This is a genomic window from Streptomyces sp. NPDC002092 (assembly GCF_053593775.1).
Genome location: NZ_JBSFDG010000007.1, coordinates 281,432 through 336,993, shown reverse-complemented (window position 1 = coordinate 336,993; position 55,562 = coordinate 281,432). Strand labels below are relative to the sequence as shown.

Annotated in this window: 53 protein-coding genes and 2 pseudogenes (2 of these 55 running past the window's edge); 27 read left to right on the top strand and 28 right to left on the bottom strand. The window is 71.1% G+C overall.

What is annotated here, in order from left to right; all coding sequences use genetic code 11:
- The 3 genes from ACWCRD_RS18780 to ACWCRD_RS18770 all read left to right on the top strand — a co-directional run.
- On the top strand, positions 1–1,325 hold the 3' portion of the coding sequence (locus ACWCRD_RS18780; RefSeq protein WP_450966909.1) for a beta-L-arabinofuranosidase domain-containing protein. Its footprint begins 985 nt before the window's first position; the window shows 1,325 of its 2,310 coding nt (coding positions 986–2,310); the start codon falls outside the window, past its left edge; it ends in the stop codon at positions 1,323–1,325.
- 96 nt (positions 1,326–1,421) lie between these two features.
- Positions 1,422–2,843, top strand: coding sequence for a non-reducing end alpha-L-arabinofuranosidase family hydrolase (locus tag ACWCRD_RS18775; RefSeq protein ID WP_450966908.1), 1,422 nt, complete (start codon positions 1,422–1,424; stop codon positions 2,841–2,843).
- A 93-nt stretch (positions 2,844–2,936) separates the two neighbouring features.
- Entirely contained in the window at positions 2,937–4,583 is a 1,647-nt protein-coding gene (locus tag ACWCRD_RS18770; protein ID WP_450966907.1) for a glycoside hydrolase family 27 protein, read from the top strand.
- Between the two features lie 23 nt (positions 4,584–4,606).
- On the opposite strand, the pseudogene ACWCRD_RS18765 reads toward ACWCRD_RS18770, so the two are convergent.
- Positions 4,607–4,869, bottom strand: a pseudogene (locus tag ACWCRD_RS18765) (1,4-beta-xylanase); the annotation flags it as partial.
- Positions 4,870–4,900: 31 nt separating this feature from the next.
- Positions 4,901–6,940 carry a family 43 glycosylhydrolase gene (locus tag ACWCRD_RS18760; RefSeq protein ID WP_450966906.1) on the bottom strand — a complete coding sequence of 680 codons (2,040 nt, stop codon included), beginning with the start codon at positions 6,938–6,940 and terminating at the stop codon, positions 4,901–4,903.
- 187 nt (positions 6,941–7,127) lie between these two features.
- Between ACWCRD_RS18760 and ACWCRD_RS18755 the strand changes: the two genes are divergently transcribed.
- Positions 7,128–7,421: a DUF1353 domain-containing protein gene (locus ACWCRD_RS18755; RefSeq protein ID WP_450966905.1), complete on the top strand. Its 294-nt coding sequence runs from the start codon at positions 7,128–7,130 to the stop codon at positions 7,419–7,421.
- A 4-nt stretch (positions 7,422–7,425) separates the two neighbouring features.
- Here the strand turns inward: ACWCRD_RS18755 and ACWCRD_RS18750 are convergent, their stop codons facing one another.
- Complete coding sequence (locus tag ACWCRD_RS18750; protein WP_450966904.1) at positions 7,426–7,821, bottom strand: nuclear transport factor 2 family protein; 396 nt, start codon at positions 7,819–7,821, stop codon at positions 7,426–7,428.
- A gap of 95 nt (positions 7,822–7,916) precedes the next feature.
- On the opposite strand from ACWCRD_RS18750, the gene ACWCRD_RS18745 reads away from it, so the two are divergent.
- Both ACWCRD_RS18745 and ACWCRD_RS18740 read left to right on the top strand, forming a co-directional pair.
- A complete protein-coding gene (locus ACWCRD_RS18745) occupies positions 7,917–8,642 on the top strand; it encodes a class I SAM-dependent methyltransferase (RefSeq protein WP_450966903.1) in 726 nt (241 codons plus the stop codon).
- Positions 8,643–9,455: 813 nt separating this feature from the next.
- Positions 9,456–9,692 carry an ATP-binding protein gene (locus tag ACWCRD_RS18740; RefSeq protein WP_450966902.1) on the top strand — a complete coding sequence of 79 codons (237 nt, stop codon included), beginning with the start codon at positions 9,456–9,458 and terminating at the stop codon, positions 9,690–9,692.
- 74 nt (positions 9,693–9,766) lie between these two features.
- On the opposite strand, the gene ACWCRD_RS18735 is transcribed toward ACWCRD_RS18740, so the two are convergent.
- The 4 genes from ACWCRD_RS18735 to ACWCRD_RS18720 form a co-directional block, all read right to left on the bottom strand.
- Complete coding sequence (locus ACWCRD_RS18735; RefSeq protein WP_450966901.1) at positions 9,767–10,522, bottom strand: GntR family transcriptional regulator; 756 nt, start codon at positions 10,520–10,522, stop codon at positions 9,767–9,769.
- A 130-nt stretch (positions 10,523–10,652) separates the two neighbouring features.
- Positions 10,653–11,819 carry a serine hydrolase domain-containing protein gene (locus ACWCRD_RS18730; protein ID WP_450966900.1) on the bottom strand — a complete coding sequence of 389 codons (1,167 nt, stop codon included), beginning with the start codon at positions 11,817–11,819 and terminating at the stop codon, positions 10,653–10,655.
- Between the two features lie 89 nt (positions 11,820–11,908).
- Positions 11,909–12,313 (bottom strand): nuclear transport factor 2 family protein, encoded by a 405-nt coding sequence (locus tag ACWCRD_RS18725; protein WP_450966899.1) that lies wholly within the window; start codon positions 12,311–12,313, stop codon positions 11,909–11,911.
- A 12-nt stretch (positions 12,314–12,325) separates the two neighbouring features.
- Positions 12,326–13,294 carry an acetylxylan esterase gene (locus ACWCRD_RS18720; protein WP_450966898.1) on the bottom strand — a complete coding sequence of 323 codons (969 nt, stop codon included), beginning with the start codon at positions 13,292–13,294 and terminating at the stop codon, positions 12,326–12,328.
- A gap of 118 nt (positions 13,295–13,412) precedes the next feature.
- On the opposite strand from ACWCRD_RS18720, the gene ACWCRD_RS18715 reads away from it, so the two are divergent.
- From ACWCRD_RS18715 to ACWCRD_RS18705, 3 genes are all read left to right on the top strand, one after another.
- On the top strand, positions 13,413–14,771 hold the full coding sequence (locus ACWCRD_RS18715; RefSeq protein WP_450966897.1) for an 8-oxoguanine deaminase: 1,359 nt from the start codon (positions 13,413–13,415) through the stop codon (positions 14,769–14,771).
- Between the two features lie 24 nt (positions 14,772–14,795).
- On the top strand, positions 14,796–15,149 hold the full coding sequence (locus tag ACWCRD_RS18710) for a VOC family protein (RefSeq protein ID WP_450966896.1): 354 nt from the start codon (positions 14,796–14,798) through the stop codon (positions 15,147–15,149).
- A gap of 180 nt (positions 15,150–15,329) precedes the next feature.
- Positions 15,330–16,070: a class I SAM-dependent methyltransferase gene (locus ACWCRD_RS18705; protein WP_450966895.1), complete on the top strand. Its 741-nt coding sequence runs from the start codon at positions 15,330–15,332 to the stop codon at positions 16,068–16,070.
- A gap of 64 nt (positions 16,071–16,134) precedes the next feature.
- On the opposite strand, the gene ACWCRD_RS18700 is transcribed toward ACWCRD_RS18705, so the two are convergent.
- From ACWCRD_RS18700 to ACWCRD_RS18690, 3 genes are all read right to left on the bottom strand, one after another.
- Positions 16,135–16,716 carry an Rv1733c family protein gene (locus tag ACWCRD_RS18700; protein WP_450966894.1) on the bottom strand — a complete coding sequence of 194 codons (582 nt, stop codon included), beginning with the start codon at positions 16,714–16,716 and terminating at the stop codon, positions 16,135–16,137.
- Positions 16,717–16,869: 153 nt separating this feature from the next.
- Positions 16,870–17,652 carry a ferredoxin reductase gene (locus ACWCRD_RS18695; protein WP_450966893.1) on the bottom strand — a complete coding sequence of 261 codons (783 nt, stop codon included), beginning with the start codon at positions 17,650–17,652 and terminating at the stop codon, positions 16,870–16,872.
- Positions 17,645–18,250, bottom strand: a complete 606-nt coding sequence (locus ACWCRD_RS18690) for a sulfite oxidase-like oxidoreductase (protein ID WP_450966892.1) — start codon at positions 18,248–18,250, stop codon at positions 17,645–17,647. Before ACWCRD_RS18690 ends, ACWCRD_RS18695 begins: the two co-directional genes overlap by 8 nt.
- Positions 18,251–18,465: 215 nt before the next feature.
- On the opposite strand from ACWCRD_RS18690, the gene ACWCRD_RS18685 reads away from it, so the two are divergent.
- The 3 genes from ACWCRD_RS18685 to ACWCRD_RS18675 all read left to right on the top strand — a co-directional run bounded on the left by ACWCRD_RS18685 (position 18,466) and on the right by ACWCRD_RS18675 (position 20,638).
- On the top strand, positions 18,466–19,380 hold the full coding sequence (locus tag ACWCRD_RS18685; RefSeq protein ID WP_450966891.1) for an NADP-dependent oxidoreductase: 915 nt from the start codon (positions 18,466–18,468) through the stop codon (positions 19,378–19,380).
- Positions 19,377–20,090 carry a GNAT family N-acetyltransferase gene (locus tag ACWCRD_RS18680; protein ID WP_450966890.1) on the top strand — a complete coding sequence of 238 codons (714 nt, stop codon included), beginning with the start codon at positions 19,377–19,379 and terminating at the stop codon, positions 20,088–20,090. The genes ACWCRD_RS18685 and ACWCRD_RS18680 overlap by 4 nt, the downstream gene beginning before the upstream one ends.
- A 164-nt stretch (positions 20,091–20,254) precedes the next feature.
- Positions 20,255–20,638, top strand: a complete 384-nt coding sequence (locus ACWCRD_RS18675) for a hypothetical protein (RefSeq protein ID WP_450966889.1) — start codon at positions 20,255–20,257, stop codon at positions 20,636–20,638.
- A gap of 216 nt (positions 20,639–20,854) precedes the next feature.
- On the opposite strand, the gene ACWCRD_RS18670 is transcribed toward ACWCRD_RS18675, so the two are convergent.
- Positions 20,855–21,292 (bottom strand): MarR family winged helix-turn-helix transcriptional regulator, encoded by a 438-nt coding sequence (locus ACWCRD_RS18670; RefSeq protein WP_115912073.1) that lies wholly within the window; start codon positions 21,290–21,292, stop codon positions 20,855–20,857.
- 104 nt (positions 21,293–21,396) lie between these two features.
- Here ACWCRD_RS18670 and ACWCRD_RS18665 point away from each other — a divergent pair, with 104 nt between their 5' ends.
- Positions 21,397–22,482, top strand: coding sequence for a hypothetical protein (locus ACWCRD_RS18665; protein WP_450966888.1), 1,086 nt, complete (start codon positions 21,397–21,399; stop codon positions 22,480–22,482).
- Between the two features lie 176 nt (positions 22,483–22,658).
- Complete coding sequence (locus ACWCRD_RS18660; protein WP_450966887.1) at positions 22,659–23,468, top strand: putative protein N(5)-glutamine methyltransferase; 810 nt, start codon at positions 22,659–22,661, stop codon at positions 23,466–23,468.
- Positions 23,469–23,495: 27 nt separating this feature from the next.
- On the opposite strand, the gene ACWCRD_RS18655 is transcribed toward ACWCRD_RS18660, so the two are convergent.
- The 3 genes from ACWCRD_RS18655 to ACWCRD_RS18645 form a co-directional block, all read right to left on the bottom strand.
- Entirely contained in the window at positions 23,496–23,933 is a 438-nt protein-coding gene (locus ACWCRD_RS18655; protein WP_450966886.1) for a glutaredoxin domain-containing protein, read from the bottom strand.
- A gap of 22 nt (positions 23,934–23,955) precedes the next feature.
- Positions 23,956–24,681 carry a hypothetical protein gene (locus ACWCRD_RS18650; protein WP_450967026.1) on the bottom strand — a complete coding sequence of 242 codons (726 nt, stop codon included), beginning with the start codon at positions 24,679–24,681 and terminating at the stop codon, positions 23,956–23,958.
- 133 nt (positions 24,682–24,814) lie between these two features.
- Positions 24,815–26,887, bottom strand: a complete 2,073-nt coding sequence (locus ACWCRD_RS18645) for a SpoIIE family protein phosphatase (protein ID WP_450966885.1) — start codon at positions 26,885–26,887, stop codon at positions 24,815–24,817.
- A gap of 273 nt (positions 26,888–27,160) precedes the next feature.
- Between ACWCRD_RS18645 and ACWCRD_RS18640 the strand changes: the two genes are divergently transcribed.
- Both ACWCRD_RS18640 and ACWCRD_RS18635 read left to right on the top strand, forming a co-directional pair.
- Entirely contained in the window at positions 27,161–28,036 is an 876-nt protein-coding gene (locus ACWCRD_RS18640; protein WP_450966884.1) for a hypothetical protein, read from the top strand.
- Between the two features lie 104 nt (positions 28,037–28,140).
- Entirely contained in the window at positions 28,141–28,509 is a 369-nt protein-coding gene (locus ACWCRD_RS18635; protein WP_450966883.1) for a hypothetical protein, read from the top strand.
- Positions 28,510–28,586: 77 nt separating this feature from the next.
- Here ACWCRD_RS18635 and ACWCRD_RS18630 read toward each other — a convergent pair whose 3' ends face one another.
- Positions 28,587–29,747 (bottom strand): M20 family metallopeptidase, encoded by a 1,161-nt coding sequence (locus ACWCRD_RS18630; RefSeq protein ID WP_450966882.1) that lies wholly within the window; start codon positions 29,745–29,747, stop codon positions 28,587–28,589.
- 115 nt (positions 29,748–29,862) lie between these two features.
- Between ACWCRD_RS18630 and ACWCRD_RS18625 the strand changes: the two genes are divergently transcribed.
- The gene (locus ACWCRD_RS18625) at positions 29,863–31,878 is read left to right on the top strand and encodes an FAD-dependent oxidoreductase (protein WP_450966881.1); all 2,016 of its coding nucleotides are present in this window, start codon (positions 29,863–29,865) and stop codon (positions 31,876–31,878) included.
- Positions 31,879–31,909: 31 nt separating this feature from the next.
- On the top strand, positions 31,910–32,461 hold the full coding sequence (locus ACWCRD_RS18620; RefSeq protein WP_389079348.1) for a PadR family transcriptional regulator: 552 nt from the start codon (positions 31,910–31,912) through the stop codon (positions 32,459–32,461).
- 27 nt (positions 32,462–32,488) lie between these two features.
- On the opposite strand, the gene ACWCRD_RS18615 is transcribed toward ACWCRD_RS18620, so the two are convergent.
- Positions 32,489–33,055 (bottom strand): hypothetical protein, encoded by a 567-nt coding sequence (locus ACWCRD_RS18615; protein ID WP_450966880.1) that lies wholly within the window; start codon positions 33,053–33,055, stop codon positions 32,489–32,491.
- 176 nt (positions 33,056–33,231) lie between these two features.
- A complete protein-coding gene (locus ACWCRD_RS18610; protein ID WP_450966879.1) occupies positions 33,232–34,221 on the bottom strand; it encodes a fibronectin type III domain-containing protein in 990 nt (329 codons plus the stop codon).
- Positions 34,222–34,637: 416 nt separating this feature from the next.
- Here ACWCRD_RS18610 and ACWCRD_RS18605 point away from each other — a divergent pair, with 416 nt between their 5' ends.
- Entirely contained in the window at positions 34,638–35,333 is a 696-nt protein-coding gene (locus ACWCRD_RS18605; protein WP_450967025.1) for a glycoside hydrolase family 75 protein, read from the top strand.
- 552 nt (positions 35,334–35,885) lie between these two features.
- Here ACWCRD_RS18605 and ACWCRD_RS18600 read toward each other — a convergent pair.
- From ACWCRD_RS18600 to dhaK, 3 genes are read right to left on the bottom strand one after another with little or no spacing between them, the layout of a single operon-like run.
- The gene (locus tag ACWCRD_RS18600; RefSeq protein ID WP_450966878.1) at positions 35,886–36,296 is read right to left on the bottom strand and encodes a PTS sugar transporter subunit IIA domain-containing protein; all 411 of its coding nucleotides are present in this window, start codon (positions 36,294–36,296) and stop codon (positions 35,886–35,888) included.
- Positions 36,289–36,891 (bottom strand): dihydroxyacetone kinase subunit DhaL, encoded by a 603-nt coding sequence (dhaL, locus tag ACWCRD_RS18595; RefSeq protein WP_450966877.1) that lies wholly within the window; start codon positions 36,889–36,891, stop codon positions 36,289–36,291. Before dhaL ends, ACWCRD_RS18600 begins: the two co-directional genes overlap by 8 nt.
- Before the next feature lie 46 nt (positions 36,892–36,937).
- Positions 36,938–37,930, bottom strand: a complete 993-nt coding sequence (dhaK, locus tag ACWCRD_RS18590; protein ID WP_450966876.1) for a dihydroxyacetone kinase subunit DhaK — start codon at positions 37,928–37,930, stop codon at positions 36,938–36,940.
- Between the two features lie 776 nt (positions 37,931–38,706).
- Between dhaK and ACWCRD_RS18585 the strand changes: the two are divergent.
- From ACWCRD_RS18585 to ACWCRD_RS18575, 3 genes and pseudogenes are all read left to right on the top strand, one after another.
- A pseudogene (locus ACWCRD_RS18585) lies at positions 38,707–39,521 on the top strand (oxidoreductase).
- 79 nt (positions 39,522–39,600) lie between these two features.
- Positions 39,601–40,416, top strand: a complete 816-nt coding sequence (locus ACWCRD_RS18580; RefSeq protein ID WP_450966875.1) for an alpha/beta hydrolase fold domain-containing protein — start codon at positions 39,601–39,603, stop codon at positions 40,414–40,416.
- Positions 40,417–40,540: 124 nt separating this feature from the next.
- A complete protein-coding gene (locus ACWCRD_RS18575) occupies positions 40,541–40,780 on the top strand; it encodes a hypothetical protein (RefSeq protein ID WP_450966874.1) in 240 nt (79 codons plus the stop codon).
- Positions 40,781–41,012: 232 nt separating this feature from the next.
- On the opposite strand, the gene ACWCRD_RS18570 is transcribed toward ACWCRD_RS18575, so the two are convergent.
- From ACWCRD_RS18570 to ACWCRD_RS18560, 3 genes are all read right to left on the bottom strand, one after another.
- A complete protein-coding gene (locus ACWCRD_RS18570; RefSeq protein ID WP_450966873.1) occupies positions 41,013–42,392 on the bottom strand; it encodes a cytochrome P450 in 1,380 nt (459 codons plus the stop codon).
- 305 nt (positions 42,393–42,697) lie between these two features.
- Complete coding sequence (locus ACWCRD_RS18565; RefSeq protein ID WP_450966872.1) at positions 42,698–42,985, bottom strand: hypothetical protein; 288 nt, start codon at positions 42,983–42,985, stop codon at positions 42,698–42,700.
- 168 nt (positions 42,986–43,153) lie between these two features.
- Positions 43,154–43,621, bottom strand: coding sequence for a pyridoxamine 5'-phosphate oxidase family protein (locus ACWCRD_RS18560; RefSeq protein WP_450967024.1), 468 nt, complete (start codon positions 43,619–43,621; stop codon positions 43,154–43,156).
- Between the two features lie 274 nt (positions 43,622–43,895).
- Between ACWCRD_RS18560 and ACWCRD_RS18555 the strand changes: the two genes are divergently transcribed.
- The gene (locus ACWCRD_RS18555) at positions 43,896–45,623 is read left to right on the top strand and encodes a sensor histidine kinase (RefSeq protein ID WP_450966871.1); all 1,728 of its coding nucleotides are present in this window, start codon (positions 43,896–43,898) and stop codon (positions 45,621–45,623) included.
- 76 nt (positions 45,624–45,699) lie between these two features.
- Here the strand turns inward: ACWCRD_RS18555 and ACWCRD_RS18550 are convergent, their stop codons facing one another.
- On the bottom strand, positions 45,700–46,401 hold the full coding sequence (locus ACWCRD_RS18550; protein ID WP_450966870.1) for a response regulator: 702 nt from the start codon (positions 46,399–46,401) through the stop codon (positions 45,700–45,702).
- A 227-nt stretch (positions 46,402–46,628) separates the two neighbouring features.
- On the opposite strand from ACWCRD_RS18550, the gene ACWCRD_RS18545 reads away from it, so the two are divergent.
- On the top strand, positions 46,629–47,216 hold the full coding sequence (locus ACWCRD_RS18545; RefSeq protein WP_450966869.1) for an Rv1733c family protein: 588 nt from the start codon (positions 46,629–46,631) through the stop codon (positions 47,214–47,216).
- 133 nt (positions 47,217–47,349) lie between these two features.
- Here the strand turns inward: ACWCRD_RS18545 and ACWCRD_RS18540 are convergent, their stop codons facing one another.
- Complete coding sequence (locus tag ACWCRD_RS18540; protein ID WP_450966868.1) at positions 47,350–47,814, bottom strand: cyclic nucleotide-binding domain-containing protein; 465 nt, start codon at positions 47,812–47,814, stop codon at positions 47,350–47,352.
- 260 nt (positions 47,815–48,074) lie between these two features.
- On the opposite strand from ACWCRD_RS18540, the gene ACWCRD_RS18535 reads away from it, so the two are divergent.
- A complete protein-coding gene (locus ACWCRD_RS18535; RefSeq protein WP_450966867.1) occupies positions 48,075–48,947 on the top strand; it encodes a universal stress protein in 873 nt (290 codons plus the stop codon).
- Between the two features lie 14 nt (positions 48,948–48,961).
- Here the strand turns inward: ACWCRD_RS18535 and ppk2 are convergent, their stop codons facing one another.
- On the bottom strand, positions 48,962–49,765 hold the full coding sequence (gene ppk2, locus ACWCRD_RS18530) for a polyphosphate kinase 2 (protein ID WP_450966866.1): 804 nt from the start codon (positions 49,763–49,765) through the stop codon (positions 48,962–48,964).
- 49 nt (positions 49,766–49,814) lie between these two features.
- Here ppk2 and ACWCRD_RS18525 point away from each other — a divergent pair, with 49 nt between their 5' ends.
- Both ACWCRD_RS18525 and ACWCRD_RS18520 read left to right on the top strand, forming a co-directional pair.
- Entirely contained in the window at positions 49,815–52,196 is a 2,382-nt protein-coding gene (locus tag ACWCRD_RS18525; RefSeq protein WP_450966865.1) for a phosphoketolase family protein, read from the top strand.
- Positions 52,197–52,309: 113 nt separating this feature from the next.
- Positions 52,310–52,903 carry an Rv1733c family protein gene (locus ACWCRD_RS18520; protein WP_450966864.1) on the top strand — a complete coding sequence of 198 codons (594 nt, stop codon included), beginning with the start codon at positions 52,310–52,312 and terminating at the stop codon, positions 52,901–52,903.
- Between the two features lie 236 nt (positions 52,904–53,139).
- On the opposite strand, the gene ACWCRD_RS18515 is transcribed toward ACWCRD_RS18520, so the two are convergent.
- Both ACWCRD_RS18515 and ACWCRD_RS18510 read right to left on the bottom strand, forming a co-directional pair.
- Positions 53,140–54,678, bottom strand: a complete 1,539-nt coding sequence (locus ACWCRD_RS18515) for a flavin-containing monooxygenase (RefSeq protein WP_450966863.1) — start codon at positions 54,676–54,678, stop codon at positions 53,140–53,142.
- Positions 54,679–54,990: 312 nt separating this feature from the next.
- On the bottom strand, positions 54,991–55,562 hold the final stretch of the coding sequence (locus tag ACWCRD_RS18510; RefSeq protein ID WP_450966862.1) for a lectin. It continues 2,098 nt past the right edge of the window; the window shows 572 of its 2,670 coding nt (coding positions 2,099–2,670); its start codon lies beyond the right edge, outside the window; the stop codon is at positions 54,991–54,993.

Genomic DNA, 55,562 nt, shown 5'->3' with positions numbered 1-55,562 from the left:
GCCAGGCGGAGCACTTCCGCGCCCCGAACGCCATCGCCGGCTACCTGGACAAGGACACCTGCGAAAGCTGCAACACCATCAACATGCTCACCCTCACCCGGGAACTGTTCACGCTGGACCCGGACCGGGCCGCGCTGTTCGACTACTACGAGCGGGCGTGGCTGAACCAGATGATCGGTCAGCAGAACCCGGCCGACGACCACGGCCACGTCACCTACTTCACCTCGCTCAACCCGGGAGGCCGACGTGGGGTGGGCCCGGCGTGGGGCGGCGGCATCTGGAGCACCGACTACGGCACCTTCTGGTGCTGCCAGGGAACGGGCCTGGAGATGCACACCAGGCTGATGGAGTCGATCTACTTCCGCAGTGCCGACACCCTGACCGTTAACCTGTTCGTGCCCTCGGTGCTCAACTGGTCGGAGCGCGGTATCACGGTCACCCAGACCACGTCGTACCCCGTCAGCGACACCACGACCCTGCAGGTCACCGGTAACGTCAGCGGAACCTGGGCGATGCGTATCCGCATCCCGGGCTGGACCAGCGGGGCCACCGTCAGTGTCAACGGGGCCGCGCAGAACATCAGCACCACTCCCGGCAGCTTCGCCACCCTGAACCGCTCGTGGACCTCCGGCGACACGGTCACCGTCCGTCTGCCCATGCGGATCGGCATCCGACCGGCCAACGACAACGCGAACGTCGCCGCGATCACCTACGGCCCGGTGGTCCTGGCCGGCAACTACGGCGACACCGCTCTCAGTTCCCTCCCCACGCTGAACACGTCCTCGGTCAAGCGGACCAGCAGCAGTTCACTCGCCTTCACCGCCACCGCCAACGGCTCCACCGTCGACCTGGGCCCGTTCCACGACGCGCACGGCTTCAACTACACCGTCTACTGGAACACCACCGGCAACACCGTCCGTCTCGCCAACGTGGGCAGCGGTCTCGTGCTGGGCATCCAGAACATGTCCACGGCCGACGGCGGCCGCGCTCTGCAGTGGACGGACAACGGCACCGCCGACCACAACTGGGAAATGATCACCGACGGAAACGCGGTCCGCTTCCGCAACGCCAACAGCGGCAGGGTGCTCGGCGTCTTGAGCATGTCCACGGCAGACGGCGCGACCGTCCTGCAGTGGTCGGACAACGGCACCGCCGACCACAAGTGGACGCTCCTCGACCAGGGAGACGGGACCTACAAGATCCGCAACGTGAACAGCGGCAAGTTGCTCGCCATCGCGAACAACTCCACCGCCGTGGGCGCGTTCGCGGTCCAGGACGCGGACGACGGCACCGCCGACAACCGCTGGCGCATCTTGCCGAACTAGATCTGCCGCAGAACCTGTTCGTTCTCTGTCTTGCCGCTTGCCCGACACTTCGACCATCGTTCGATATATCGGACGCTCCAGAATTGCGAGGTCTCCATGCTCCGACGTAGTTCCCTCCGCAGACGTCCGTCTGCGGTACTTGTCGCCGCGGTCGCGGCCCTGGCCGCGTTGGCGGCGATGCTCGTCGCCAGTCCCGCTCAGGCGGCCACCACCGGCACCCTGCGCGGCGTCGCTTCCGGCCGGTGTCTCGACGTTTCCGGCGGCAGCCAGGCCGACGGCACGAACGTGCAGATCTGGGACTGCCACGGCGGGACCAACCAGCAGTGGACGCTCACGGACAGCAGCCAGCTGACCGTCTACGGCAACAAGTGCCTGGACGTGCCGGGTCACGCCACCACGGCCGGTACCCGGCCGGTGATCTGGTCCTGCAACGGCGGCACGAACCAGCAGTGGCGGGTGAACTCCGACGGGACGGTCGTCGCCGTGGAGTCCGGACTGTGCCTGGATGTCTCGGGCGGCGCCACGGCCAACGGCACGGCGGTGCAGCTGTGGAACTGCACCGGCGGCAGCAACCAGAAGTGGACCGGCCTGTCCGGCACGACCAACTCGTGCGCTCTTCCGTCGACGTACAAGTGGACCTCGACCGGTCCGCTGGCGCAGCCGGCGAACGGGTGGCTCTCGCTGAAGGACTTCACCACCACGACGTACAACGGCAAGCACCTGGTCTACGCGACGTACTCCGACGGCAACTGGCACTCGATGGGCTTCGCTCCCTTCACGAACTGGTCGGACCTGTCCACGACCACCCAGACCGCGATGAACTCGTCCGCGGTGGCGCCTCAGCTGTTCTACTTCGCGCCCAAGAACATCTGGGTGCTGGCCTCGCTCGGGTGGGGTACCAACTGGGCCTTCACCTACCGCACGTCCAGCGACCCCACCAACCCCAACGGCTGGTCCGCGCCGCAGGCGCTGTTCACCGGCAGCCTCCCCACCGGCGGCCCGATCGACCCGACCCTGATCGCCGACGACCAGAACATGTACCTGTTCTTCGCCAACGACAACGGCAGCATCTTCAAGTCGACCATTCCGATCGGGAACTTCCCGGGCAGCTTCGGCTCGTCGTACACGACGGTCATGAGCGACACGGTCAAGAACCTGTTCGAGGCGCCCCAGGTCTACAAGGTCCAGGGCCAGAACCAGTACCTCATGATCGTCGAGGCTCGCGGTGTGAATGAGGACCGCTTCTTCCGCTCGTTCACGGCCGCCAGCCTGAACGGCCCGTGGACCCCGCAGGCCGCCACCGAGTCCAGCCCCTTCGCGGGCAAGGCCAACAGCGGCGCCACCTGGACCAACAGCATCAGCCACGGCGACCTGGTCCGCAACAACCCCGACCAGACCATGACCATCGACCCCTGCAACCTGCAGTTCCTCTACCAGGGCCTGGACCCCAACACACCGAGCACCACCCCCTACGAGAGGCTGCCGTACCGGCCGGGCCTGCTCACCCTGCAGCGCTGACCCGCGCGCACCTGACCACAAGCTGGTGACCGTGCCGGACAGGCACGGTCACCAGCGGCTTCGCGTTGTCTCCATCCCAGGAAGGAATCCTGCATGTTTCCCACGCACAGACGGCTGATGCGTCTCCTCACAGCCACCGCGCTGACGCTCTCCGCCTGCGTCACCGCCTCCGCCGGCACGACCGCCGAGGCCGCACCGGGCAGCCCCGCGCTCACCCCGCCGCTGGGGTGGAACAGCTGGAACAGCTTCGGCTGCGGTGTCGACGAGACGCAGGTCCGCCAGGCCGCCGACGCGATGGTGTCCTCGGGCATGAAGGACGCGGGCTACCAGTACGTCGTCGTGGACGACTGCTGGTTCGACCCGCAGCGTGACAGCGCGGGCAATCTGCGGGCCAACCCGACCAAGTTCCCCGGCGGCATGAAAGCGCTCGGGGACTACATCCACAGCAAGGGCCTGAAGTTCGGCATCTACGAGGCGCCCAACGAGAAGACGTGCGCGCAGGGCGTGGGTACGTACCCCGGCTCCACCGGCAGCAAGGGCCACGAGGTCCAGGACGCCAACACGTTCGCCTCCTGGGGCGTGGACTACCTCAAGTACGACTGGTGCTCCGGCAGCGGCACCTTGGCCGATCAGGTCGCGCAGTTCACCGTCATGCGCGACGCCCTGCGCGCCACCGGCCGTCCGATCGTCTACAGCATCAACCCCAACAGCTTCCACGCCATCACCGGAGCCACCTACAACTGGGGTGAGGTCGCCGACCTGTGGCGGACGACCGAGGACCTGCTCGACACCTGGCAGAACGGCAACACCAACAGCTACCCGATGGGTGTGGGCAATGTCCTCGACATCGACGCGCCGCTGGCCGCGCAGGCGGGTCCGGGCCACTGGAACGACCCCGACATGCTGGTCGTGGGCCGCCCCGGCCTGTCGCTGACCGAGTCCCGCTCCCACTTCGCCCTGTGGTCGCTGCTCTCGGCTCCCCTCATCGCGGGCAACGACATCCGGACCATGTCCGGCGACGTGAGCGCGATCCTGCGCAACCCCCGCCTGCTGGCGGTGAACCAGGACCGGCTGGGCGCCGGCGGACGCCGGGTGCGTGACGACGGCGACACCGAGGTGTTCGCGAAGCCCCTGTCCGACGGCTCGGTCGCCGTGGGCCTGTTCAACCGGGGAGGCGGTACGGCGACCATCACCACCACGGCCGCCCAAGTCGGCCTGTCCGGTGGGCCGTTCACCCTGACGGATCTGTGGACCGGCGGCACGTCGAGCACCTCCGGGCAGATCTCGGCGAGCGTCCCGGCGCACGGTGTCGCCGTGTTCAAGGTGACCGGCGGCAGTCCGCTGGCCGCCACTACCGCACGTCTGCGCGGTACCGGGTCCGGTCGCTGCCTGGACGTGGACAACGCCTCCACCGCGTCCGGGACGAAAACGCTGATCTGGGACTGCCACACCGCCGCCAACCAGCTGTGGACCACGTGGGCCGGAGGCGAGATCCGCGTCTACGGCGACAAGTGCCTGGACGCCTCCAACCAGGGCACCACCAACGGCACCCCGGTCATCATCTGGCCCTGCAACGGCCAGGACAACCAGAAGTGGACCGTGCAGTCCGACGGGTCGATCCGCAACGTCCACGCGGGGCTCTGCCTGGACGCCGAACAGGCAGCAACCGCCAACGGAACCCCAGCCATCCTGTGGACCTGCAACGGCCAGAACAACCAGAAGTGGACCACGCTCCCGTAACCTGCCACCGTGTGATCTGGGTGGTCGACGACCGGCGTGGCGCCCGGGGGCGATGTAGGCCTGCGGGGTGGTGATGGTGCGGAAGTCCTCGGTGCGGGCTCGCAGGACGCCCAGGCGCTGTACCCGCCGGGGATCGCGGCGGCGACGTTGGGCAGTCGCGGCCGCGACCAGGTGACCAGGTCCTTCGACTCCCACACCCGAAACTGGGGCTGCTGTTGGTGCACGTCGAGCCGCAGCGGACGCACAGGTCGGTTGCGATGATCCAGTACTTCTGACCGGTCGCGGAATCGTCGGTGAAGTGAGAAAAAGGGTGATCCTCAGCCGGTGACGCGTCGGAAGGTCCACTGCTGGTTGGTGCCGCCCCTGTCGGAGTACTGGATCAGCGCGGCGCCATCGTCCGTACTGCCCGAGTTGACGTCGAGCACCTTGCCGCTGTTGCGGTTGACGACGGTGAACACGCCACCGGTCTGGGGGCGTAGCTGCCATTGCTGGCTCGTCCGGCCGTCGGCGGTCATCTGCACGATCCGCGCGCCGTCCGCCGTGGAGGACCCGGCCACGTCGAGGACCTTGCCGCTCTTGACGCACATGATGGTGTGGTAACCGTCCCCGGTGGACCGGAAGGTCCATTGCTGGTTCGCTGCGCCGTTGTCCGGCCACTGGATCACGGCGGCGCCGTCCGCGTTCGACGCGCCGGAGACGTCGGCGACCTTGCTACTGCGTACGCTGACGCAGTTGTACGCCTTGGCGGGGGCGACGGAGTACTGCACCGAGTCCACGTCGACGTAGCCGGTGCCGTTCGGGTTGTAGGTGTAGAGGCCGATCCGGTCACCGCGGTAACCGCCCCAGGTGAGCTGGTAGGTGCCGCCGAACGAGGTGAACGTGCTGCCGTCGAGGCTGTAGGAGAACTGGCTGACTCCATCGACGTCCCAGGTGGTACGCAGCCACACGGCGTTCTGCGTGATCGGCGGACCGCCGGTCAGGGTGCCGTTGACGTTTTGCGTGATCGTGGTGGTGGTCCCGGAGCGCCGGACGCCCAACCCGGCGTAGGTGGCCGCGTAGTGGCACAGCCCGGCGTGCTGGCCGTCGGCGAGGCCGGCCAGTTCCAGGCGGACCGTCACCGTGCCCCCGCCCGCCGGGCGCAGCACCCGCTGGGTGAGGGTGTTCCCCACCTTGGTGAGGTTGTCGCCCGCCAGGGGTGCGAACGCCTTCAGCCGCAGGCGGCCGGGGCGTTCGGTCAGCGACCAGTGGTCCGCGCGCGACTGGTAGTACCACTCCCACTGGGGCTTGAGGCTGGTGTCGGTGAACAGGTCGCCGGTGACGACGGGGGGCAGCGCGTCGACCGGCAGACCGGGTGGGCCGCCGGCGGGTACCTGGCCGGTCCACACCATGTTGCCGATGCCGTCCGTGCCCACCGTGCCGATGATCGGCCAGCCGTCGACCCAGGTCACCGGCAGCAGGGACAGCACGCGGCCCTCCCAGTCGCCGTGGCCGTGATGGGTCACGAAGTACCAGGCGCCGTCCGGAGTCTGCACCAGGCCGCCCTGATTGGGCTCGCGGTCCGCCGAGGTGTTGACGTGCAGCAGTTGCTTGGTCTCGTACGGGCCGTAGAGGCTGGAGCCGCGGTTCATCATGAGGACCCGGCCCTCGGACTTCACCTCGCTGAACAGGTGGTAGTAGAGACCGTTGATCTTGTAGAGCTTGTTGGCCTCGCTGCCCGGCGACTGGTGGATGACCGTGGGCGTGCCGACCAGCGACTTGCCGTCCGCGGACAGCTTGAACAGGTTGATCTTGTAGCCGTCCGCGTAGTGCGTGGTGACCAGGTAGCCCTGGCCGTCGTCGTCCCAGAAGGGGCACGGGTCGTCCCAGCCGGAGGTCCGCCACACCGGGGTCAGCGGATCCCAGGGCCCGGCCGGCGACGCGGCCGACGTCATGAAGAAGCCTTCGTCGGGAGTGTTGAAGTACACCCAGTACCGCCCCGCGTGGTAGCGGATGGCGCCCGCCCACACGCCGCGGCCGTAGCGGTTCATCCGGTCCCAGTTCAGCTCCGGTCCGATCTGGGTGACATCGGTGACCGCGCCGCCGAGCGTTCGCCAGTTGACCAGGTCCTTCGAGTGCAGGACGGCCATACCCGGCGAGTACCCGAATGTGCTGGTGATGCCGTAGTAGTCGGTGCCGACCCGGATGCAGTCCCAGTCACTGAAGTCGCCCGGGAGGACCGGGTTGACGTAGGTGCCGTCACCCTGGTCCCCCCACTTCCCGGCCGACAGTGCGGATGCCTCCGCCGTGCTCGTGGGCAGCAGGAGCGCCCCGGTGCCGACCGCGGCGAGTATGCCGAATTGTCGTCTGGTGATGTCCACGGACCGTCCTAGACTAGAAGTCATCACATGTATGACGATTTTTCGACGCGAAACATAGCGTGAAGTCCGGATGATCCGATAGACATCGGCTCGAAACATTGGATGGAAGTGAGCGAGCCGGCTCGCGCGACGGACTCCCGGGCGGTGCCGCGCAACCAAGGCCGACGCCGCCCCTGGGTTCCGGTATGTGTGTGAACCGCCAACTCCCTGTTCGCGAGGGCTGTTTCGCTCCCTCGGGAAGGCATGCGATGACGCTCATGAACCGACGCTCTTACTGATCGCCGTTACGGCGACGGCCGGAGCGTGCTCGTCCCGGTCGGTTCCCGCCCGCCTGGAAACGGACTTCGCGTCGGTGCCGCGGGTCCCTCTCTGGCTGTTTCCGCGCCACGGCCTGCAACGGGCCGAAGCCGGCAGGATCTTTCGCGTCTCGACGAGGGAACTCGGCGGGGCGCTGGTCCGCCGTTGGGCGATGTGGTGCTGAGCCGTCAGGCCCGCGCCCGCGCCTCCTTCTCGATCCGGTCGAACTGGGCGCCCATGGCCGCGGCCAGGGCCTGCGCGGCGGACAACGGCCGCACCATGACGGTCAGTTCGTCGATCAGGCCCGCCTCGTCGAGGTGGATGAAGTCACAGCCGCTCAGCTCGCGGTCGCCCACCCGTGCCGCGAACACCAGTGCGTGGTCGCGGCCGTCGGCCCCGGCGAGCTCGCGCTCGTAGCGGAAGTCCTCGAAGACCTGCGAGACCGCGCGCAGGATCGCCGCGGTGATCGCCTTGCCCGGGTAGGGCTTGAACACCACCGGGCTGGTGAAGACGACGTCCTCCGCCAGCAGTGCCTCGACGGCGTCCATGTCGCCGGCCTCGACCGCCTCGCGGAACGCACGCATCCGATCACCTCATAGTGAACTAGTTGAGTAGGTGCTGATGAGAGTAATCAGCTGCGGAGGGCGTGTCCAGCGCCCGTTCGCCTAAGCTGACGCTGATGTTCAGCCCCGAAGGTCCCAGTCTGCGCGAGCTCGCCGCCCAGGCGCTCTCGTCCGTCGAGCACGGCTACGACCTGCTCGCCCCGAAGTTCGACCACACCCCATTCCGCACCCCCGACGCGGTGCTCGAAGCCGTCGCCACGGCGCTGGCGCGGACGGGACCCTTCGACGCGGGCCTCGACCTGTGCTGCGGCACCGGGGCGGGAACCGACATGCTGGCGCGGGTGTGCCGGCGGAGCGTCACGGGGGTCGACTTCAGTGCGGGCATGCTCGCCGTGGCCCAGCAGGGCGTACGGCCGGCCGGGCCGGCGGTGTCCTGGGTGCGAGGTGACGCCCGCGCGCTCCCGTTCGCGCCGGGCGCCTTCGACCTGGTGGTCAGCTTCGGGGCGTTCGGGCACTTCCTGCCCAAGGAACTGCCCGGGCTGTTCACCCAGGTTCACTCCGTGCTGCGGCCCGGCGGCAGCTTCGCCTTCCCCATCCTGGCCCCGCCGAGGCCCAGCTCCCCGGCGTTCTGGATGCTGCTCGGGTTCGACGCGGTCATGTGGGTGCGCAACGCCCTGTGGCGGCCGCCGTTCGTCATGTACTACCGGGCCTTCCGGCTCGGGGACGTGCGGCGGGAGCTGGAGTGGGCCGGGTTCAGCGTGGGTCTTCAGGAGCTGCCGGAGTTCGGTCGGCGCGGGGACGGCAGCCCGCGCGTGCGGATGGTCGTCGCCGTCCGTTCCTGACCAGGGCGGGGAGAGCGGTCACAGGCCGTTCGGGTCGGCGACACCGCCCAGCGCCAGTGCGATCGCCGCGTCCGGCCCCAACCCCCGCCCCCCCACGCACCGCTTCGTCGAACCGGAGGTCTCCCAGCGTGGCGCGCAGCCGGCGCTCGAACTCGCGGTGGAAGACCGTCAGATCGGGCCTGCCGAGCCGCGGCAGGCTCGCCGCGTGCCACAGCCGCCGGCTGATGCCCAGGAGACGGGCGGCGAGCTCTTCCTCGCCGCGCGAGGCCTGCGCGACCACCAGCAGGTCGGCGACCGCCGCCGCCCCGATCCGGTCGTGCACCCGCCACTTGGCGGTCGGCGCCTCGCGCGCCGAGAGCACGGCCTCGTCCGGATGGCCGAGACCGATCCCCGCGAGCGAGACGCAGAAGTCGCCCCAGGCCCGCATCCACAGCTCCCCCCGCTTGGCGCACTCGGCACGCAGCCGCTCCGCGACCGCCGCGCACCGCTCGAACGCGGCTTGGCCAGCAGATACGCCTGCACGGCCGGCGTCAGCAGCTGGAAGAACTCGGCCCCGCCGTCCCTCGCGGCCGCCTGCCGGACACTCTCGTACAGCACCGCCGACCGCGCCGACTCGGACCTACGCGGCGGGCGGCGCCCTCGAACTGTCCGGAGTCGCCCCGCACGTCCAGCGCGTGATGCGGGTGACCGGCTGGGACCGGGTGCCCGGCCTGCACATCGAACCGGAAGCGCAGGCCGCCGAAGGCCCGTGACCGGCTGCGTGGCCGTGGTCAGCTCCAGCGGCAGGAGCCGCACCCGCAGGGTCCGCGTCGAGTGCCACAAGCACGCCCCGGCCCGTCCGCCCGCCGCCCGGGCCTGACCGAGCAGCGGACGTACGACCTGGTGACGGCAGTGCACGAAGGCGTCGTCAACGCCGTGCGCCACGGCGGCGTGCGGCTGCACAGCGACCGCGACCACGTGATCTGCGAGGTCTCCGACCGCAGCGCGCACACCGTGAATCCGCCGCCCGAGCCGGCCGCCGTGAGCGGATGTGGCTGGTGCGGCGGTTGAGCGGCCTGGTCGCCGACGGCCTCGACTCCTCGGGCTCCGTCGTACGGCTGTACTTTCCGGCGCCCGGGGTGCGCTCACCCCGCGGCGGGCAGCGTGAACTCGTAGACGAGGGCGTCCGGTTGGGCGTCCACCACCAGGTCGGTGATCTCCAGCGGCCGCGCGTACTGGTCGTGCACCCGCCGTCTGACCCGCACCGAGGGCGCGTCCGTGAGCGGGGTGATGGAGTCCCGGTGGTGCAGGGTCAGGCCCGCCCTGCGCATCCAGTCGTAGGCGCGGCGCAGCTGGGCCGAGGCGGCGCCGTCGGCACGGTCGCGGTAGCGGGCCAGCTCCTCGACCTCGGCGAGCGCCACCGCGGAGAACGAGGTGACGGCCGTGCGGCGGCCGCGGCCGTCGGCGCCGGCCGACTCGTACCGGTGCACGAGCGTCTGCGAGCGCGGGGCGAGCCCCAGCGCCTCGGCGTGCTCGGGCGGAGGCGTCTCCCAGGTGACCGTGGCCCGGTCGACGGCGCACGGGTCCGCGACCCGGGCGCCGACCGGGAAGGTCAGCGAGGACGCCGTCTCCACCGGCAGGCCGGGCAGCACGGCGTGGCTGCCCCGCCGGTCGGTGGCGACCAGACCGTCACGGCGCAGCACTTCCAGTGCCTGCCGGACGGTCTCCCTGCTGACACCGAAGTACCCGGCCAACTGCCGCTCGCCCGGCAGCCGTTCACCGGGTGGGACGGTGCCGTCGCGCAGCTCGCCGAGCAGCTTTGTCGCGACGCGCCAGTACAGCGGGTCCCCACGGCGATCGCCTTCGGCGAGGGGAGGGTCGTGCGGGGTGGTGCGGGCCATGCCGCGCCTCCTGTTGGTGACGGAACGTAGCCGTGCGGGCTCATTGCGCCACCAGATCTAGCATTGGTCTAAACCACCAGGGAAGACCGACCCGGTGGTTCGGCCGAAACCGGTCCGCGCCGAGTGACGTTCACAGCGCCCCGTACACGGCCTCGATCAGGGCCATCTTCCGCGGGTCGTCCGCGATCTGAGGCCCCATCCGGTTCATCACATACCCCACCGACACCCCGGCTTCCGGGTCGGCGAGCCCGCAGGAACCGCCGAAGCCGTCATGTCCGAAAGCCCGCGGGTTCGGACCGTACGATCCGTTCGCACCGCTCAGCCACAGGCCAAGACCGATTTCTGTCTCGTGCCCGAGCCCGGCGCCGAGCACCAGATCCAAGCAACTGCCCTGCCCCTCACGCACCCGCTCGACCGCCTCGGGGGACAGGATGCGGTGGCCGTCGTACGAGCCCCGGCCCGCGAAGATCCCATACAGCGTGGCGACCGCCCGCGCCGTCCCGTGCCCGTTCGCGGCCGGGATCTCCGCGGCCCGCCACTCGGGAGTGCTGGCCTCGCCCGCGCCCACCAGCGGATTGGCCAGCGCGGCGAGAGCCTCCGGCCCCAACTGGCTGAAGATCGCCGTCTGTTCGCTGCTGGACGCGGCCGGCGGATGCACCAGCTCGGCCGCCCGCCCGGCCTCCTTCTCCGGCAGCCCGACGGTGAAGTCGATCCCGAGCGGCCCGGTCACCTCCCGCTCCAGAAAGGCCCCCGGCAGCAGCCCCGAGACACGGCGCACGACCTCACCGACCAGGAAGCCGTAGGTGAACGCGTGATACCCGGACCGCGTCCCCGGTTCCCACCAGGGCTCCGTCGCCGCGAGCCGCTGCGTGGTGAACTCCCAGTCGTACAGTTCCTGCAGCGAGTGCGGCTCACGCGGCCCGGACAGCCCCGCCCGGTGCGACAGCAGATGGCGTACGAGGACCTTGTCCTTGCCGGCCGCTGCGAACTCCGGCCAGTACGCGGCCACCGGCGCGTCGAAGTCCAGCAGCCCCCGGTCGGCGAGGATGTGCGCGCACAGCGCGACCGGACCCTTGGTCGTCGACCACACATTGACCAGTGTGTCGCGCTCCCAGGGCCGGGTGCGCGCCGCATCGGCCCAGCCGCCCCACAGATCCACGACGGTCCTGCCGTCGACGGTGACGGCGACCGCGGCGCCGAGCTCGGCCCGCTCCCGGAAGTTCTCCTCCAGCGCCGCCCGCACCGCGGCGAACCGCTCGTCGCAGTAACCGTGCACCTCTGGTTCGCGCTCCGCCATGGGGCCCTCCGTCGTCCGCCGGGAACCCGGGCCGCGACGCTGCGGCCCGGGCCACCTGAACGTACCGACTGGTCGGACTGGAGGGAAGGTCAGAGGAGGAACAGCTTCCCGGCGGGCTCCTGGTGACCGTCGGCCGTATGCCAGTAGTCCCGCGTCTCGACGGCCAGGCCAGCCTCGTCGAACCGCACGAACACACAGCCCGCGAGGGTCGAGGCGACGCCGTCCTCCTCGGCCAGGACTCGGAACTCGGCCACCGCCACCCCGTCCTGGCCCACGGCCGGCGGCGAGAACCGCACGTCCGTCACCCGCTCCCCGGCGAACGACCACCGCAAGTACCCGGCCAGCTCGCCCCGCCCCCGGTGCGGTTCGCGGAACGGCATCGAGCGGTGGACGCACTCCTCGGCATACAGCTCAAGGAGCGCGTCCACGTCGTGCGTGGCCCACGACCGCTCCCAGACCCGCACGAAGCGCTCGGCGGCCTCACGCGTGTCCATGCCGATCGCTCCTCAGACGTACGACCGCAGCCACTTCAGCTTGACCGCCTCCTGGAAAGGCCCGCCGCCCTCGTGGTCGTTGAAGTCGTACACCTCGATCGCCTTGTCGTCGTGCGCCCAGGCGTTGAAGGCGGCGAAGACGGTGGATGGAGGGCAGGTCTGGTCCTCCAGGGCCGCCGAGAAGAGGGCGGGGGCGCTGCCGCGGGAGGCGAAGTGGACGGCGTCGAAGTAGGACAGGGTGCGCAGGGCGTCCGCGGTGCGGCCGCGGTGGGTCTTGAGGAACAGGCCGATCTCACGGTACGGGTGCCGGTCCGTCATCGTCGCCGCGCGCGGATAGTCGCACAGGAACGGTACGTCGGGGGCGATCGCGGCCAGGTCCGGGACCAGACCGCCCACCGCGATCGTGATGCCGCCGCCCTGGCTGCCGCCGAGGGCGACCGTGCGGGAGGCGTCGGTGAGGGGGTGCGAGCGGGCCGCCTCGACGGCACGCACCGCGTCCGTGAACACCCGCCGGTAGTAGTAGTTCTCGGGCGCGTCGATGCCGCGGGTCATGAAGCCGGGGTAGGCGGGCGCGCCGCCCACGGGGTCCGCGGTGCCGCCGCCCCCGCCCCAGCCGCTGCCCTGCCCGCGCGTGTCCATCACGAAGTGCGCCCGGCCCGTGGACGCCCACAGCAGGTGCTCGTGCGGCAGGCCGCGCCCGCCGCCGTAGCCGATGAACTCCACCACCAGCGGTATCGGTTCCTCGGCACCGGCGGGCAGCGTCAGCCAGCCCTTCACCGGGTGTCCGCCGAAGCCCGCGAAGGTCACGTCGTACACGTCGACCGTCGTCAGCCCCGTGTCCACCGGTTCGAAACGGGCGTCCAGATCGTGCTCTCGGGCCTCCTGCAGGGTCTTGGACCAGAACGCGTCGAAGTCCTCTGGCTCGACGGACTCGCTGCGGTAGTCGCGGAGCTCGTCGAGGGGGAGGTCGAACAGGGCCATGTAGGACCGCCTTTGCGAAGGGGCAGTTACGAAGGGACACTGCGGATGATCACACCGTACGTGGGTCGTCGGACGACTCGCCAGGTCTTTCCGGCCGTACCTGTCTACGATGGGCGCCATGACGTCAGCCGTGGATCTGCTGGTCAAGGACCCCGGTCTGCTGGTCGTCGACGGGGAGAGCGAGATCCCCGGCGGCTGGGTGGCCGTCAGCAATGGTCGGGTCACCGCCGTGGGCGCGGCCGGGACCGAGCCGGAGGCCCGTACGACCGTCTCCGCGGCCGGTCGGCTGGTCACTCCCGGCCTGATCAACACGCACCATCACATCTACCAGAACCTCACCCGCGCCTACGCCCCCGCCGTGAGCGGCACCCTCTTCGACTGGCTGACCACCCTGTACCCGCTGTGGGCGGCCCTCGACGAGGAGGCCGCCTACGTGTCGGCGTACGTCGGCATGGCCGAACTGCTGATGGGCGGCTGCACCACCTCCTCCGACCACCTGTACGTCCACCCCCGCCCGCACCTCGTGGACGCCGAGATCCGCGCCGCCCGCGACATCGGCTTCCGCTTCCACGCGACCCGCGGCTCCATGACCCGCTCCGTCGAGGACGGCGGACTGCCGCCCAGGAGCGTCACCCAGACCGTCGACGAGGTGCTCGCCGACAGCGAGCGGCTGATCAAGACCCACCACGACCCGACGCCGGGCGCCCTGATCCGGGTCGCGCTCGCGCCCTGCTCGCCGTTCTCGGTGACCAAGGAGGTCATGACGGCGACGGCGGAACTCGCCGAACGCCACGACGTGCGCCTGCACACCCACCTCGCCGAGGACCACGACGAGGACACCTACTGCCTCGAGACCTACGGCTGCCGGCCCGTGGAGCACTTCGAGGACTGCGGCTGGATGAGCGACCGCACCTGGGTCGCCCACTGCATCCACCCCAACGACGACGAGCTCGGCCGGCTCGCGGCAGCGGGCGTCGGCGTCGCGCACTGCCCCAGCTCCAACATGCTCATCGGCGGCGGCACCGCGCGCGTCAAGGAGATGCGCGAACTCGGCCTGCCCGTCGGCATCGGCTGCGACGGCTCCGCCTCCACGGACCACGCCTGCCTCTGGATGGAGACGCGGGGCGCCCTGCTGCTGGGCCGCTACCGCGGCGGACCCGGCGCGATGACCGCCCGCGACGCCCTCGACATCGCCACCCGCGGCTCGGCCCACTGCCGCGGTCGCGCCGACGAGTTGGGCCATCTGCGCCCGGGCGCCTGCGCGGACCTGGTCGTCTGGGATCTGCACGAGGTCGCTCTCGCGGGGGCGCTGAGCGATCCCGTCGAGGCGTGGCTGCGCTGCGGTCCGGCCCGTGCCTGGACGACGGTGGTCGGGGGCCGGATCCTCGTCGACCGGGGCGAACCGGTGCTACCGGGGCTCGCGGAGGCGTTGCGGGACCACGGGCGGATCACCCGGAGCATGCAGCAGGAGGCTTAGCCGCAGTCCTGGCAGGATGGCGGCATGGAACGTGTGCTTGGAATCGGTGGTTACTTCCTGCGCGCCGCCGATCCGGCGGCCCTGAGCGCCTGGTACCGCGACTGCCTGGGTCTCGACGCCGACGAGAACGGTCTGTGGCGTCCGGAAGCCGGGCCGACGGTGTTCGCGGCGTTCGAGTCCGGGACCGGCTACTTCGGGTCCCCCTCCCAGCAGACCATGCTCAACTTCCGCGTCCGCGACCTGGATGCGATGCTCGCGCAACTGCGCGCCAAGGGTGCGGACGTGGCCGAGGAGACACAGGACATGGAGGGCGTCGGCCGTTTCGGCTGGGTCACCGATCCCGAGGGCAACCGGATCGAGCTGTGGCAGCCCGCCTGAGCGCGTCGCGTCCCTGAGGCCGGCTTGTGCATGAGGCCGGGCCGGGGGCCGGATCTTTGTGGCTTCTGTCAGTACGACGGTCCGCCGGGGGGCCGGGAGACTGCCGGTCAGTGGCTGCGGCGTGCCCAGGGCGCGGGGGCCGGGCCGAAGGACATGACCGAGCACAGGGGAGAAAGCAACGTGAGTGTCCAGCAGTACGACAAGATCGGTGAGGCCTTCGAGGGCTTCAAGTCCCTCCCGCTGACGCAGTACGCGGAAGTACCCGGCTTCCTGGCCCTGGTCGGGGACGTGCGCGGCAAGTCGGTCCTCGACCTGGCCTCCGGTACCGGCTTCTACAGCAGGGAGTTCAAGCGGCGCGGCGCCGAGGACGTACTCGGAATCGACATCTCCGGCGAAATGGTCGCCGCGGCACGGGAATTGGAAGAGCGCGAGCCGCTGGGCGTGCGCTACGAGGTGGGCGATGTGGCTGAACTGCGGCCTCTGGACGGCCAGTTCGACATCGTCACAGGCGTGCAGATGCTCAACTATGCGGAGGGCATCGCGGCCATGGAACGGATGTGCGGTCACGTACACCGCAGCCTGAAGCCCGGCGGCGAGTTCTTCGCGCTCATGCAGTCACCCGACTACGTCTTCGACAAGGCCTCCCTGGAGAAGTACGGCTTCCTCTGCGAGCCGACCGGTGAGGAGGCCGAGACCGGACCGCGGGTCCGGGTCACCGCGCTGCTCGACCCGCCGATCGAGATCGTCTCCACCGCACCCCGCCGCGAGGTCTACGAGCACTGTTTGCGGGCGGCCGGATTCGGCGAGCCGACCTGGGTCCCGCTGCAGGTCTCCGAGGCCGGGGTGCGCGCGTTCGGCGCGGACTTCTGGGCGGACTTCATCGCCAACCCCCCGCTCGAAATGCTGCGCTGCCGCGCCTGACGAGCGCTCGGACACCCGGCGGCCTGCCTGCGGCCATGGCGCCGGCGGCAGGTCCCGGCGTGCGTCACGCCCGGCGCCGCGTCCACTCCGGCTCCGTGCGTGCCCACTCCCGTTCCCACTCGACCAGGCGGTGTCCGGTGGACACCCGGCGTACGACCGTGTGCGCCAGCAGCACCACGGCCACCGCGCCGCCCGCGGCGCAGATGCCGATGGTCGCGGTGTGCTGCCAGACCTGGGCTTCGCCCGGCGGTGGAGGAACGGCCCTGCCTGCGGCGTCGAACCAGACGTCGACGGTGTCGCCGCGCTTGGTGCCCGCCGGGACGCGTGCGTGAGCGGTGTGGGTGCCGGTCGCGTCCGTCCAGCGCACGTCCACGCGGTACGAGTGGTCCCGGCCGCTCTGCGCCGACGGCAGCCTCTCGGGTGTCCTGCCGACGACGTCGGCCCGTACCCGGTGGCGTTCGGCGCGCTGTGCGGTCGCCACGGCCCGCGCGTCGTCATGGGCCCACCAGCCCGCGAGCGCTCCCGCCAGTGGCGCGCCCACGAACAACAGGACGGCGACGAGCAGTGCCGTCCACGCCTCGACCACGTCCGACCGGCGCCGCAGCGGATTGCGCCGCCAGCGCCAGCCGCGCACCCGGGTTCGCATGTCCACCTCCTCGCCGTCGCCGGAGCCGGAGGGGCCGTATCGTCCTCGGTCCGTATTGTCCCTCCGCGCCGCGTATCCGCGCGAGTGCCCAGGAGAGACGGGTACCCAGCACACGGGAGATCGCTCAATCGGCCCGGCCTGACCTTCGGACTGTCAGCCGAAGCGTTCGATGCGGATCCGGTCCACGGGCTGGCCCGCCTCGACGAGCAGCCGTGAGGCGTGCTCGGCGAAGGCGTTCGAACCGCAGACATAGGCCTCCCACCCACCGGGTGGCTGCTCGGCCAGGAGCGGTGCCAGATGTGCTGCGGCCAGACGGCCCACGGGCGCACCCGCCGGTGCGCGGCGCGTGAAGACGGGCGTCGTCTCCGCGCCGAACTCCCTTGCGTAGATGAGCTCTTCGGGGCTGCGCGCCGACACCAGCAGCCGCAGCGGCACATCCAGCGCGCGCGCCCGGTGATGCCGCACCATCGACATCAGCGGTACGACCCCGGAACCGGCCCCGACCAGCAGCGCGGGCCGGTCGCCCGGCCAGGCGAAGAAGCCGCTCAGCGGTCCGCGCACCTCGACCCGGTCACCGGGCTCGGCCACGGTGTGGAACCAGCCCGAGACCTCACCGCCCGCCACATGGTCCAGGGTCAGTTCGATGTGCCCCGGCTCGTCGGGCGCGGACGCGACCGAATAGTGGCGCTGGGCCACATAGCCGTCCGGTGCGGTCAGCCGCAGCATCAGGTGCTGGCCCGGCAGATGCCCCTCCCAGTCGGGCACCGCGAAGCGGAAGGTGGCCGCATGGGGGGTCTCGCGGCGGATCTCGGTGAGCGTGGCGGTCTGCCACTCGGTGGCCGCCCGGCTGTTCACGGCGATCCGGCCGGGCACCGCGAAACGGGTCGGGGGAGTGAACCCGGGGGAAGGGGACGGCTGCGTCAGTTGCTCAGTCACCGGAGTACCGCTGCTCCTGCCAGGGGTTGCCGCGCGCGTGGTAGCCGTTCTGCTCCCAGAAGCCCGGCTCGTCGTGGTCGAGGAGCATCAGGCCCGCGATCCACTTGGCGCTCTTCCAGAAGTACAGGTGCGGCACCAGCAGCCGGGCGGGCCCGCCGTGCTCGGGGGCAAGGGGCTGTCCGTCGTACTCCCAGGCGATCCAGGCACGCCCGCCGGTCAGGTCCGCGAGGGGGAGGTTGGTGGTGTAGCCGGTGTGCGAGTAGGCGACGGCATGGGTGGCCGACGCATGGGGGCGCACCTCGTCGAGGAAGGCGTCCAGGGACACGCCCGTGAACCGCACCCCGAACTTCGACCAGCTGGTCACGCAGTGGATGTCGCCCTCGTACGCCGACGCCGGCAGCGCGTGCGCCTGCTCCCAGTCCCAGATGCGGGGCCGTTCCACCAGGCCGTCGACCCGGAACGTCCAGTCGGCGGGCGCAAGCTCGGGGGTGACCTCGGCGGACAGGACGGGCCAGTCGTCGCCCGCGTCGTACTGGCCGGGCGGCAGGCCCGGATTGTCGACGCGGGCGCGCCCGGTGAAGCCTCGGGTGACGTTCATACGGATCCAGCGGGACGGAAGTGATTGCTGACGCATTCAACCGTACGTGCTCGTCAGACGTGCTCCGGCCCCGGGCCGTACCGCGATCGTTAAGGCCGTATGAAGACTCCGGCGTCCTGGGAATAGCCCGCGTCTGATCGTCCTTGCGGACTGGTGCCGGAACCGGTGCCCCGTACAACCGGTGACCCGGCGGCAGCGAAGGAGAGTGGGATCATATGCCCAAGGCGTACGTCTTCACACGCTACGGCGGACCGGAGGCCGAGGCCCTCGTCGACGTGGACCGGCCGAGCCCCGGCCCCGGTCAGGTGCTGGTCGCGGTGCGTGCCGCGGGGGTGAACCCGGTCGACTGGAAGCAGCGCACCGGCTACCCCCGCCCCGGCGAGAGCGGCGAGCGCGACTTCCCCGCCTACTTCGGCAACGGGGTCTCCGGGGTCGTGGAGCAGGTCGGTGAGGGAGTCGAGGGGTTCGCCGTGGGAGACGCGGTCTTCGGCCGGCCCGTCGTCAGCGGGTACTCCGAGTACGCGCTGCTGTCGGTCGACCTGATCGCGCACAAGCCCGACGCGCTGTCCTTCACCGACGCCGCCACGCTGCCCGTCGCGGCCGTGACGGCGTACGACGGAATCCGCCGGCTCGACCTGCCGGCCGGCGCCACCCTCCTCGTGACCGGCGCGGGCGGCGGCGTCGGTGTCGCGGCGGTGCAGATCGCCCGCGCGCTCGGCCTGCGGGTCGTGGGCCTCGCGAGCGAGGCCAAGAAGGGCTTCGTCGAATCGCTCGGGGCCCGGCACGTGGCGTCCGGCCCCGGCTGGACCGGGCGCGTGGCGGGCGCTGTCGACGGCGTGTACGACCTGGTGGGCGGTGACGTCCTCGCGGAGGCGGCGACGCTGCTCACCGACCGGACCAGGCTCATCACGGCCGGGGCCCCGCCCGAGGTGGTCGAGAAGCTGGGCGGCGCCCGAGTCGCCCGGGTGCGCACCTCCGAGCGGCTCGCGGCGGCGGCCGACCTCGTCGTCCGCGGCCACCTGGACCCGCATGTGACGCAGACCTTCCCGCTGGAGCGGGCCGGCAAGGCGCTGCGCGCCGTCGAAGAGGGCCACGCCCGTGGCAAGATCGTGATCGAGGTCGCCAAGTGAGCCACGTGCTGGACAACCCCGCCCTCGCCTCGCTGACCGGACCGCACGCGCACTTCGCCGAGCGGCGCGGCCGGGTGCTGCGCTACCCCGCCGACGTGTCGCCGTGGCTTGCGCTGCCCGACGATCCCGGCCCCGACGACTGGGCCGACCTCGCGGCGCTCGCCGGGCCCGGGGCGGAGGTGCCGCTCGCCGGCTACTGCGGCGAGCTCCCCGCGGGCTGGGACATCACCTTCCATGTGGACGGCGTGCAACTCGTCGACGACGGCCTCGCCGCCGCACCGGACCCGGAGGCCGTCCGTCTCGGCGCCGCCGACGTGCCCGAGATGCTCGACCTGGTCGAGCGCACCAGGCCGGGCCCCTTCCTGCCCCGCACCGTCGAGCTCGGCACCTACCTCGGTATACGCCGGGACGGCGCCCTGATAGCGATGGCGGGGGAGCGGCTGCACCCGCCGGGCTGGACCGAGATCAGCGCCGTCTGCACCGACCCCGCCTTCCGCGGCGAGGGCCTCGCGACCCGGCTGATCCTCGCGGTGGCCCACGGCATCCGCGAGCGCGGCGAGACCCCGTTCCTGCACACCGGCGCGGGCAACACCAACGCCATCCGCCTCTACGAGTCCCTCGGCTTCCGGCTGCGCCGCACCACCGCGTTCCTGGCAGCCCGCGCTCCCGAACCCCTCACGGACGAACGGGAGTTGGCAGCCTCCCAGTAGGGCTTGGTCAGCCTTCGCCAGGATCTCGCGCACGCTCGGTTCGGCCAGGCGCAGCAACAGAGCGCCTTCCCCCGGCGCCGAAGTCGGCGATCCGCGAACTGCTTGGGGAGGGCCGGGCTCCGGGCGCTGCAGAAGCTACGCAACGGCCGGGCCCGGCCCGGGGTGTGCTGCAGGCACTGGACTCGCTGCTCGATCTGGAACGAGCCCTGCGGCAGATGGATGGCATGGGCCTCACCGGGGCCGCTGCATATGATGACCGAATGGCGGCGACGGAGGCACTGCGGCAGGCCCTGGAACGGTGCGTAGAACGGGTGGACAAGATCGGTTTCACGTTCCAGGACGGACGCGAGTTCCTTGGGTGGGCAACGGAAGTGACCGCCACTGCAGTGCTGGTGTCGTGGGCGCCCAGCCCTCTGTATGCGCAAGCGACCGGCGGCGCTGCCTGGGAGCCGGAGGACCAGTGGGTGCCTCTGGCGGACATCACAGGGGACAGTGTCGCCGCGTATGACGAGTCGGAAAGACGCTGGGTGCCTCTCCTCCGCCCCTGATGGGGCTGGCGCCTTCCCGGCGGGTGTCGACTGGCTGCCGGTGACTGCCGCTGTTCGCCGGGCAGCCGGTGGTCCGTGTAGAAAGCATCACCTCGCGACGCGGTCCTTGCCCAAGCCCATGGCGACCATGCCGCTCGACGGCCCTGCACTGCCCGCCGGGTGGGCAGCGGAGCCGGGCCCCCTTTCGGGCGGACGACGGGAATGTGACGACAGGACCTAGCCCTCACCGTCGGCCGGCGTCCACGCGTTGTAGCGCACGAGATAGCCCGCGAACCGCCGTAGATCCTCCTCCGGCCAGTCCGCCAGCCGCTCCCGGAAGGCCGCCCGGCGGCTGTCCGTGACCTGGGCGAGGATCCGGCGCCCGGCCTCGGTCAGGTGCAGGACCTGGACGCGGTGGTCGTCCGGGTCCAGGCGCCGCTCGATGAGCCGGGCCTGCTCCAGGGCGGCCACCTGGCGGCTGACCGTGGACTTGTCCAGGGCGTAGTGCGCCGCCAGGTCGGTGGCCCGGCAGCCGCCGCTCTCCTCCAGATGTCCGAGCAGCGTGTACGAGACCAGCGACAGCTCGGGGTGCATACGGCCCGCCGAGGCACGGGCGCGGCGGGCGAAGGCCGTCATCTCGCGCTGGATCGTCTCCACGGCTTCGTCTGCTTCCACCGGACCTCCCTCGTTCACCACGGAATACCACCCCAGCCCACTTGGTTGTATAGTACAACTTGAAGTGAGAGTTGTATAAGCCAACCATCTGGAGGTTGTGAGCCATGAGGTCTCCGGCCCTGCGCCATGTGATCACGCACCTGATCACCCCGCTGCTGATGTGCATCGGCATGGGCCTCGCGTACATGGGGGCGTTCGTCACCCCGGAGCCCCACCACCTGCCCGTCGCCGTCGTCGGCTCCGGCCCGCAGGCGAAGGTGTTCGCGCAGACCGTCAAGGACAAGGCGGGGGACAGGCTCGACGTCCGCACGGTCGCCACCCGCTCCGAGGCCGTCGGCCTGCTCGACTCCCGTGACATCACCGGCGCCTACGTGCCCAGCGCGAAGACGCCGGAACTGGTCGTCGCGAGCGCCGCCTCCGACATGGACACCACGGCCGTCGAGAAGGTCTTCACGCCCGTCGCCGCCGGGGAGGGCGTCCCGCTCAAGGTCACCGACGTGGCCGCACCGGTCGACGACGACCCCACCGGGCAGGGCCTGTTCTTCCTGCTGATCGCGCTGAGCATCGGCTCCTACGCCTCCGTCGCCGCGCTCGGCGCCGCCGGCGCCGGTCTGGCCATGCGGCTGCGTGCCCTGCTGGCACTCGGCGTCTCCGCCGTCGTCAGCGGCATCGGCGCGCTGCTCGCCGGGCCCGTCTTCCACCTCGCCCACCACGACCTCGCGAGCCTGTGGGGGATGGCCTGGCTCTACTCCGCGGGCATCCTCTTCGTCGGCATCGGCCTGCACACCTTCCTCAAGCGCTGGACCACCCTCGCCATGATGGTGCTGTTCGTCATGCTCAACTTCACCAGCTCCGGCGGTCTGTTCCGCCCCGACCTGCAGAACGGCTTCTTCGGCACCCTGCACGCCTTCTGGAACGGCGCCGGATTCGTCGAGGGCGCCCGCAGCCTCCTGTACTTCCACAGCGACGGTCTGTCCCGCAACGTGTGGACGCTCATCGCATGGCTGCTGCTGGGTCTCGCCGTCACGGCGATCGCCGCCGGGTACGAGCGGGCGCGTGGCCGGACGGAGGCGCCCGTGACCGCCGCCGCGCCGGTCCGCGTGGCCGAGGAGCGGAAGGCCGAACCGAAGGCTGAGGAGAAGGCCGAACAGGAAGCGGAGGAAGAGGTCGAGGAGACGGTCGGCGTCTGACGCGTTGCGGTATTGTTGGCGCCCGGCCGTGGAAGCTCCCGGCCACCGAAGACCGAGGAGGTGAGACCCATTACCGCTGTGTCAGGTCGGGTGCTCACACCTCGAGTCGACGCGGGCCGCCGGCCGTAGGCGACCGCGAGAGCGCCCTTCGACTCACCGAAAGGCTCTCGGCTTTCATGCCTCCCTTGTCTCCTTCACCTGCCTCCCTGCCGTCGCCCTCCACCCGCGAATCGGTCGTTGCCGCGCTGCGCGCCGCGGGCTGTGTCTTCGCCGAGGACGAGGCGGAGTTGATCCTGGCCGCCGCGCGCACGCCGGAGGAACTGTCCGCTCTCGTCGACCGCCGGGTCTGCGGACTTCCCCTCGAACTCGTCGTCGGCTGGGCCGAGTTCCGGGGGCTGCGCATCGTCGTGGAACCCGGTGTGTTCGTGCCCCGCCGCCGTACCGAGTTCCTCGTCGGACAGGCCCTCGCCCAGGCCCCCGACGCATCCGTCGTCGTGGACCTGTGCTGCGGCTCGGGCGCCGTCGGCGCGGCCCTGGCCACCGCGCTCGGCCAGGTCGAACTGCACGCCGCCGACATCGATCCGGCCGCGGTGCGGTGCGCCCGCAGCAATGTCGGCGCCGTCGGCGGCAGGGTCCACGAGGGCGACCTGTTCACGGCGTTGCCGGACGAGTTGCGCGGCCGTATCGACATCCTCGCGGCCAATGTGCCCTACGTGCCCACCGGCGAGGTCGGCCTGCTGCCCGCGGAGGCCCGCGACCACGAACCGCTGGTCGCGCTCGACGGCGGCGCGGACGGACTCGACGTCCTGCGCCGGGTCGCCGCCGAGGCGTGCCACTGGCTCGCCCCTGGCGGTTGCCTGCTGGTCGAGACGAGCGAACGGCAGGCCGCTGCGGCCGTGGACGCCTTCACCACGGGCGGGTTGAGGGTGCGCCTGGCGGCCTCCGAGGAGCTGTACGCCCATGTCGTGATCGGCGTCCGCCCCTGAACTCGCCTTTGCGGACACCGTTCCCGGTCAGGCGGAAGGGGCGAGCTGTTCGCGTATCCATTCCGGATCGGGGTTGGTGTGCGGCCGGCCCGCCACGACGACGGTCGGTACGGTCTCGTTGCCGTCGTTGGCTTCCCGAACCGCCGCCGCGCCGGCCGGGTCGCGCCAGATGTCGACCCAGTACAACTGACGGGCGCTGCGGCCCAGCCGGAGGCGCAGTCGCAGGCAGTACGTACAGCCGGGGCGCCAGAAGACGACCGGTCGGCCGTCGGCCGCGCTGCGGCGTTGTGCCTCCGGCCAACCGATCGAGCGCGGGAAGACCAGGGGCGAGTTCACGCCCGCGAGCGCCACGAACACCAGCAGCAAGGCCACGGCGGCCGCCGGGCTGCCTCTGAAGAGCAGCCCGGCCGCAACGACCGAACCGCCGAGCACCAGCACAAGCGGCAATATCCAAGGACGTGTCATGAGGACGCAGGCTATCGGTGCCTCAGGTCGTCGCGCCGCTGCCCGACGGGCTCGGGGACGTGGCGTGGTTGCGCCAGTCCCTGTTGCCGGGGCCCCGGAACCTGTCGTGCCGGTCGCCGGGTCCCTGGCGGTCGAAGGGGCCGGAGATCGCCCGGGTAGCGGTCCGCGTGCCGTCGGCGGAGCGGGTGCCGGCCAGGAGGGCCGACTCGCCCTTCTTCAGGGTGCCGGTGCCCGAACCCTTCGTACCGTCATGGAAAACGGTGGTGTCGGAGTTCACGGTCCATGTCCAGGTGGCGCCGTCGTCGCTCCTGAGCGTGACCCGGTCGCCGGTGACCTTCTCGACGGTGCCGCGCTGCCAGATCCGTACGACCCACTTCCCGGTGTCCTGATCCTTGACCGTCGTCTCGCCGTGCACGCCCATGCCGCCGAAGCCGAAACCGAACCAGGGGCCGACACCGTGCCGGCCGCCGGGGCGGTCCGGCGAGGGGGAGGCGGACCCGGACGCGGAGGGCGTGGCGCTCTGGCTGCCGTCCGAGGTGGCGGCGTAGGCGACCGTGCCGCCGAGGGCCAGCACGGCGACGGTGGCCGCCGCGGCCACGGCGCGCGCCCGGCGGGAGCGGCGCCGCCACGGCCCCGGCTCGCGGTCCGGGCCGCCCGGACCGGTCATCACTTCCATGCCCGGGGGCGTCCCGAAGCGCCCGTCAGGCGGCTCGCCCCCGGCAGTGGGTTCCTGCTCCGGCTCGTGCATCACGGCTTGCTCCCATCGGCCACGGCAGGCGGCAGTCTGCATGCCATGCCTTGCTGTGATTGTCGGATGCGGGCGATAAGGAACCCGTAATCACCAGCTGTGAGAGCCCGGGCGCCCCGGCCCGCCCCGGGCGTCAGCTCGGCTTCGGCTTCTGCACGCGCGCGATGAGAAGCGCCACGTCGTCGGAGTTGTCGGGCTGGTGCAGGGTGCGCAGCAGGAGGTCGCAGACCTCCTCCAGGGGGCGGTCGGGCCCTTCGAGGAGGGAGAGCAGGGCGTCCAGGCGCTCGTCGAGGGGATGCTGCCGGGTTTCGACCAGCCCGTCGGTGTAGAACACGAGACGGTCGCCGGGCTCCAGGTCGACCGTGGTGGTGGAGAAGGCGACCCCGCCCACGCCCAGCGGTACGCCCGTGGGCAGTTCCAGCAGCTCCGGGGGGTGTCCGGGCCGCAGCCGGGCCGGCGGCAGATGCCCGGCGTTCGCGATCCGGCACTGGCGCAGCTGCGGGTCGTGGACGGCGTACACACAGGTCGCGATGGAGTGGTCCAGGCCCTCGGTGATCTTGTCGAGGTGTTCGAGGAGCCGGGCCGGATCGAGGTCGAGGGAGGCGAGGGTGTTGGTCGCGGTGCGCAGCCGGCCCATGGTCGCGGCCGCGTTGATGCCGCTGCCCATCACATCGCCCACCACCAGCGCCGTCTTGCCGCCCTCCAGCGGGATCACGTCGAACCAGTCGCCGCCGACCTCGCTGGTGGCTCCGGCGGGCTGGTAGCGGGAGGCGACTTCAAGGCCGCCGGTCACCGGCGGGTGGCTGGGCAGCAGGCTGCGCTGGAGAGTGAGGGCGGTGTCCCGGGCGTTCTGGTACCAGCGGGCGTTGTCGATCTGCACGGCCGCGCGGGACGCCAGCTCGCGGGCGAGCAGCAGGTCGTCCTCGCTGAACGGCTCCGGGTTGTGCGTGCGCTTGAGGTCCAGGGCGCCCAGCACCTCGCCACGGGCGATCAGCGGCACCGCCAGATACGAGTGGACGCCCGCCTCGGCCAGCAGCTCGGCCGCCTCGGGGGAGCGGGCGATGCGCGGCAGGTCCGCGGGCGCGACCTCCGCCACCATCACCGGACGGCCGGTGCGCACACACTCGGTGACCAGGCGGTCGGGGCCGTACCGGGTCACCTGCCCGGGCGGGTCGGCCGCCCGCAGCGCCTTGGGGGCGCCGTCCGCCTGCACGGCGAGGGCCCGGATCACCGCCGGCTCCGTGGGGCCCAGGCTGCTGCGTCTGCCCGCCACCACCGCCTCCAGCAGATCCACGGCGGCTATGTCGGCGAGTTCCGGCACGGCGACGTCGGCCAGTTCGCGGGCGGTGCGGTCCAGCTCCAGGGTGGTGCCGATGCGGGCGGAGGCGTCCGCGATCACCTGCAGCCGTCGGCGCGCGGCCTCCGCCTCGACGCTCGCCCGGTGCTGCTCGGTGATGTCCACGACCGAGCCGGCCACGCCCAGCACGGTCCCGACGGCGTCCTCCAGCCGGTACAGCGAGAGCGACCAGGCACGCTCCTCGTCCGGATCGGCCGGGGTCCACCCCGTCGCCTTCTGATCCACGAGGGGACGTCCGGTCTCCAGCACATGACGCGCCGCCGCTTCGATGGCCTCGACGTCCAGGTGCGGCAGGACCTCGCCGATGGACCGGCCGATGTGCTCCTGCGCGGCGATCCCGTTGAGCCGCTCCAGGGCCGGATTGACCGACACGTACCGCAGATCGGTGTCCAGGACGGCCAGCCCGATGGGGGACTGCGCGATCATCCGGGTGGACAGCGCCACGTCCCGCTCCAGCCGCCGTACGGTCGACCGGTCGGCGCACAGACCCAGCGCAAAGACATCGCCGTGGTCGTCCAGCAGACGCATGTTGCGGAACTCCACCAGGCGCGTGCTGCCGTCCTTGCGCCGAATGGGGAAGGCACCGGCCCAGCTCTGACCGGTGACCATGACGTCGGCGAACAGTTTGACCACCAGGTCGAGATGCTGCTCGTGCACCATGATCCGGGCCGCGTACTGGCCGAGGGCCTCCTGCGCCGGATAGCCGAACAGCTCCTCGGCCTGCGGGCTCCACAGCACGATGCGTCCCTCGGCGTCCAGCACCACCGAGGCCACGCCCAGCACGTCGAGCAGCCCGCTCGGCCGCACCGACTCCTCGCCCTCGGCCACCGGAAACCCAGGTGCACTCATTCCACGCACCGCCTTCGCCCGTTCGCGCGGCACGCCGTCCCCCGTGCCGACTCCCCATGTTCTACCGCGCTCAACCGTCCCTGTGACGACCCCGTCGCCCACCTCCACCATCCCTCAACACGACGGGGACCGTCCCCCGGAGCGTGACGACAGTACCCGGTACGGAACGTCACCGACCCGACAACCCCCGTTACCGAATTGGTCTGTACATGACCATGACATCGGGCCAGACTGTCCGCCGAGCACGCCCCGACCCCCATCGAGGAGCCCCCCATGCCCCTGCGCGCCCGGCAACGTTGTCACGCGGCCCTGACCGCGGCCCTCGCCCTCGCGGCCGCCGCGGTCCTGTCCGCCGCTCCGCCCGCATCGGCGGCCGACACCTGGACGGAAGTGGGCTCGGACCGCGCCGATCCGCTGACCGAGAGCCAGGGCCTGACCTCCGTCGAGGTCCCGGCGAACAGTCCCAACCGCTACACCGGCATCGGGACGATCCCCACCGGCGTCTCCAGCCGCGGCTGGAACCACGTCGGCGACCCCGACGCCTCCTCCAACGGCTACTACGTCGAGCCCTATCAGGCCGACTCGGGCAACGCGAAGATGTTCCGCGTGCAGGCGCCGGGCGGGGCCTGGTCGGAGTACGTCCACACGCTCAGCTCCGGCGAGGCACTCAACAACTCCTGGGTCGCGATCTCCCCCGACGGACAGTGGATGCTGGCCGGAGAGTACGGCACCATGAGCCGCTTCCTGGTGTTCCCGACCCCCGACGTCAACGCGAGCACCTCGCCCTCGGCCAACCTCCCGCAGGCCGCCACCGTCAACCTCGACCACGCCGTCCGCGACGTGCAGGGCTGCGACTTCTCCGGCCCGACGACGCTGCTGTGCTCCTCCGACGACCCGGCCGGAACGCTCTTCGGCATCACCAAGCCGCTCCTCCAGGTCGACCTGTCCGCCAAGCCGAACGGCACGTCGGACGTCTTGGGCCATGTCACCGCCCTGCGGCAGCTTCCGCTGCGCAGCTCCTGCTCGGGCACCTTCGAGGTGGAGGGCATCGACTACGACCGCCGGGACGGCACCCTGCGCGTGATCGTCGTGTCGCCGGGCTTCTGCGTGCTGACGGACAGCAAGACGTACCGCTTCACACGGAGCTGAGCCTCTCGCTGGTCCCGCCCGCACAGTGGTGCTTTTCTGGGGATGTGGCGCGGTTCGCGGGAAACCCGTGGCGCCGCGCCGCCGCCACGAGAGGAGCGATCACGATGGACCGTGTGCGACCGCACGAGGAGCCCGTATCCCTCGAGATCAGTGGATGCAGCAAGGAGGACGCCCGGATCGTGTTCGACACCCTGTGTGCGTGCTTCGAGTCGGACCGGGGGCCCGAGGAGGTGCCGCAGCAGCTGCACGAGAGTCGGCCGATGGTGTGGCTGGGGACGTTCGAGGTGACCGATGCGCATGAGTGCCCGGCACCCGCCCGGCTGTCGTCCTCGGTCGAGGTCGACGCGCAGGGCGGCTACTGGGCGATCGAGCGGCTGCGCAGCACACTGGATCCGCTGTTCACGGTGCGTGACCTTGCATCGGCTTCGGGGGACCAGGAGCGGGAGTTGCACGTGCGGCTCGAAAGCCGGTGAGCTCGTTGTCTGCGGCGCCGTTGTGGCTGGTCGCGCCCACGCGGCGGAGCCGCACATCGATACCGCCCCGCGCCCCTTCAGGGTGCCAGTAGGCGCAGCACCGCCTGCCTGTAGACGGTGTGGATGGTGGGCAGGTCCGCCAGGCAGGCACGTTCATCTGTGCCGTGCAGGCCCTCATAGCGCACGCCGAAGCCCGCTGTTGCCGGGATGCCCTCGGCTGCCAGCAGGTTGCCGATGTTCGAGGGGCCCGCTGTCTTCGCGCGGAGCGTGAGGCCCTCGGCGCTGGCGGCGGCCAGGAGGGCGGCGGCCGGCTGGTCGTTCCCGCTCAGGCGGTACGGCGGCCACGAGGCCACCCGAGTGATCACGGTCGGCCTCGGGCCGGGCAGCCGCCGGTCCAGCTCCGCCGCCGCTGCGTGGACCAGGTGCTCCGCCGCGCGGGCGTCGAAGGCCGGGGTCGTGCGAATGTCGACGCCCAGCTCGCACAGGCCGGGTACGGCCGAGAAGCCTTCGCCGCCGTGGCAGAAGGTCACCGTCAGTTTCGGCGGCAGCGGGAAGTCGCCCTCGGTGCCCGGGAGTTCGGCCTCCTCCAGCAGCTGCACCAGCCGCGCCGCCCGGGAGACGGCACTGGGCGCCGTGCGCCTCGATCCGGAGTGTCCCGACTCCGCGTGCACCGCGATCGTGGCCCGCCACAGGCCCCGCCCGCCGACCACCACCTCGTCCGGGCCGGGATAGCCGATCATCACCCCTGCCGGGCGCACCGCGGCCGCGTCCGCGAGATAGGCCCGGGCTCCGCCGAAACCGCCGGTGTGCTCGTCGGCGTCCAGCAGGACCGCGAGCCCTCCGTGCAGCTCCTCCGCCCGCGCGTGCAGGTCCGCCGCGATCCGGCAGAACATCGCCGCCGCCAGCTTGGAATCGGCCGCGCCGCGGCCCCGCAGCCACCCGCCCACGACGTCTCCGCAGTCCGGCGGGAACGACCAGGCACCCTCGTCGCCGTAAGGGGCGGTGTCGATGCAGGCATCCAGCGCCCACCACGGCCCCGGGCGACCGCCCGCCACCTCCACCAGGAGGGCCACCGGCCGGCCCTGGTCGTCGTAGAGGCAGCGATACGGGAGCTCGCGGGCGCCGAGCCAGTCCTGGAGGACGGCGAGGACGGGACCGTAGTCGTCGGTCCCGGCCCGGCTGGGGCGGCGGATCAGTGCCTGCGCGAGCGCGACCACCTCGGTGTCTTCGGGGCTCATGAGGCCACTGTGCCCGGAGGTGGTCCGTGTCACCCCTCCGCGCTTATGCAACTAGTTGCAAAACATGGCCCGGGTCCTCTAGAACAGAGGCATCACACCGCGCATGGAGGGCCCGATGAGCCGTTACCCGCATCTGCTGAACCCGCTCGACCTGGGCTTCACCACGTTGCCCAACCGCGTTCTCATGGGCTCCATGCACGTCGGCCTGGAGGAGGCCGAGCGCGGCTTCGAGCGCATGGCGGAGTTCTATGCGGCCCGGGCGCGCGGGGGAGTGGGTCTCATCGTCACCGGCGGGATCGCGCCCAACGACGAGGGGCGCCCGTACGAGGGCGGCGCCAAGCTCACCACCGACGCCGAGGCCGAGCAGCATCGCGGGATCACCGAGGCCGTACACCGCGAGGGCGGCAGGATCGCGATGCAGATCCTGCACTTCGGCCGGTACGCCTACCACCAGGACCTGGTCGCCCCGAGCCCCCTCCAGGCGCCGATCAGCCCCTTCCCGCCGCGCGAGCTCACCGACGCCGACGTCGAGCGGACCATCGACGACTACGCCCGCGCTGCCCGCCTCGCCAGGCAGGCGGGCTACGACGGTGTCGAGATCATGGGCTCCGAGGGCTACCTCATCAACGAGTTCATCGCCGCCCAGACCAACCGGCGCACCGACCGCTGGGGCGGCTCGTACGAGAACCGCATGCGCTTCCCCGTCGAGATCGTGCGGCGGGTGCGCGAGGCCGTCGGCGAGGACTTCATCATCATCTACCGGCTGTCCATGCTGGACCTGGTCCCCGGCGGCTCCACCCTCGACGAGGTGATCACCCTCGCCAAGGCCGTCGAGGCGGCCGGCGCGACGATCATCAACACCGGCATCGGCTGGCACGAGGCCCGCATCCCGACCATCGCCACCTCCGTGCCACGCGGCGCCTACGCCTGGGTCACCAAGAAGCTCATGGGCGAGGTGTCCGTCCCGCTCGTGACCACCAACCGCATCAACACCCCGGAACTGGCCGAGGAGTTGCTCGCCGAGGGGTATGCGGACATGGTCTCCATGGCCCGTCCGATGCTCGCCGACCCCGACTTCGTCAACAAGGCCGCCGAGGGCAAGCCGGAGGCCATCAACACCTGCATCGGCTGCAACCAGGCCTGTCTCGACCACACCTTCAGCCTCAAGATCACCTCCTGCCTGGTCAACCCGCGCGCCTGCCACGAGACCGAACTGGTGCTGTCGCCCACCCGGCTCAAGAAGCGTGTCGCCGTCGTGGGTGCCGGACCGGCCGGGCTCGCCTGCGCCGTGTCGGCGGCCGAGCGCGGCCACGAGGTCACCCTGTACGACGCCGCGAGCGAGGTCGGCGGCCAGCTCAACGTGGCCCGCAAGGTGCCCGGCAAGCAGGAGTTCGACGAGACCCTGCGCTACTTCCGCCACCAGCTCGACGCGCACGGCGTGGACGTACGACTCAACACGCTGGTGGAAGCAGATGACTTGGCGGGCTATGACGAGGTGGTCGTCGCCACCGGCGTCACCCCGCGCACCCCCGACATCCCGGGCATCGACCACCCCAGCGTCGTCGGCTACCTCGACGTGCTGCGCGACAACGCCCCCGTCGGCGACCGGGTGGCCATCCTCGGCGCGGGAGGCATCGGCTTCGACGTCGCCGAGTTCCTCACCGACGGCGGGGACAAGGCGAGCGAGGACCCGGAGACGTACTTCCGCCAGTGGGGCGTCGACATGGACTACCAGGCGCCCGGCGGACTCGCCGCCCCGAAGCGGCCCGCCCCGCCGCGCACCGTCCACCTGCTGCAGCGCAAGACCAGCAAGGTCGGCGCGGGCCTGGGCAAGACCACGGGCTGGATCCACCGCGCCGAGCTCAAGCACCGGGGCGTCACCATGGTCCCGGGCGTGCGCTACGACCGCGTCGACGACGCCGGACTGCATGTCACCGTCGGGGAGGAGAGCACGGTCCTGCCGGTCGACACGATCGTGCTGTGCACCGGACAGGAACCGCGCCGCGGCCTGTACGAGGAACTGGTCGCCGCCGGAGTCGGCGCGCACCTGATCGGCGGTGCCGACGTGGCCGCCGAACTGGACGCCAAGCGTGCCATCAAGCAGGGCACGGAGCTGGCGGCGGCCCTCTAGGGGGCCCTGCGGCCGTCCCTAGGATGACTCCATGTCACTCCCGCACGCGATCCTCACCGCCCTGCTCGAAAAGCCGTCCTCCGGGCTGGAGCTGACCCGCCGGTTCGACAAGTCGATCGGCTACTTCTGGTCGGCGACGCATCAGCAGATCTATCGCGAGCTGGGAAGACTGGAGGCCGAGGGACACATCCGGGCGCTGCCGTCCGAGCAGCCGGCCCGCGGGCAGAAGAAGAGCTACGAGGTCCTGCCCGCAGGCCGCGCCGAACTGGCCCGCTGGACCGCCGCGTCCCAGGACCCCAAGCCGCACCGCGATGTGATGCTGCTGCGACTGAGGGCGGCGGCCGTGGTGGGCACCGCAGGCCTCGAGGCCGACCTGCGCCGCCATCTCGATCTGCACCGGCTGCAGCTGGCCGAGTACCAGGAGATCGAGCAGCGCGACTTCCCGCCCGGCAAGGACGCCCCCCAGGACCGGCTGCGGCACCTGGTGCTGCGAGCCGGCATCGATCTGGAGACCTTCTGGACGCAGTGGCTCACACACGCCCTGGAGGAACTCGCCGAACTGCCCGGTTCCGAACCGGCGTGAGCGCTGCGGCTCGTGGGCCCGCCGCCTTCAGAGCCGGTGCGGCCGGGCGCGCCGGCGCAGGTACCAGCCGGTCGCGATGACGCCCGTGCCCACCAGGGCGGCGCCCACCCCGACCGTCAGCGGGCCGTAGTCCTGGACGGCGCCACCGAGCCCGCCCCTGACGCCGAGCGAGGGCGAGGGCCTGGTGGTGGCCGAGATGGTGGCGGCGGGAGTGGTGGTGGGCTTCGCGGTGGGAGTGGAGGCAGAGGAGACGACGACGCTCTGGGTGCCCGCCGTGCTGCCGCTCGTGCAGACCACCGTCACGGTGTACGTGCCGGGACTCACGTTCGACCAGGCTGCTGACTGCAGGGCGGCGGTACCCGACAGCGGCATCTGACGGGCCGGCTGGCTGCTGCTGAGCAGCGTGGCGGTGCCGAACCCGTTGCTGCCGCGCGCGGAGCACACGCTCGTGGTCACCGAAGCAGTGGACCCGCTGGTGCTCACGGAGATCCCCGTCCCCTGCGCCGCGGCCGGCACGGCGGCCAGGGCGAGCGGGAGCGCGGCGGCGGCTGCCGCGGTCAGGGCGGAGCGAACGACTGGCTGAAAGTTGCGCATTGGACTGCCCTCCGACGGCACGGTTGGCGGACATCCCTTGCGCCGCCGAGGGTCGGGAAACGCCCGTGCTGCCTCAGGGGCAGCCAACGTCCCCGCGGCCCTGCCCGCATGCGGACCGCCTCCGGGCAGGTGACGGATTCCTCCATACGGTCCATCCCGCAGGGCCGTCACCGCCGTCAGCCGCCGGCCGCCCCCGTGGTCACCGTCCGCTCCGCCGAGAAGCCGCCCCACGTGCCGTCGGGCAGCCTGGCCCGGATCCGCACGCGGTGGCGCACGCCGGCGTCCCGGCCGACGTAGAAGGAGTACGACGCCCGGTCGCGCGGCGCGTCCTCGCCGTAGACCAGGGAGGTGACCGCCCGGCCGTCGAGGCTGATCCGGTACTCCGTCACCACGCCGTCGAGGAGCGGAGGGATCCAGCGCAGGTCGAGGTAGTACGCCCCGCCGACGCGGTGGCTCGTCGCCCGGAAGGCCGTGGGTGCCGTGCTGCGCCCGTCGTCGGAGCCCGGCGTGGTGAGGCGGACGGTCGTGCCGGGAGGCGAGAGGTTGTCGGCCGCGTCGCGGGCGCGGACGGTGAAGGCGTAGTGGGTGCCCGGCCGCAGCCCGGTGACCACGGCCGCCGTCTGTCCGCCGCCCACACTGTGGATCTTGGCGGTGCCCTGGTAGACGTCGTACGACACCACGGCCCGGTCGTCCCTCGACGCGGACCAGGACAGCTCGACGGCCCTGCTGCCGACCGCCCGGCCGCGCACCTTTCCCGGGCGGGTCGGTGCCGTGTCGTCCTCCGCCACGGCCGCCGGAGTCGCCGCCCGCACCCGGCGGCCGGGTGGCCCGAGCCGGCCCTCGGTGTCGCGGGCCCGCACGGTGAAGACGTACGAGGTGGACGGCCTGAGCCTGGTGACGTCCACCATGTGCAGGGAACCGGGCACTTCCTCGACCTCGGTGGTGCCGCGAAACACCTCGTAGACGCTGACGCGGGGGTTCGCGGACACCGCGTTCCACATCACGTGCACGCTGGTCGAACTGCCCGCCGTCGCGGTCACTCCGGTGGGCGCCGCCGGTAGTCCGCCCTCGTCCTCCCCGGCGCCGCTCCGGCCGCAGGATCCCACCAGGGCCAGTGCGGCACAGAGCGCGAGGGACCGGTGCACGAGCACGGTGACGCGACGCACGGCGTTGCCTCCTCCCCGGATGGAACGAGGGCAATGGTCCGGACCAATATGGCGCGGCTGATGTGATCACTTCAAGGGGGCGGCCGCGGGCATGGGTGACGGCGTTGCGGACCCCCCGCCGGAGTTACGTATGCTGAAGCTTCTCGCGGCTGAACTCTCCCTGAGGGCTGGTGAGTTCATGCCGGTGGCGCGGGCCGCTGTCGTCGCTGTTCCCGCGCCGGACATGGGTGGCCGGGTCGCCGGAGCCGACATGGGCTCGGGCGCCCGGCCCCCTGTCGGAGGTCCGAAGACACGCCGCGCCGTGACCCGCCTGGAGCTGTGCGCCGTCCCCTCCGCCTACGGTGGCCCCATGATCGCTACGGCGCCGGACTGGGCTGAATGCCCGTCAGTGCCCCTCCGGGAAAGGGCTTTTCATGGTGCGTGTCCCGTCGCTGACCCTGGCCGTGGCCGGCGCCGCCTTACTCCTCCCGCCGATGCTGTCCGACGCCGCGGCCCGCGGCCGGGGGGAGCCGGTGGCCTGGCGCGAGGGCGATGTCCGTGCCGCGGATCTGCTGGCCAAGGTGCGTGACTGCACCCAGATCTCCCACGGCCGCTTCCGCAGTGACGGCGGCAGACCGGCATCGATCGCGGTGTGCGGCAACCGGCGGGTCGTCTTCTGGAAGGCCGACATGGACATCGACTGCGACGGACAGCCCGGCCCACGCTGCAACCGCCGTACCGATCCCTCGTTCTCGCAGGCCACCGCCTACCAGCAGTCCGACGGGCGCTATCTGAGCGCCGAGCGTCTCCCGTACATCGTCGTGCCGGCCTCGAGCCGCATCTGGGACCCCGTCGACGACGGCGTCCGCGGTGGATCGGTCGCCGCCGTCGTCTACCGGGGCCGTGTGCAGTACGCGGTCGTGGGCGACATCGGCCCGGAAGGCGTCATCGGCGAGGCCTCCTACGCCACCGCCAAGGGCCTCGGCATCCGCCCGGGCCCGAACGGCGGCGGCACGCCCTCCGGCGTCACCTACATCGTCTTCAAGTACTCGCAGGTCAAGCCGATCGAGAGCCATGCCGCCGCCGTCGCGGTGGGGCGGCGGCTGGCGCAGCAGTTCGTGCAGGGGGGATGAGCACCGGGGGCCCACCCGTTGTCGACGGGCAGGAGCACGCCTTGACGCGAGACGGCCGGGCCACCGGCGTCTCGGCGCCGACCTGTGGCGATGCTTCCCGGTCAAGGAGCCTGCATACGGGCAGCTGTTCACGGCCGGAGCCGACATGCGCGCCGACCGGTGGCAGGGCCGGGCAACCCGCTGCCCGTCGACCGCCGTCGCGCCCGAGCCGACTACGGACCTGGGTGCCTTCGCCGGTACGACCGCGCGACGGCCGGTGCGCCGACCCGGCTGACCTGCGTCGAGCCGCGCTTGCGTGTCGCGTGGCTGGACGTACGGGCAGCGGGGACAGGCATTCGCCCGCGCCCTCCAGGAGCGCGCCCATGGCGGCGGGCACGTGCGGCCCGCGATCCAGGCGGTGCTGTTCAGGACGGCCCTGAGTGCGGCTGTCGATTGGTACGCCTGGCACGCCGTCGGCGTGGAGCCGGACCGCGGCGGCGGGGGAGGCAAAGCCGACGGCAGCGGTGCGCTCGGCCCTCACCGCCGCCGCGGAGGGACTCGGGGTGGGCGGGGTCAGACCTTCCGGTAGGTGTACGCCTCAGCGGCGGCCGCCTCCACCGCCGAGAGATCGGCGCCCGTGGCCGCCGTGACCACCGCGGCCACCGCGCCCTCCACGAAGGGGGCGTCCACCAGCCGTGTGTGGTCGGGGAGTTCGTCGCCCTCGGCGAGCAGCGCCTTCACCGTGAGCACGGCGCTGCCGAGGTCGGTGAGCACGGCGACCCCGGCGCCCCGGTCCACGGACGCGGCCGCCGCGGCGATCAGCTCCGCGCTCGTGCCGAGCCCGCCGCCCTCGGTGCCGCCCGCCGCGGCGACGGGCACCGACACCCCGCCGCCCGCGAGCCCCTTCGCCAACTCGGCCACGGCGGCGGCCACTTCGGCACTGTGCGACACCAGGACGATCCCGACCTGCTTGCCGTCACTCACCGTCGGCCTCCGCGAGAGCGGCCACGAGCAGCGCCGACGACGTGGCGCCGGGATCCTGATGCCCGATGCTGCGCTCCCCGAGATAGCTGGCCCTGCCCTTGCGGGCCTGCAACGGCGTGGTCGCGAGCGCGCCCTCTTCGGCGGCGGTGCGGGCCGCGGCGAACCCGCCCTCGTCGAGTGCGTCCACGGCCGGCACCAGCGCGTCGATCATCGTCTTGTCGCCCGGTGCGGCGCCGCCGAGCGTCATGACCGCCTCCACCCCGGCCCGCAGCGCCTCGGCGAACTGCTCCACGCTGACCTCACCGGCGTCCCCGAGCGCCTTGCCCGTGCGGCGCAGCAGTGTGCCGTAGAGGGGCCCCGACGCGCCGCCGACGGTCGAGATCAGCTGCCGCCCGGCCAGCGTCAGGACCGCACCGGGCGTGTCCGGCGCCTCCTTGTCCAGCGTCGCGGCCACGGCCCGGAACCCGCGCTGCAGATTGCTTCCGTGGTCGGCGTCCCCGATGGGGGAGTCGAGGGCGGTGAGCCGTTCCGCCTCGCGGTCCACGGACGCGGCGGTCGCGGTCATCCAACGGCGGAAGAATTCGGCGTCGAGCACTGGATCTCCTTGCGTGGTAGGTACGTGGACACCGCGGCCGGCCGGGCTACATGCCCCAGCGCAGCCCGGGCGTCTTCACCGGCGCGTCCCACAGCCGCAGCAACTCCTCGTCGACCTGGCACAGGGTGACCGAGGCCCCGGCCATGTCGAGCGAGGTGACGTAGTTGCCCACCAGCGTCCGGGCGACCGCGACCCCGCGCTGGGCGAGCACCCGCTGCACCTCGGCGTTGAACCCGTACAGCTCGAGCAGAGGCGTCGCACCCATGCCGTTGACCAGGACGAGCACCGGATTGCGTGGGGGCATGTCCTCCAGGATCGCGTTCACCGCGAACTCGGCGATCTCACCCGAGGTCATCATCGCCCGCCGCTCCCGGCCGGGCTCGCCGTGGATGCCGATGCCCAACTCCAGTTCGCCCGCGGGCAGATCGAAGGTGGGGCTGCCCTTGGCGGGCGTGGTGCAGGCGCTGAGCGCGACGCCGAAGCTGCGGGAGTTCTCGTTGACCTGTCGGCCGATCGTCTCCACCCGCTCCAGCGGCTGCCCCTCGTCCGCCGCCGCGCCCGCGATCTTCTCCACGAACAGCGTGCCGCCGACACCGCGCCGCCCGGCCGTGTAGAGGCTGTCGGTGACCGCCACGTCATCGTTGACCAGCACCTTGCCGACCTGGATGCCCTCGTCCTCGGCGAGCTCGGCCGCCATGTCGAAGTTCAGCACGTCGCCGGTGTAGTTCTTCACGATGAACAGCACGCCCGCCCCGCTGTCCACGGCCGCCGCGGCGCGAGCCATCTGATCGGGCACCGGCGAGGTGAACACCTCACCGGGACAGGCCGCCGACAGCATGCCGGGACCGACGAATCCGCCGTGCAGCGGCTCGTGCCCCGAGCCGCCGCCTGAGATCAGGGCGACCTTCCCGGCGACCGGGGCGTCCCGCCGCACGATCACCCGGTTCTCCACGTCGACGGTCAGCTCGGGATGGGCGGCAGCCATGCCCCGCAGGGCGTCCGCGACCACGGTCTCCGGCACATTGATCAACATCTTCATGGGTACCTCCGAGGGAGACTAGCAGGACGGGCTGTCAGGTGGCGGTGGCCTGTTGGGCATGTAGCAGCTGGAAAGCCTCTGTCGGCAGTATCGACCTTGTGGTGGTGAAGGTCACGCCTGCACGTGCGGCTTTTGGGTGGCTCAACCCGCTGGGGCCGCCGGCCTCGCCGGGCCTTGGTGAGTGAGGGAGGGTTTGATCGCGCAGTCGGTTACCTGCCGTATGGCATGTGCGGAGACGGCTGCAGCGTCCGGGGTGTCAGGTTCGGGTGGCTATCGGTCGAGAGGGAGCGTGGGCGGCCGCAGGCTCTGACGGTTCGGTTCCGCCTCGGACCGACCAGGAGGTCAGCGTGCTGACGGCGACAGGCCGGCAGCTGCCGATCGGGTGCCTGGTACCGGGGGTGCTCTTACGCTGAGAGGGACCGCCCGCAAGTCGCCGCCACTCGTCCACCAACATCAACTCTTCGTCGCATACGGAGTGACGGCGTCAGCACATGAAGCTGTGCGCGGCCCACTGGTGACCCGTCTCGCATCTCGTGCCGCTCGTCATCGGTGCAGCGTCACGGCCAGGTGCCGCACGCGCCTTCTCCGCGTGCCCGGAGAGGGAGTACCGGCCGTATCAGTGTCCTGCCGCATTCGTCGAGCCCTGGTCTCTCCTCCCGCACCAAGCCACCGGTTCCCGGCGATCGCAGAAGCCGCCCCTTGCCATCGCGCCTCCCCGCCATAGCATTACGACAGTAAGTTAAACGATCGTAATTCAATAACGCAGGGAGTCTGTGATGGCGGCACATCGGCCGGTAGCACTCGTAACGGGGGCGTCATCGGGGATCGGTAACACAACCGCTCGCGCCCTTGTCCCAGCCGGGTTCGAGGTGATCGGAACCGGACGGAACACCTCGGGACTCACCCCGCCCGCCGGTGTGACCTTCCTCGACCTCGACGTGACCAGTGACGCATCCGTCACCGCGGCCGTTCAGGAAGTGATCGAACGGTCGGACGGATCGACGTCCTCGTCAACAACGCCGGTCTCGGCTCGGCCGGCGCCGCCGAGGAGATCTCCGTCGCCCAGGCCCAGAGCCTCTTCGACCTCAACTTCTTCGGTCTCGTCCGCATGACCAAGGCCGTCCTGCCGTACATGCGCGCCCAGGGCCGTGGACGCATCGTCAACCTCTCGTCCGTCCTCGGCGTCGTCCCGCAGCCCTACATGTCCCTCTACGTCGCCGCGAAGCACGCCGTCGAGGGCTACTCCGAGTCCCTGGACCACGAGGTCCGCGAGCACGGCGTCCGCGTCCTGCTCGTCGAGCCCGGCTACACCCGGACCGCCTTCGACGCCAATGCCGCGCAGCCCGACACACCGCTGCCGCTGTATGCGGAGCGGCGGCGTGTCTTCGACGAGGTGGTCGCTGCGGCAATGAAGACCGGCGACGACCCTGCCGTCGTCGCCAAGGAGATCGTCACCGCAGCCACCGTCCCGAAGCCGAAGCTGCGCTACACCGCCGGACCGCTCGCCTCACGCGTCACCACCGCGCGACGCCTCGTCCCTGCCGGGATCTTCGACAAGCAGATCCGCAGATTCAACCGGATGCCCGGCTGACGTCGCAGCGCAGCCGGGCCATCGACCTGCAGTGCGCGCGAGAGGCGCGTTCAGCTCTGCCGTGACAAGGAGCGTCACCATGGGAATCAGCACGGAAGCACAGCAGTTCGCGCAGTTCCTCGAAAGCGTGCGCGCGAAGGCGTCGGCACCGGGCCTCGACCTGGCCGTCGTCCGCGACATCGTCGACACACATGCTTCGGCATCGACCGAGCCGGAAGGCGTGACCTACGCCGACGTGGACGCGGACGACGTCCCCGCCCTGTGGGCCATCCCTGAGGGCGCCGACCCCGACAAGGCGCTGCTCCACTTCCATTTCGGCGGATCGGTCGCCGCCTCGATCACATCGGACCGCAAGGCCGCCGGCCACATCGCCAAGGCGGCCGGAGCCCGCTCATTAGTCGTGGGCTTCCGCCTGGCGCCCGAGCACCCCCACCCGGCGCAGATCGACGACGCCGAGACCGCCTACCGGTGGCTGCTCGCGCAGGGCTACGAGCCGCGGAACGTCGGCAGCACCGGCCACTCCATCGGAGGCACCCTCGCGGTCGCGCTGCCGCTGCGCCTGCTCGCCAAGGGCGAGGCAGCCCCCGGGGCGATCATCAGCATCTCGCCGTGGACCGATCTCACCATCAGCAACCCGAAGGTGGACGAGAACGAGGAACTCGACAAGATGCTCAGCCGGGACATCCTCGAGCAGTTCCGAGCGGCTTGGCTGCAGGACCCCGGCGTGGACTTCACCGACCCCGACATCAGCATCCTGAACGCCGACCTGACCGGCCTGCCGCCCACGGCCCTCCACTACGGCGAGTACGAGGCGCTTGCCGGCGAGGGCGCCGAATTCGGCCGCCGACTCGTCCGCAACGCCCTCACTCTGCTCGGCGTACAAGAATCCCGCTGACGCGCCGCAGCATCACCCGGCAGGACCTCAACGCCCTAAAGAAGGACGCGGGGACCGCCCTGTATGGCACCGTCGACGGCGCGGTGAAGAGCCTGCGTGACCACTACGACACGCCATCAACGCCGTGGTCGTCCTGACCGATGGATGCGAGGAAACCCAGGGCGGCCCCGTCCTGGAAGAAGTCACCGGAACGCTCGGTGACCCCGAAGCTCCCGCCGTGCGGGTCTTCACCATCGCCTACGGCGGCGACGCCTGCAGGGACAAACTGCAGCAGATCGCCGAGGCCGGCCATGCCCGTGCCTACGACGCGAAAGACCCCAACACCATCGAGAACGTCCTGACCAACGTCATCTCCAACTTCTGAATCCCGGCACGCGTACGTGGCCCCGATCACCGCCCGGGGCCACGTCCCTTGCACCGCACTTGAGGCCGGGCCCCCGGAGCCGCCTTCTCGGGTTGATGGCGGGCTACCGGCGGGTGCTCATGTAGCGAACGCCCGAGGCCCACTTCTCCTGCACACCCCTGCATCAACCATGGCATCAACTCCTGTGCCCCTCCTGAGACTTCTGAAGGCGAAGTCCAGGAAAGAGCTTGGATCAGAGGCCGGCTCCGGCTCGGGGGCGGACGGTCATCCGCAGGTTGCGCGGCCGTACGGTGAGCCGGGCGACCTGGCCGATGACCTGGCCCTCGGCGAGTTCCAGCCGTACGGAACGCAGCATCGTCGCGAGCGCCGTGACCATCTCGGTGAGGGAGAAACGGTCCCCCATGCACTTGTGCTTGCCGTCCCCGAAGGGCACGAACGCGCCCGGCGGAGGCTCCTGAGCGGGGTCGGTCCACCGGTCCGGGTTGAAAGTGAGCGGGTCGGGGAAGCGCTCGGGGTCGCGGTGCAGGGCGTGCTGGCAGTAGGCCAGCTCGGTGCCGGCGGGCAGTGTCCACTCGCCGAGCCGGGTCTCCTCGGTGGTGCGGCGGGTGACCAGCCAGCCGGGGTGGTGCAGCCGCAGGGTCTCGGTGATCACCCGGTCCAGGTACGGCAACCGGATCATGTCGTCGAAGGTGACCGGCCGTTCGCCGAGGACCTCGTCCAGCTCGGCCAGGACCCGGGCCTCGATGGCAGGGTTGCGTGCGAGCTCGTACAGGGTCCAGGACAGCAAGGACGCGGTCGTCTCGGTGCCCGCCACGGCCAGGAGGAAGATCTCGGAGCAGATCTGATGTGCCGTCAGCGGCTCGCCGGTCTCCTCGTCGATGGTGCGCAACAGCATGGAGAGCATGTCCCCGGTGTCGTGCCCGGAGGCGTGCAGTTCGTCGACGGCGGTGCTGATGGTGGCGCGCACTTCGTCCCGGGCCTGGTCGAATCGGCGGTTGAAGGGCAGCGGCAGGCGCTCGGCCCAGTCGGGCAGCATCATGCGCAGACCGACGCCGCTCATCACCACCGACACGTTGCTGCGCAGCCGGCGGAAGACGGCGTCGTCGAGGCTGCCGGCGAACACCGTCTTGGCCAGCATGTCGAGACTGAGCCCGACCATCGCCTCGTGTACGTCGAGGGGCTGCCCGCGCTCCCAGGCGGCGACGGTGGCCGTCACCTCGGCGCGCATGAGGTCGACGTACCGGCTGATCTCGGTGTGGGCGAACGCGGGCTGAAGCTGGCGGCGTCTGCGTACGTGGTCGCGGCCGGTGGCGGTGACGACGCTGTCGCCCAGCAGCTGGCCCAGCTTTTCGTAGAGCCGGCCCTTGTCGAGGCTGGGTGCCAGGGCTTTGAGCATCTGGTGGATCAGGGCCGGGTCCTGGACCACGATGGTGCGCGTCCCGGGTTGCAGGACGATCTCGACGAGTGGTTCCCGTGTCTCGCGCAGCGAGTCGATGAAGCCGAGGTTGTCACGCATCTTCAGCGCGTGGCCGATGAGCGGAAACGATCCTGCGGCTCGGGGTATGGGGGGAGGCGCAGTGGACGTCACGGGTGATCCCTTCACGGCAGTCATGAACGCCCCATCACTGCCCTGAACCTTCCCCAGCGCAATCCTGTCATGAACGTGTCCTGCGCCACGTGAGGCGAGCCGGTTGGTCACCTGCGGCGCCGGGTATCAGGGCGGTCACCCCGGCGAGCTGCTCCGGCTCCTCATTCCTCACCGGTGCCGGCCCTGGCCGTCGGCGTCGCGGCCGCGTCCTTCAAAGGCGCACGCTCCCTGCTCACCAGCGCCCAGACCGTCCGGGACGCGCACCAGCCCTCGCAAGCCTGCGGCAGCTGCTGCGGTGCACGCGGCGTCCTGGCCGCTCGACAAAGATCTCAGAACGGCTCGAAGCTCGGCTGTACGGGGCCGATCTCGCCGGCGGCGACCAGTTCCTCCAGATCCTCAGGCTCCAAGAACTCCAGAGCTTCCGGTTCGATGCCGTGATATCGGTCAACGTCGAGCAGCCGCCGCACGAACGCCAGGGCGAGGCCTGAGAACGGGCCGTCGAAGGTCTCACAGCCCTCTTCGTGAGCCATCGTGACGATCTTCCATCGGTCCGGGTCCGGGTCGCAGGGCAGGAAGAAGTGCTCGTCGCCGCTGTAGTCGTAACCCCAGGAGATCATCCACCGGGCTCGGGGTGGAAGGGGTGCGGAACGTGTTGGGACTCTCCGCGGCCGAGGGCTCGGTCTCGACGCTCAATGACTTGCCGAGCAAGGCCCGCAACCCATCCAACGACGACATGGCGGGTCAGCGGCTCCGGGAGCTATTCGAGGTTTGTGCGCGCCTCGTCATCACCCGCGGGGCCGGCTCGGGTCGGTGTCCGTGAGGCGGATCCCGGTGACCAGGTCGGGGCGGATGCGGACCGCGTAGTCCATGGTCTGCTGCACCCAGGGATGCAGCAGCTCCCAATAGCGGGCCAGCTCCCGCGGGTCGGTCACCAGTCGGGCGTAGCCGGTGGCCACCACGCTCCAGCCGAGGTGTGTGGCCGGGTCGATGGTGTCGGCCTCGTAGGCCACGACCACGCCCGAGGGTGCGGACTCGCGCGCATGGGAGGTCAGGGCCGCGCCTTCGTGGGTGCGGATGACGATGTCACCGTGGTCCAGGATGTGGTTGACCGGGCGGATGGTCGGCAGCGCGTGCCGGGTGAAGACGACCCTCCCCACGGACACGCTGCCGAGCAGCCGCAGCGCTTCGCCGCTGTCGAGTTCGATGCTCCGGCGCGGCCCGACCGGAACCGGCTGGGTGTTGTCGAGGCGCATGGCGGGTTTTCCGTACGGTCGGCGGCTCGTTCCTGCCGTCATGCAACCGTCCTGCCGCAGCGGACGAAAGGGCCGTTCGGCCCTCTTCCGCGTCCGGTCGGCCCTGCGACCGGAGCGTTGGTCCACGGGGTCCGTGACCGGTGGGATCCCCCAACCGGCGCTGGTGCACTGCGGACGCCCCAGATGCCGTACCGGCCAGGCCCCGGACGGTTACCGTGGCACATGAGCAGTGCGGTCGGCCGGCGGTACGACTAGGGGAGCTGGAGGATCACCGGTGGGAAGCCCCGAGGAGTCCGAGGGCGCGCGGGTGCGGCTGCCGCAGCTGAGGCTGGATGAGCTTCTGGGGGAGCTGCAGGCCCGGCTGGACGCGGCGCGCGGGACCCGTGACCGGGTGCACAGTCTCCTGGAGGCCGTGCTCTCGGTGGGCCGGGAGCTCGACCTGGAGCAGGCGCTGCGCGGCATCGTGGAGGCCGCGGCGACGCTGGTCGATGCGGAGTACGCCGCCCTCGGTGTGATCGGCCCGGACGGCCGGCGGCTGTCGGCCTTCCACACGGTCGGGGTCACCGCGGAGCAGATCGCCAGGATCGGCCCGTTCCCCGAGGGCCACGGCATCCTCGGGGAGCTCATCCGCCACCCCGAACCGCTCAGGCTGGCCAAGATCTCCCAGCATCCCGAGTCCTACGGTTTCCCCGCCCACCACCCGCCGATGAACACCTTCGTCGGGGTTCCGATCCGGGTGCGCGAGCAGGTCTTCGGCAACCTGTACCTGACCGAGAAGCGTGGCGGGGCGCAGTTCGACGAGGAGGACGAGTCGGTCCTGGCGACCCTGGCCGTGGCGGCCGGTGTCGCCATCGACAACGCCCGCCTGTACGAGGAGTCCCGGCTGCGCGAGCGGTGGCTGCAGGCGAACGCGGAGATCACCCACGACCTGATGTCCGGCCGTGCGCGCTCCGACGTCCTGCGGCTCATCGCCGAGCGGGCCGGGGAGATCACTGGTTCGGCCCTGGCGGCGGTCGCGCTGCCCATGGAGGACACCACCTCACTCGCCGTGGAGATCGCCGTCGGGATGGATGCCGAGGCGCATCGGGGCCTCGTGCTGCCCATGGACCGGAGCCTGATGGGGCTCGCGTTCTCCGAGGCCGCCCCGGTCACCAGCACGGATGTCATTCGCGACGAACGGATATCGCCGGTGCCCGCGCGCTTCGAGGGGCTGGGCCCCGCCGTTGCCGTGCCCATCGGCACGGGTGAAGGGGGCGCACGAGGCGTGGTCCTGCTGGCGCGCAAGGCCGGCCAGCCCGGGTTCACGACGACGGAGACCGTGCCGCTGCAGGCCTTCGCCGCGCAGGCCGCCATCGCGATGGAACTGGCCGAACGCCGCCAGGACGCCGAGCAGATCGCGGTGCTCGAGGACCGTGACCGGATCGCCCGGGACCTGCACGACCTGGCGATCCAGCGGCTGTTCGCCACCGGTATGACGCTGCAGAGCGCCGGCCGCTTCATCGAGCACCCGGAGGCCGCGGCGCGCGTGGCGCGGGCCGTCGACGACCTGGACGAGACCATCAAGATCATCAGGTCGACGATCTTCGGGCTGCGGGCCCGCGAGGGCGGCGCCGGAACCGGGTTGCGGGCGCGCGTGGTGCGCGTGGTGGGCGAGGCGGCCCGGGTGCTGGGCTTCGCCCCCAGCGTGCGGATGGAAGGCCTGCTGGACACCGATGTGCCGCAGGAGGTCGCCGACCAGGTCGAGGCCGTCCTCTCCGAGGCCCTGACCAACATCGCCCGGCACGCCGGGGCCGACCGTGCCGATGTCGTCCTGGAGACCGACGGCCGCGAGGTCCGGCTGACGGTCACGGACAACGGGGTGGGCATCCCGCCCGGCGGCCGCCGCAGCGGGCTGCGGAACATGGCCGAACGGGCCGAGCAGTGGGACGGAGCGCTGAAGCTGGACAGCGGACCCACGGGCGGCACCGTGCTGGTGTGGCACGTACCGCTGCCGCGGGCGTAGCGGTACGCATCACGGCGCGGACGCCTCCTGACACGACGACACCAGGCCTGATGCAGAGGGGCACGCAATGGCGTGATCAACGGGCGGGGCGGTCGCCCGTCTCCGGCTGGTCCAGGTGCGTGGCGAGGACCGCGGCCTGCACCCGGCGCTGGACGCCCAGCTTGGCCAGCAGCCGGGAGATGTGGTTCTTGACGGTCTTCTCCGAGAGATAGAGCTGCTTGCCGATCTCACGGTTGGTGAGTCCCTCCCCGATGAGGGCCAGGATCTCCCGCTCCCGCGGCGACAGACCCGCCAGCTCCGGTGCCACCGAGGGTGTTTCGGCGGGTTCGGTGCGCAGGGAGCGCATGAGCCGGGCGGTGGTCGCGGGGTCGAGCATGGACTGGCCGGAGGCGACCGTGCGGACCGCCGAGACCAGGTCGGAGCCCTTGATCTGCTTGAGGACGTAGCCGGCGGCGCCGGCCATGATGGCGTCGAGGAGCGCGTCCTCGTCGTCGAACGAGGTGAGCATCAGCACGGCGAGCTCGGGCATACGGCTGCGCAGCTCCCGGCAGACGGAGATGCCGTCGCCGTCGGGCAGGCGCACGTCCAGGACGGCGACGTGGGGGCGTACCGCGGGTGCGCGGACGAGTGCGTGCTCGACGTTCTCTGCATCGCCGACGACGGAGATGTCCGGCTCGGCGTCCAGCAGGTCGGCCAGTCCGCGCCGGACGACCTCGTGGTCGTCGAGCAGGAAGACACGGATCGGGTCCTGCGCCGTGAAGCTGCGTGCCTCGGTCATGGAGACCCCTCGTTCCCCGAATGCGTGACGGCCGGCTGCGGGCCGTTCGTCACGACGATCATCACGTGCGGAGACCGGATGCACCAGGGCCGACCGGCCCCACTCCTCGCCACCCTGTGCCGACCGGCCCGCCGCCCGAAGTCCCGACTGCCCCTCCCGCCGACGGAGAAGTGGTGAGACCTTTTAGGTGTGTCCGTCCTCATTGCGCCCGTAAGGGGGTGTGACCGATGCGGAAGGTCAGACGCACGCAGGTCATGGGGTGGCGTTGGCGCAGCAATCCGCTGCGGCGGCACAGCGATGTGGTGGAGGCGTGGATCGTGCTGGCCGCCTGGACGGCCGCGACGGCCGGGGGCGTTGCCGCCGGGATGGTCGGGGCGCAGGCGGCGCAGCACGTGGTGAACCAGGACCGGGCGGGCCGTCGGCCGGTGTCCGCGGTCGTCGTGAGGACTGTGCCCGGCAGCGGGCGGGACGTCGTCACCGGTGTGCGCTACGACCGGGTGCTGGCGACGGTGCGCTGGAGCGACGGGAAGGGAGCGGTCCGTACGGGCACGGTGGACGTGAGGCCCACGGCGAAGCCGGGCAGTCAGGTGCAGGCCTGGACGGACGGGCGCGGCCGGCTGGTCTCGCAGCCGGTGAGTACCGCCGAGGCGGCGACCCGTGTGGTGCTGGCCGGCACCGGAGTCGGGCTGGCCACGGGGCTTACGGTTCTGGGCGGCGGTCGGCTGGTGCGGCTGCGCGTGCAGCGACGGGCCACCGAGCGGTGGGGCGCCGAATGGGAGCGGGTCGACCGGCAGTGGGGGCACAGGACAGGCTGAGTCGACCGGCCGACCGCCGGCGCGACCATGCCCGCCGGACGACCGCCTGGAGGAGGATGAGGTCGTCAGCTCGTCGTCCGTGACCGAGCCGGCCGGCGCCGGAGCCGGGAGACCCTCCCCTCGATCGCTCGGCTCACCGCGAGGTCCCGCTGCCGTACGGCGCGTACAGGTCCAGCAGCCGCACCCGGGCCGCCTGCAGCCGGTGGGCCACGACCTCGCCGACCCAGCGGGCGATGGTCCGTCCGAACGCGGGGTCCTCCTGGCAGATCGTGCGCACGGTCGCGGCGTCGAACTCGTACGCCCGCAGTGGCGAGGCCGCCTCGGCGCCGAGGTGCCAGCTGTACGGGGCGAACAGCCAGGACCAGCCGAGCAGTTCGTTGTGCCCGAGGCACTCGATGACGGCCGCCCGGCGGCCGGGCACGCGCATGTCGAGATCGACCGTGCCGGTGCGGATGATCCAGAACCTGTCGGCACGACCGCCCTCCTCGAAGAGCCGGGCGCCCTGGGGGAACGACACCTCCCGGGCGATCCGCAACAGCCGCTGCCGGTGCTCGGCAGGCAGCGCCCGCGGCATGCTCGTGGTGACGGGAGCGTTCATGGCGTACCTCCACTGGGGCGTACGGACTACCGCTCCCAGCGTGTGGGCGCGTTGCGGCACGAACCAGGGGCCGGTCGGCCCCGGGCGAGGACATCCGGCCCCTGCAACGCCCGCCACCGGGCAGCGACGCTGGAAGCGGAACCCCGGTCGGGTGGCCGCCGTCGTGCACGGCACCTCGTTGGTCGGTTCGATCGTGGGTACCCGGCAGGACCAGGTCAGAGCCCGTATCGGGCGGGCTCGGCAACGGAAGGGTGAGGACGATGGATCTCCCGCTGGTCGTGGGCGTGGACGGCTCCGAGCTGAGCCTGCGGGCCGTCGACTGGGCGGCCGACGAGGCGGTGCTGCGCGGGGCGGAGCTGCGGTTGGTGTACGCATCGCTGTGGGAGCGCTACGAGGGCAACGCCCTCGCCGCGGACCTGGGGAAGCCGTCCGAGGCGGTGCTCGCCGAGGACGTCGTCGACAGCGCGGCCCGGCGGGTGCACGCCCGCCGTCCGGATGTGAAGGTGACACCGGTGGTGCTCGCGGAGGAGCCGGAGTACGCCCTGGTCGACGAGGGCCGCCGGGCCGCCGCAGTGGTGGTGGGCAGCCGTGGCCGCAGTGGCATCGCGGAGTTTCTGCTCGGTTCCGTCAGCCTGTCCGTGGCCGCGCACGCCGACTGCCCGGTGATCGTGCTGCGCGGTGGCCGCGACAAGCAGGCGGTGCCGGGCGCTCACGGGCGCGTGGTCCTGGGCGTGGGGGAGGAGGGGGCCGGGTCTCCGGCCGTGCGCTTCGCCGTCGACGAGGCGCGCCGCCGCGGGGCGCGTCTGGAGGCCGTACGGGCCTGGCGTTGCCCCCTGCACGAGACCACCGGCTATCCGGCCATGGCCGGGGAACCCGCCCGGCAGTACGAGGACCAGGCCGAGGCGGCGCTGGACCAGGCGCTGCACGACGTCCCGGCGGACGCCGACGTGCACTGCCGCACCGTCGAGGGCCCCGCCCGCAGGGTCCTGGTGAACCTCTCCCGCGACGCCGACCTGCTGGTCGTGGGGGCCAAGCGGCGCGAGGGACGCTTCGGGCTGCAACTCGGCCGCGTCGCCCACGCGGTACTGCACCACTCCGCCTGCCCGGTCGCCGTCGTACCGCAGCGGGTGTGAGCGCCGTGACGGGCTTACAGGGTCGCTGCGTGATCGGGGACGTACGTCTGCAGGTCACGGGGCGAGCGCTCGTAGCCTGTCGACTCCGGCCGGTCCGGCAGCGCAAGGACCGGCGGCGGCACGTCGTGATACGGCAGGGAGTCCAGCAGATGGGCGATCATGTTCAGCCGTGCCCGGCGCTTGTCGTCGCTCTCCACGACGAACCACGGCGCCTCCGTGATGTCGGTGTGCACCATCATCTCGTCCTTGGCCCGGGAGTACGCCTCCCAGCGGGTGATCGACTCCAGGTCCATCGGCGACAGCTTCCAGCGCCGCAGCGGGTCCTCCAGCCGGCGCCGGAAACGCTCCTGCTGCTCGGTGTCGCTCACCGAGAACCAGTACTTGCGCAGCACGATCCCGGCCTCCACCAGCATCCGCTCGAAGATCGGGCACTGCCGCAGGAAGAGCTGGTACTCCTCCTTGGTGCAGAACCCCATCACATGCTCGACCCCGGCCCGGTTGTACCAGGACCGGTCGAACAGGACGATCTCCCCGGCGGCCGGCAGATGCTCGACGTAGCGCTGGAAGTACCACTGGGTGCGTTCGCGCTCGGTCGGCTTCGGGAGGGCCGCGATCCGGGCGACACGGGGGTTGAGGTGCTCGGTGACCCGCTTGATGGTGCCGCCCTTGCCGGCCGCGTCCCGTCCCTCGAAGACGATGACGAGGCGGGCGCCCTCAGCGCGCACCCACTCCTGCAGCTTCACCAACTCCGTCTGCAGGCGCAGCAGTTCCTTCTCGTACGTCTTGCGCGGCAGCTTCGCCGCCTTCTTGTCGGCCATGCCGCCTCCACCGCCCGCTGACCCACGTCGATGACTTCCGGAGTCACTCATGCCCATGGTCGAACATCAGGACGCCACCGTACTTTCCGACGAGGAGCTGCGCACCCTGGTCGCCCACTGGCGGGCCGCCAACTACCTGTCCGCCGGACAGATCTACCTCATGGCCAACCCGCTGCTGCGCGAACCCCTCGATCCGGAGCACATCAAGCCGCGGCTGCTCGGCCACTGGGGCACCTCGCCCGGTCTGAATCTCGTCCACACCCACCTCAACCGCGTCATCAAGGCCCGCGGCGTCGACGCCCTGTGCATCTGGGGCCCGGGCCACGGGGGACCGTCCGTGCTGGCCAACTCCTGGCTGGAGGGCAGCTACAGCGAGACGTATCCCGACGTCAGCCGGGACGGGGCCGGCATGGAGCGCCTGTTCCGCCAGTTCTCCTTCCCCGGCGGCGTGCCCAGCCATGTGGCGCCGGAGACCCCCGGCTCGATCCACGAGGGCGGTGAACTGGGCTACTCGCTGTCGCACGCCTACGGGGCGGCCCTGGACAACCCGAACCTGCTGGTCGCCTGTGTGATCGGCGACGGCGAGGCGGAGACGGGACCGCTGGCCGCCTCCTGGCACTCCAACAAGTTCCTCGACCCGGTCCACGACGGGGCCGTACTGCCGATCCTCCACCTCAACGGCTACAAGATCGCCAACCCGACGGTGCTCGCGCGTCTGCCCGAGCACGAGCTCGACGAGCTGCTGCGCGGCTACGGCCATGCGCCGATCCACGTCAGCGGCGACGACCCGGCCACCGTGCACCGTGCGATGGCGCAGGCGATGGACGACGCGCTGGACCGCATCGCCGCGCTGCAGGAGTCGGCCCGCGAGGCCGGTGCGGGTGAGCGATCGCACTGGCCGATGATCGTGCTGCGCACCCCCAAGGGCTGGACCGGGCCCGCCGAAGTCGACGGAGTGCCGGTCGAGGGCACCTGGCGCGCCCACCAGGTCCCGCTGGCCGCGGTGCGCGAAAACCCGGAGCATCTACGGCAGCTGGAGGCGTGGCTGCGCTCCTACCGCCCCGAGGAGTTGTTCGACGGCGACGGCCGGCCGGTCGCCGAGGTCCTCGCCTGCATCCCCCAGGGAGCCCGGCGCCTGGGCGCGACCCCACACGCCAACGGCGGCCTGCTCCTGCGCGACCTGCCCGTCCCGCCCCTCGATCGGTTCGCCGTGCCCGTCGACAAGCCGGGCACGACCCTCCACGAGCCGACCCGGGTCCTCGGCGACCTCCTCCGGCAGGTCATGGAGGACACCTCGGACCGCCGTGACTTCCGGGTCGTGGGCCCCGACGAGACCGCATCCAACCGGCTGCAGGCCGTCTTCGAGGCCAGCGGAAAGGCCTGGCAGGCCCAGCAGCTCCCGGTGGACGAGCACCTCGACCCGCACGGCCGCGTGATGGAGATCCTTTCCGAGCACACCTGCCAGGGCTGGCTGGAGGGGTATCTGCTCACCGGCAGGCACGGACTGTTCTCCTGCTACGAGGCCTTCGTGCACATCGTCGACTCGATGGTCAACCAGCACATCAAGTGGCTGAAGACCTCCAGGCGGTTGCCGTGGCGCGCCCCGATCGCCTCCCTGAACTACCTGCTGACCTCGCACGTATGGCGCCAGGACCACAACGGCTTCTCCCACCAGGACCCGGGCTTCGTCGACCACGTCCTCAACAAGAGCCCCGAGGTCGTACGGGTCTACCTGCCGCCGGACGCCAACACGCTGCTGTCCGTCGCCGACCACGCACTGCACAGCCGCGACTACGTCAACGTGATCGTGGCCGGCAAGCAGCCCTGCTTCGACTGGCTGTCCATGGACCAGGCCCGCGCCCACTGCGCCCGCGGAGCCGGCATCTGGGAGTGGGCGGGCACCGAGAACGGAGGGGAACCGGACGTCGTCCTCGCCTGCGCCGGGGACGTCCCCACCCAGGAGGTGCTCGCCGCCGCCCAACTGCTCCGCCGCCACCTGCCCGATCTGGCGGTCCGCGTGGTCAACGTCGTCGACATGGCCCGCCTGATGCCGCGCGAGGAGCACCCGCACGGCATGAGCGACTTCGAGTACGACGGCCTGTTCACCGAGGACAAGCCGGTGATCTTCGCCTACCACGGCTACCCGTGGCTGATCCACCGCCTCGCCTACCGGCGCACCGGCCACCAGAACCTGCATGTGCGCGGCTACAAGGAGTCCGGCACCACGACCACGCCGTTCGACATGGTCGTCCGCAACGACCTGGACCGCTACCGCCTGGTCATGGACGTCATCGACCGCGTGCCCGGGCTGGCGGTGCGCGCCGCGGCCGTACGCCAGCGCATGGAGGACGCACGGCTGCGCCACCACGACTGGATCCGCACTCACGGCACCGACCTGCCGGAGGTCGCGGAGTGGACCTGGAGCGGATGAGTCCGGACTGCTCGACGGGGGCCGATCGGCCCATGCATTCCGGGCCGCCATGACCGAGCCTGGAAGAAGGCGACGAGCGATCTTCGAGTCGACGGACGAGGGGGTGTCGGGCCATGGCACTGAGGCGTCCCACCCCGGTGAAGAAGGTGCGGTTCTGGCGGTGGCGGCACAATCCGCTGCGCCGGCACAGCGACTGCGTCGAGGCCTGGATCGTCCTGGCCACCTGGATCATCGCCCTGGTGGGCGGCCTGCTCGCGGGCTCTGCCGCGGACGCGGCCATGCAGCACAGCCTCGCCGCGCGACGCGCTGCCGTGCACTCCGTGCCGGCCGAACTCACCCGGAACGCGGACAGCACCGCGAACGTGTCGACGGACGGTGGGACCACGGTGTGGGGAACGGTGCGCTGGAAGGCCGCCGACGGGACCACGCACACCGGTCTGACGCGGGTGGACCCGAGCAGCACCGCGGGCACCCCGGTCACCGTGTGGGTCGACGAGCGGGGCGCGTTGACCACCCGGCCTCCCAGCGAGGGGGATGCGCGCGGGCAGTCGGCGTTGACGGGTGCACTGGCCGCGGCGGGTGCCGCCGGCGTCGCCCTGGGCGGCGGACGCCTGACCCGGCAACGACTCGACCGGCGGCGCATCCGCGCCTGGGAGGCCGAGTGGGAGCGCGTCGGCCCCCAGTGGCGGAAGAAGATGAGCGGATGACCGACGGCCCGTGCCGGTCCGGCTGGTCACACGTCCCGGAAGGGAGCAGGATTCCTGCAACACACCGCGGTGCCCCGACCACCTGTTCGGCAACGACATCCGCATGGCGAACAGCCACACACGCCTCTTCCCGCATCTGCCGGCCGCGTCCCGGCGCGCAGTTGCCGTAGCCGAGCGGGGACGCGTTCGCTGCAAGACCTTCCAGCACCCGCCGGTCGGCCTGGTCACCATCAAAACTACTGGGGCCAGTTCGACCAGTGGGCGGGCAGACCATCCCGCTCGGCGCCGACCTGGGCCGGCAGGGGCAGCGTCCAGGTGTAGACGTCCGGGTCAAAGGAGCGCAGGCGTTTGACGAGCCTGGCGGTCGACCAGGGCCAGCAGAAGGTGTTGATGCCCGGGAGGCCGAAGTAGTAGCTGGTGCCGCCGGCGGTGTTGTAGACGGTGTTGCGCAGCGCCTCGTGCAGGGCCTGCTGGTGGGCTGCTTCGGCCTCGGGCTTGACATCGAGTGCGGACGCCCCGCTGGTGCGCAGGTGGTTGAGGGCGGTGGTGATGTAGCGGAGTTGGGCTTCGAGGACGGTGGGGACGGCGGTGGTTCCAGTAAGCAGGTTCGGGCCGATGAGCAGGAAGAGGTTGGGGTATCCGCTCACGCTGGTACCGAGGTAGGCACGACGGCTCTCGGCCCACGTCTGAGCCAATGTGCCGTCGGTGCCGTGTAGTCGGGGGGCCAGGGGGACGTCGCCGATGTGGTATCCGGTCGCCAGGACGATGATGTCGGCGCGAGTGCGGGTGCCGTCGGCGCCGACGACGTCGGAGCCCTCCACAGCGGTCACGCGGGTGGGATGCAGCCGCACGTTGGAGCGGGTGAGGGCGGCGTAGTAGGTGCCGGAGGTGATCAGGCGGCGGCCGCCGAGACGGTAGTCGGGAGTAAGGGCCCGCCGTAGTGCGCGGTCCCGTACCGAGGCACGCAGATAGAAGCGGGCGAGGGCCTCCAAGGGCCGCAGCAGGTGGGGGTGGCGCAGGGGTACGCCGATGGCTTCCTGGGTCCAGTGGTGCAGTCCGCGTAGTGCGAGGCGTGTTGCCGGGTGGTGCGCGAAGAGGCGGTGGAGTCCCGGAGGAAGGGGGTAGTCAGGTTTCGGAAGCACCCACTGCGGTGTGCTCTGGAAGACGTCGACATGGGTCGCCTTCGGCTGGATCTCGGGCAGGAACTGGACGGTGGAAGCTCCGGTGCCCACCACTGCGACACGCTGTCCGGTCAGGTCGACGTCGTGGTTCCAACGGGCGGAGTGGAAGGTGGTGCCGGGGAAGGTGTCGAGGCCGGGGATGTCAGGATGGCGGGGCCGATGCCAAGGGCCGGTGGCGACGATCACGGCCCGTGCGGTGTACGTGCCCGATGCGGTCTGCAGCTTCCAGCGGTGAGAATCCGGGTGCCAGCGGACGCTCAGCACCTCCGCGTCGTAGCGGATCGCCCTGTCCACACCGTGCGTCGCCGCGGTGGTGTCGAGGTAGTCGAGAATCTCGGATCGGTCGGCGAAGCCCCGGCTCCACGAGTGGGGTGCGAAGGAGTATTCGTACAGCACCGACGGTACGTCGCAGCCGCATCCGGGATAGGTGTTGTCGCGCCAAGTCCCGCCGAGGCGGCTGGACTTCTCCAGCACGACGACATCGTCGAACCCGGCCCGGTTCAGCGCGATCACAGCGGCCACGCCGGAGAGGCCGGCCCCGATGACGACGACTTCCGCTTCATTTCCCGTGCTGTCGATGCTGTGATCGGTCACCGGCGCCCCTGCCTGCCTCCGGGAGCGCCCCGGTACCTGTGCCGAACCGCCCCCAACCGCTTACTCGGAGCAACCGATCGTAGAGTTGTTCGCGAGGGCATCTACCGACATAGCCGGTAGATGCCTCGTAAGAGTGATCTTACTTGGTCGGCGAAGTATCACCGTGAAGGGCCATAACCTGGTCCGTGCGCCTTGTCGTACCGCAGCGGGGTAGCCGACAGGGCGGCCGCGGTCGCGGTGGGCAGGACACGGCGCCGTAACGAGGTGACCATCACAGATGTCATGAGGGACCTTTCGCCTGGAGGGGCAAGGTCACGCCGCCGACGAGACCGCCCACCGCTGGCCGGCGCTGCCCGCGCAGGACGCGATCGTCAACTGTGTCTTGTTGGTGGCGCCGTTACTGGAATCGGTGAGGCAGAGGCCGGAGACGGGGTTGACGATCTCGCCCGACGCGTCCTTCTGCCACTGCTCGGCCTGGGTGCCGTTGCAGGTGTGCAGCTGGACCTTCGTGCCGGAAGCGGTCGCGCCGTTCGTCACGTCCATGCAGTCGTTCAGCACCTGGAGGGTGCCGTCGGGGACGACCTTCCAGGTCTGCGCGGAGGTGCCGTTGCAGGTGTAGATCTGGATGGCGGTTCCGTTCGAGGTGCCGGAGCCGGCGTCGTCCACGCACTTGCCGGTGACGGTCTCGGTGATCGGGCCGCTGGGCTGGGCGACACCGGTGCCCGGGGTGCCGTCGTAGGACGGGGGCGGACTCGTCGCGGCCCAGGCGGTGTTCGCCGACGAGGAGACCGTGAAGTCCAGTTCCGTGGAGGCGGTGAGGTACGACGCCGGGACGTACGCCTTGTTCCAGGCGCCGCCGTCGAGGGTGAGCGACTGGACATAGG

What these genes read in the sequence shown, in the direction of transcription:
- ACWCRD_RS18775 (WP_450966908.1), top strand. Translation starts at nt 1,422, where the DNA reads ATGCTCCGACGTAGTTCCCTCCGCAGACGTCCGTCTGCGGTACTTGTC.
- ACWCRD_RS18770 (WP_450966907.1), top strand. Translation starts at nt 2,937, where the DNA reads ATGTTTCCCACGCACAGACGGCTGATGCGTCTCCTCACAGCCACCGCG.
- ACWCRD_RS18750 (WP_450966904.1), bottom strand. Translation starts at nt 7,821, where the DNA reads ATGCGTGCGTTCCGCGAGGCGGTCGAGGCCGGCGACATGGACGCCGTC.
- ACWCRD_RS18745 (WP_450966903.1), top strand. Translation starts at nt 7,917, where the DNA reads ATGTTCAGCCCCGAAGGTCCCAGTCTGCGCGAGCTCGCCGCCCAGGCG.
- ACWCRD_RS18735 (WP_450966901.1), bottom strand. Translation starts at nt 10,522, where the DNA reads ATGGCCCGCACCACCCCGCACGACCCTCCCCTCGCCGAAGGCGATCGC.
- ACWCRD_RS18730 (WP_450966900.1), bottom strand. Translation starts at nt 11,819, where the DNA reads ATGGCGGAGCGCGAACCAGAGGTGCACGGTTACTGCGACGAGCGGTTC.
- ACWCRD_RS18725 (WP_450966899.1), bottom strand. Translation starts at nt 12,313, where the DNA reads ATGGACACGCGTGAGGCCGCCGAGCGCTTCGTGCGGGTCTGGGAGCGG.
- ACWCRD_RS18720 (WP_450966898.1), bottom strand. Translation starts at nt 13,294, where the DNA reads ATGGCCCTGTTCGACCTCCCCCTCGACGAGCTCCGCGACTACCGCAGC.
- ACWCRD_RS18715 (WP_450966897.1), top strand. Translation starts at nt 13,413, where the DNA reads ATGACGTCAGCCGTGGATCTGCTGGTCAAGGACCCCGGTCTGCTGGTC.
- ACWCRD_RS18710 (WP_450966896.1), top strand. Translation starts at nt 14,796, where the DNA reads ATGGAACGTGTGCTTGGAATCGGTGGTTACTTCCTGCGCGCCGCCGAT.
- ACWCRD_RS18700 (WP_450966894.1), bottom strand. Translation starts at nt 16,716, where the DNA reads ATGCGAACCCGGGTGCGCGGCTGGCGCTGGCGGCGCAATCCGCTGCGG.
- ACWCRD_RS18690 (WP_450966892.1), bottom strand. Translation starts at nt 18,250, where the DNA reads ATGAACGTCACCCGAGGCTTCACCGGGCGCGCCCGCGTCGACAATCCG.
- ACWCRD_RS18685 (WP_450966891.1), top strand. Translation starts at nt 18,466, where the DNA reads ATGCCCAAGGCGTACGTCTTCACACGCTACGGCGGACCGGAGGCCGAG.
- ACWCRD_RS18665 (WP_450966888.1), top strand. Translation starts at nt 21,397, where the DNA reads ATGAGGTCTCCGGCCCTGCGCCATGTGATCACGCACCTGATCACCCCG.
- ACWCRD_RS18660 (WP_450966887.1), top strand. Translation starts at nt 22,659, where the DNA reads ATGCCTCCCTTGTCTCCTTCACCTGCCTCCCTGCCGTCGCCCTCCACC.
- ACWCRD_RS18655 (WP_450966886.1), bottom strand. Translation starts at nt 23,933, where the DNA reads ATGACACGTCCTTGGATATTGCCGCTTGTGCTGGTGCTCGGCGGTTCG.
- ACWCRD_RS18650 (WP_450967026.1), bottom strand. Translation starts at nt 24,681, where the DNA reads ATGCACGAGCCGGAGCAGGAACCCACTGCCGGGGGCGAGCCGCCTGAC.
- ACWCRD_RS18645 (WP_450966885.1), bottom strand. Translation starts at nt 26,887, where the DNA reads ATGAGTGCACCTGGGTTTCCGGTGGCCGAGGGCGAGGAGTCGGTGCGG.
- ACWCRD_RS18640 (WP_450966884.1), top strand. Translation starts at nt 27,161, where the DNA reads ATGCCCCTGCGCGCCCGGCAACGTTGTCACGCGGCCCTGACCGCGGCC.
- ACWCRD_RS18635 (WP_450966883.1), top strand. Translation starts at nt 28,141, where the DNA reads ATGGACCGTGTGCGACCGCACGAGGAGCCCGTATCCCTCGAGATCAGT.
- ACWCRD_RS18630 (WP_450966882.1), bottom strand. Translation starts at nt 29,747, where the DNA reads ATGAGCCCCGAAGACACCGAGGTGGTCGCGCTCGCGCAGGCACTGATC.
- ACWCRD_RS18625 (WP_450966881.1), top strand. Translation starts at nt 29,863, where the DNA reads ATGAGCCGTTACCCGCATCTGCTGAACCCGCTCGACCTGGGCTTCACC.
- ACWCRD_RS18620 (WP_389079348.1), top strand. Translation starts at nt 31,910, where the DNA reads ATGTCACTCCCGCACGCGATCCTCACCGCCCTGCTCGAAAAGCCGTCC.
- ACWCRD_RS18615 (WP_450966880.1), bottom strand. Translation starts at nt 33,055, where the DNA reads ATGCGCAACTTTCAGCCAGTCGTTCGCTCCGCCCTGACCGCGGCAGCC.
- dhaK (WP_450966876.1), bottom strand. Translation starts at nt 37,930, where the DNA reads ATGAAGATGTTGATCAATGTGCCGGAGACCGTGGTCGCGGACGCCCTG.
- ACWCRD_RS18580 (WP_450966875.1), top strand. Translation starts at nt 39,601, where the DNA reads ATGGGAATCAGCACGGAAGCACAGCAGTTCGCGCAGTTCCTCGAAAGC.
- ACWCRD_RS18570 (WP_450966873.1), bottom strand. Translation starts at nt 42,392, where the DNA reads ATGACTGCCGTGAAGGGATCACCCGTGACGTCCACTGCGCCTCCCCCC.
- ACWCRD_RS18565 (WP_450966872.1), bottom strand. Translation starts at nt 42,985, where the DNA reads ATGATCTCCTGGGGTTACGACTACAGCGGCGACGAGCACTTCTTCCTG.
- ACWCRD_RS18560 (WP_450967024.1), bottom strand. Translation starts at nt 43,621, where the DNA reads ATGCGCCTCGACAACACCCAGCCGGTTCCGGTCGGGCCGCGCCGGAGC.
- ACWCRD_RS18550 (WP_450966870.1), bottom strand. Translation starts at nt 46,401, where the DNA reads ATGACCGAGGCACGCAGCTTCACGGCGCAGGACCCGATCCGTGTCTTC.
- ACWCRD_RS18545 (WP_450966869.1), top strand. Translation starts at nt 46,629, where the DNA reads ATGCGGAAGGTCAGACGCACGCAGGTCATGGGGTGGCGTTGGCGCAGC.
- ACWCRD_RS18540 (WP_450966868.1), bottom strand. Translation starts at nt 47,814, where the DNA reads ATGAACGCTCCCGTCACCACGAGCATGCCGCGGGCGCTGCCTGCCGAG.
- ACWCRD_RS18535 (WP_450966867.1), top strand. Translation starts at nt 48,075, where the DNA reads ATGGATCTCCCGCTGGTCGTGGGCGTGGACGGCTCCGAGCTGAGCCTG.
- ppk2 (WP_450966866.1), bottom strand. Translation starts at nt 49,765, where the DNA reads ATGGCCGACAAGAAGGCGGCGAAGCTGCCGCGCAAGACGTACGAGAAG.
- ACWCRD_RS18525 (WP_450966865.1), top strand. Translation starts at nt 49,815, where the DNA reads ATGCCCATGGTCGAACATCAGGACGCCACCGTACTTTCCGACGAGGAG.
- ACWCRD_RS18520 (WP_450966864.1), top strand. Translation starts at nt 52,310, where the DNA reads ATGGCACTGAGGCGTCCCACCCCGGTGAAGAAGGTGCGGTTCTGGCGG.